This window comes from Stappia indica, from assembly GCF_009789575.1.
GTDB classification, from domain to species: Bacteria; Pseudomonadota; Alphaproteobacteria; order Rhizobiales; family Stappiaceae; genus Stappia; species Stappia indica_A.
In genome coordinates, this window is sequence record NZ_CP046908.1 from 2,728,358 (window position 1) to 2,784,018 (window position 55,661).

Genomic DNA, 55,661 nt, shown 5'->3' on the forward strand with positions numbered 1-55,661 from the left:
CCGCAGCCTACCATCCAGCGTCAATCCTGTGGCCTGTCGTGGGCAGGCTGTTTGCACGGTCCTGACGCCTGCCCTTTTCGTGCAAGCGTCTCCCAGGCCGAAGCATCCGCATCCTGGTTCGGAAGCCGTCGCCCCGAGGCCGCACATGTACGAATCGCCCACCTGTCGAAACTTGCATGACCTGCTGATTTCTCAAAGCGACAAGTAGCGGATCGACCGCCTTCCACCCCTCGCGAGCGGCAGAGAACGCGACGGAAGGCTCGCTGTGGCGGCAGCGTCATCTCGCCGTTACACGCGCCGCCTATCACTTGGCTCGGAAGTTTTGACGTGCCTGCGGCGTTGCGCCGCACGAAGCCCGGGGCTAACAATATGGAAACGCCGTTTCGTCGGCCGAAGAAAAACAGCGTGTATCTTGCGATGCACAGCTGTGCAAAGGGTGGAAAATGACGCAAGAGGGCTTCCTGAACATCGCGGGCCTGTCCGCGGGCTATGGCGCAACGCGGGTGCTCGACGGTCTCGACCTGGCCATCGGCCAGGGAGAGTTCGTCGCGCTGCTCGGCTCGTCCGGCTGTGGCAAGACCACCTTGCTGCGCGCCATTGCCGGCTTCGTGAAGCCCTCCCGCGGCAGCATTTCCGTCGACGGTGCCGACGTGACGCGCCAACCGCCGGACAAGCGCGGCATGGCGCTGGTCTTCCAGTCCTACGCCTTGTGGCCGCATATGACGGTTGCCCAGAACATCGGGTACGGGCTGAAACTGCGCGGCCGCTCCAAGGCCGAGATCGCCCGACGCGTCGGAGAGCTGGAAGACCTGCTCGGCCTGTCCGGCCTCGGCGGGCGCAAGCCCGGCGCCCTGTCGGGCGGCCAGCGCCAGCGCGTCGCGCTCGGCCGGGCACTGGCGATCGACCCGCAGATCCTGCTGCTCGACGAGCCGCTCTCCAATCTCGACGCCCGCATCCGTCTCAAGGTGCGCCACGACATCAGCGCGCTGCAGAAGCGCCTCGGCATCACCGCCGTGCATGTCACTCACGACCGCGAGGAGGCCATGGTGATGGCCGACCGCATCGTCATTCTCGACCGTGGCCGCATCGCCCAGCAGGGCACGCCGCAGGCGCTCTACAACCGCCCCGCCTCGCCCTTTGTCGCCGCCTTTATGGGGGCGGAGAATCGGATCGATCTCACCGGCCGGATCGCCGGTGACCGGGTGATCGTCGCGGCCGGCCCCGCCAATGCGGCAGCCGACCTGCCGCTGGACGGCCGCCCGCTCGCCGATGGGCCGCTGGAGGGTCGCTTTCGCGCCGAGGCCGCATCCATTCTTGCCGGCGAAGGCGACGGCACCGCGACCCGCGACGCGCTGGAACTGCCCGGCCGGGTCGAGGCGGCGAGCTATCCGGGCGGCGCCTGGCGCCATTCCGTGCGGGTCGGCGAGGACACGCTGCTGGTCGACAGCCCCGAACCCTTCGCGCTCGGCGCGGCGGTGCGTATCCGCATCCCCGCTGAGGCGCTCTTCCTCTTCGTCCGGCAGGGACGCCCTGCCGGCCCCGAAGGCTCCTTGAGCGACGGCACCGAGGGCCGCGTCCTGGAAGCATCCGAGACTTGAACGTCAATGATGTCTAGAAAGCGGAGTACCGACATGAGGAAACTTCTTTCGGCGACGCTGGTGCTGGGCCTTGCGTCCGCGCCGGTGACGGCGGCCGAACTGACCGTGATCACGGCCGGCGACCAGAACATGGTCGACTACATCAACGAGTATCTCGGCCCGATCTTCGAGGAGCAGAACCCGGGTCACACGGTGCGCGCCGTCGGTACCGGACCGGGCGATGCCGGCTCGCAGAAGATCCTGGAGCGCTTCGAGGCCCAGAAGCAGGCTGGCAGCGAGACCTGGGACACGGACGTTGCCGTCGTTCACGAGAAGTTCGCCGGCCCGATGGTGTCCGGCGGCTATCTCGAGGCCTATCGCGACACCATCTCCACCGGCAAGCTGGTGACGCGGTCGAATGCCGACATGGCGCTCGGCTCGAACGTCAAGGGCTACGTCATGCCGATGTTCAACAGCCAGACCGCGCTCGCCTACAACCCGGCCCTGCTGCCGAACCCGCCGAAGAGCTACGAGGAGCTCGCCGCCTGGGTGAAGGAGAACCCGAAGCAGTTCGGCTACAACGGCATCAAGGGCGGCGCCTCGGGCGTGAGCTTCGTCATGGGCTGGGTCTACGCCTTCGGCGAGGGCGACGCCGGCAAGCTGATGAACGGCCCCTTCGAGGAGGCCGAGACCACCAAGTGGGACGCCGCCTTCGATGGCCTGAAGGAGTTCACCCAGAACGCCACCCTGACCCCGGGCAATGCCGGCACGCTCGACCTGCTGTCGCGCGGCGAGATCGCCATCGGGCCGGTCTGGGTCGACATGTTCTACTCCTGGCAGGCCAACGGCCAGCTGCCGCCGGAATTCAAGCTGGTGCTGCCGGCGCCCGGCATGCCCGGCCAGCCGATGCACTACGTGATCCCGGCCAAGGCTCCGAACAAGGAGCTGGCGGAGAAGTTCGTCGAGCTCGCCACCAGCCCGAAGGTGCAGGCGGAAGGCATCGTCAAGCGCTTCAACTGGTATCCGGGCATCGATGCGCAGCACGTCCAGGCCGAGCTCGATGCCGAGACCTGGAACAAGCTGTTCACGGACGTGTCTCCGGAAGACCTCGCCAGCTACGGCAAGCCCTTCCCGATCGCGCCCTACAACAACGCGATCCTGGAAGCCTACGAGGCCAAGGCCGCGAACTGACCCTCACCGCAAAGGCCGCCCGGTTTCCCCGGGCGGCCGCCACCGGATCGACGCCACCATGCCAAGACGCCTGCTCGGACTGCTTCTCGTCCTGCCCGCCCTGACGGTGATCCTGTTCCTGTTCGTACTGCCGCTCGCCCTTTCGGTGGTCGGCGCCTTCGAGACCGAGGCAGGCTACGGGCTGGACAACTTCACGAAGTCCTTTGCCCTCTATAGCTCCGACATCCTCTTCACCGTGGTGATCGTCAGCCTGTCGACCTGCCTGATCGGGCTCTTCTCGATCGCCATCGGCGGCTATCTGACGCTGGGCGAAAACCCGCGCGCCGTGGCGATCCTGCGCTGGCTGTACCGGTGGCCGCTGTTCATTCCCTTCATCGTCGTCGGTCAGGTGCTGCGCACCTTCCTCGCCAAGAACGGCTTGATGAACAACATTCTCGTCGGTGCCGGCCTCATCACCCCGCTGCAGGCGGTGAGCTTTCTCGACTGGCGCGGCATCGTCATCGCCTTCGTGTGGAAGCAGACGCCCTTCGTGACGCTGCTGCTCGCCGGCGCCATGGCCTCGGTCGACCGCGGCACCATCGAGGCGGCCCGCAATCTCGGCGCATCGCGGCTCCGCATCCTGATCGAGATCCTTGTGCCGCAGGTCGCCACCACGCTGATGGTCGGGCTGGTCCTGTCCTTCGTCACGATGATGTCGGTGCTCTCGGTGCCGCTGATGATCAACGCCCAGTCGCCGACCATGCTGACCGCCGACATCGCCTTCCGCATCAATGCCTATGGCGACTATGGCGTCGCTAATGCGCTCGGCCTGATCTCGCTCGCCGCGACCGCCTGCGTCGCGTGGTTCTATCTGCGCCAGAGCATGAGGGAACGCGGATGAGCGCCTCGTCGCCCCCCTTCGCGCGCAAGGCCGAGCCTGCGCGCATCCGCCTGGACCTTTGGTGGGTGCCGCGCGCCATCGTGCTCGGCCTCATCGCCTTCATCATCTTCGGTCCGTTGACCAACCTCGTCCTGTGGACCGTCGCCGAGCGCTGGTATTTTCCCCATGCGCTGCCGCTCGAATACGGCTTCAGCTACTGGGAGCGGGTGTTCTCGCCGCGCGGCAACGCGATGGAATCGCTTGCCAACAGCGTCCTGGTGGCGAGCCTGACGGTGGTTCTGGCCATCGCGCTGGCAGTGCCTGCCGGCTATGCGCTGGCGCGCCTGCGCCTGCCGTTCCGGGCGCTGATCCTGCTGGCCTTCCTGATCCCGCAGGCCTTCCCGAACCTGCCGGTCTACGTCAACATCGCCCGGCTCTTCTACCAGATCGGCCTCAACGGCACGGTCATCGGCGTCGTCCTGGTACATGTCACCCACGGGCTGGTCTATGCGGTCTGGATCGCCACTGCGGCCTTCTCCGCCGTCGACAGCGAGCTGGAACAGGCGGCCCGCTCGCTCGGGGCCGGCGCCTTCCGCGCGTTCCGGGACGTGACGCTGCCGCTTGCCGCCCCGGGGCTGCTGGCGAGCGCGATCTTCGTGTTCCTGGAATCCCTCGACGAGTTCACCGGCAGCTATTTCGTCGGCGCCCCCGATGTGAATCTGCTGCCGCTTCTGCTTTATACCGCAGGGGCAGGCGGAAACTATCAGGTGGCATCGATCACGGCACTGTTGCTCCTGATCCCGTCCATTGCTTTCATGCTCGTCGTCGAGCGATTCCTCAGATCCGACGTGCTGTCGAAGGTTGGCCATTGAAACGGGACCAGGGCGACAAGACCCCCGCACGGCGCTTCATCAGCGCGCAGCAGGTGGCACAAAAGGCCGGCGTATCGCGCTCGGCGGTCTCGCGCGCGTTCACGCCCGGCGCCAGCATCGCACCGGAGACCCGCGAGAAGGTCATGCAGGCGGCGGCCGAGCTCGGCTATCAGGTCAATGACCTGGCGCGCGGGCTGCTCGCCAATCGCAGCCGCCTCGTCGGGCTGATCGTCACCCGGCCCGAAGTGGGATTTCGCGCCCATCTCGTCTCCGCCCTGACACGGGCGCTGATCCTGCGTGGCAGCGTGCCTCTGATCATCAACACCGGCAGCCTCGAGCAGGAGCTTCAGGCGGCGCAGAACGCCCTGTTCGGATATCGGGCCGCTGCAACGATCATCCTGTCCGGCTCGCCCCCGGCCTCCTTCGTGGAGCTGGCCCGGCGCAACGGCCAGCCGCTGATCATGATCGGGCGCTCCGAGCCCGACTGCGATCACGTGCGCATCGACAATACCGGCGCGGCCCGAGCGGCCGCACGGCTCTTCGTCGAACGCGGCTTCACACGCCTTGCGGTGGCCGGTGTCTCCTCGGCGACGCCCAGCCTTGTCGAACGCGAGAAAGCCTTTGCGGACGAGGCCCAACGCCTTGGAGCCCATGTTGCCCGCGCTCACGGCGAGGAAGCGAACTATGCGGGCGGCCAGCAAGCCGCCGACGCGCTGTTTTCTCCCGATGCGACGCCCCGAAGACCCGAGGCGGTCTTCTGCGTCAACGATCTGGTCGCCATCGGCCTCATGGACCGGGCACGCAGCCGCTTCAGCCTCGACATTCCGCGCGATCTCGCCGTCATCGGCTTCGACGACATTCCCGAGGCCTCCTGGGACTCCTACCGGCTCAGCACCTTCCGGCAGGACCCAGAAAAGATGGCAGAAGGTGCCGTCGCCCATCTGGAGCGACGGTTGACCGACCTGGATGCGCCGCCCTCGACCCTGAGGCTGGAAGCCACTTTCGTGGAACGCGCGACGACGCCCGGACGTTGACCGCTCAGCCTGCCTCAGCGGCTGGCCAGGTCTGCCGCCGAAGGCAGAAAGATGCTACCTGCGGGGGACACGCCTCGGCGGAGCATGTTTCACCACACGGAGGACGACATCATGAGCGCTGACAACCGGCGAGCGGTAATCCGCCAGTTCACCTGCCTCGACGACAATTTCGGCGTCCTTGTCCATGTGCCGGAAAGCGCCAGCGGACCGGGCGGCACCATCGCCATCGACGTGCCTCACCCCGATCCCTACAAGGAGGTGCTGAGGGAGACCGGCTGGACGCTGACGGACATTCTCGTCACTCACCACCACTGGGACCATGTCCAGGGGCTGGAGAAGCTCAAGGCCGACACAGGCGCCCGCGTCACCGGCCCCGCCCTGTCGCGCGACAAGATCGCCGGGCTCGACGCCTTTGTGGAAGACGGCGACGAGATCACGGTCGCGGGGATCGCCTTCAAGGCGATCGGCACGCCCGGCCATACGCTCGACCAGATCTCGTGGTGGGCGCCGGAACTCTCCTTCGCCCATACCGGCGACACGTTGTTCTCGCTTGGCTGCGGCCGCATCTTCGAGGGCGATCCGGCGATGATGTGGGCTTCGCTGGAAAAGCTCGCCCACCTGCTGCCGCCGCAAACCTCCATCCATTGCGGCCACGAATACACTCTGTCCAACGCCCGCTTCGCGCTGACTGTCGATCCCGACAACGCCGCCCTGAAGGCGCGGGTTGCCGAGGTGGAGAGCCTGCGGCAGAAGGGCCTGCCGACGCTGCCGACGACGATGGCGGCGGAACTGGCGACAAATCCGTTCCTGCGCCCCGGCGACCCTGCGATCCGCAAGCACCTGGGCCTCGAAGGGGCAAGCGATGCGGCGGTCTTTGCCGAGATCCGGCGTCGCAAGGACACGTTCTGACCGCTTGCTGGAGCCGACCGCCATGTTCGACCCTGACATGACCGCCGCCGAGATCATCTCGATGCTCGGCCTCACGCCGCACCCCGAAGGCGGGCACTACCGGGAGACGTTCCGCGACAGCGAGACGGATGCCGCGGGCCGTGCCCGCTCGACCGCCATCTACTATCTGCTGGAGGCGGGCGAGCTCTCGGCCTGGCACCGGGTGGATGCGGTCGAGATCTGGCACTGGCACGCCGGCGGGCCGCTCGCCCTGACCATCTCGGAGAACGGACACGACGCCCGCGCCCTGCATCTGGGAAACGACCTTGCCGCCGGCCAGCACCCGCAAGGCATCGTACCGGCAGGAGCGTGGCAGACGGCCGAAAGCCTCGGCCGCTGGACGCTGGTCGGTTGCACCGTGGCGCCCGGCTTCGAGTTTGCCGGCTTCGAGATGGCGCCTCCCGGCTGGCGGCCCGTTCCACGCGGCTGAATTTCGGCGCGGAACCGCAGCGCTTCGGGGTTTCCCGGCTTGCGCTCCGGCACCCAAAGGCTACAGTGCGCGCGAATTTCACCAGCGGCGACCTGCCGGCCCGTGCCGGCGCACGGATCGCCGCAACCCGCCTCAACCTGCCCAGGACTGGAACTACGGACCCCATGGCACACAAAGACATCAAGAAGGTGGTGCTCGCCTATTCCGGCGGCCTCGATACCTCGATCATCCTGAAGTGGCTGCAGACCGAATACGGCTGCGAGGTGGTGACCTTCACCGCCGATCTCGGTCAGGGCGAAGAGCTGGAGCCGGCGCGCAAGAAGGCCGAGCTGCTCGGCATCAAGGAAATCCACATCGACGATCTGCGCGAGGAATTCATCCGCGACTTCGTCTTCCCGATGTTCCGTGCCAATGCGGTCTACGAGGGCGTCTACCTGCTCGGCACCTCCATCGCCCGTCCGCTGATCTCCAAGCGGCTGATCGAGATCGCCCACGAGACCGGCGCCGACGCGATCGCCCACGGCGCCACCGGCAAGGGCAACGACCAGGTTCGCTTCGAGCTGTCGGCCTACGCGCTCGACCCGGACATCAAGGTCATCGCTCCCTGGCGCGACTGGACCTTCAAGTCCCGTACCGACCTCATCGAATTCGCCGAGCAGCACCAGATCCCGGTGCCGAAGGACAAGCGCGGCGAGGCGCCGTTCTCTGTCGACGCCAACATGCTGCACTCCTCGTCCGAGGGTAAGGTCCTCGAGGATCCGTGGGAGGAGCCGCCGGCATATGTCTACCAGCGCACCGTCGACCCGATGGAGGCGCCGGATGTCCCGACCGAGATCACCATCGGCTTCGAGAAGGGCGACGCCGTGTCGCTCAACGGCGAGAAGCTGTCGCCGGCAACCCTGTTCGCCAAGCTGAACGAGTATGGCCGGGAGAACGGCATCGGCCGCCTCGACCTCGTCGAGAACCGCTTCGTCGGCATGAAGTCGCGCGGCGTTTACGAGACGCCGGGCGGCACGATCCTGCTCACCGCCCACCGGGCGATCGAGTCGATCACTCTCGACCGCGGCGCCAGCCACCTGAAGGACGAGCTGATGCCGCGCTATGCGGAGCTCATCTACAACGGCTTCTGGTTCTCGCCGGAGCGCGAGATGCTGCAGGCCGCCATCGACAAGAGCCAGGAAAAGGTCGCCGGCGAGGTCCGCCTCAAGCTCTACAAGGGCAACGTCATCGTCGTCGGCCGCCAGTCGCCCTACTCGCTCTACTCCGAGGAGCTGGTGACGTTCGAGGACGATCGCGGCGCCTACGACCAGAAGGACGCGGCCGGCTTCATCCGCCTGAACGCCCTGCGCCTGCGCACCCTGGCCAAGCGCGACCGGCTGAAGTGACATCGCACCCGGCGCGGGATGCAGTCTGGCTCGCCGATCTCGGCGACCGGCTCGCTCGCGCCGGGTTTCGCCTGCTCGGCCGGTTCGAACCCGCCCCGGACGACGGGATGCCCGACGCAAGAGCAGGCCATGCTGCCCGTGCCGTGTTCGTTGTCGGCAGCCTTTCCAACGCCCTCTTCGAAATCTTCGCACGCAGTCCTGAAGCGGCCGACGGCCTGCCGGATCCGCTGGATCGCTTCACCCGCCGGGTCCTGACCCGGCTGGCCGAGAGCGAGGGCCTCGGCATCGTCTTTCCCTTCGAAGGCCCTCCCTACCACCCCTTCCAGCGCTGGACACTGAGGGCCGGCAGCTTCTCGCGCTCGCCGATGGGCGTGCTGGCGCATCGCACATTCGGCCCCTGGGCAGGCCTGCGTGCAGCCCTCCTGTCGCCGGAGCCGCTGGCTGTGCCCGCAGCGTCACCCGCGGACGGCCCCTGCCCGACCTGCTCCGACATGCCGTGCATGTCCGCCTGCCCGGCCGGCGCCCTGTCGCAGGCCGGCTATGACGTGCCGCGCTGTCTGGCCTATTTGCGGGCGAACCCTACCGCGCCCTGCCATGCCGGCTGCCTCGCACGGCATGCCTGCCCCTTCGGCCGCGCGCATGCGCAGTCGGCGCAAGCCGGCAGCTTCCACATGCGCAGCTTTCTCAGCTGAACTGGCGCGATCCGGGCGGCTGGGACCTCAGCGGTCGCGGACAGCAACGAACCGGGCAAGCCCCGCAAGCGGCGCCGCGCGAGCGCCATACGGGGCAAGCAGCGTCTCCGCCTCGCCGACCAGACGGGAAAGCTCCGCGCGCGTCCACTCGGCGCCCTTGAGCGCAACCAGCGTCGCCTTGCCGGCGGCCGCATCCTTGCCGGCCGCCTTGCCGAGCGCGGCCGCATCGCCCTCGACGTCGAGCAGGTCGTCGGCCAGCTGGAACGCAAGGCCGATCACCTCACCGAACCGGGTAAGCCGCTCGATATCCTCATCAGATGCCCCGGCAAGCCGGGCGCCGGTGCGCGCCGCATAGCGGATCAAGGCGCCGGTCTTCATCGACTGCAGCAGGCGGATCTCCGCCTCGCCGAGCGTGCTGTGTTCGGCTGCAAGATCGAGCATCTGCCCGCCCGCCATGCCGCCGACACCGGCGGCGCGCGCCAGGTCGCGCGACGCCGACAGCCGGACGTCGGCGTCCACATGCACCCGCGGATCGGCGACGAGATCGAAGGCCAGCGTCAGCAGCGCGTCGCCGGCAAGGATCGCCGTCGCCTCGTCGAAGGCGCGGTGAACCGTCGGCCGGCCGCGGCGCATGTCGTCGTCGTCCATCGCCGGAAGATCGTCATGGACGAGCGAATAACAGTGGATGCATTCGAGAGCGGCGGCCGCGACGAGCACGCCCTCGTCGTCGCGGCCGAACAGCCGCGCCGCCGCGATCATCAAGCCCGGGCGCAGCCGCTTGCCGCCCCCGAGCGCCGCATAGCGCATTGCTTCGACAAGCCGGTCGGGGCGCGCCGGCTCCTCTTCGCACGGCTGCAAGGCAAGCAGGGTCTCGAGCATTGCCTCGAACCGCCCTGCATCGGCGGCAAGCTGGTCGGCGGCATCGGCAGTCACGGGAACGGCTCCGGAAAACCTTGAGGAACGGGGGCCGGCCTCGATCCGCCGGCGCCTCGCCTCAGTGTCGAAAAACCCGGCGAAGGTCAACCACCTCCAGGAAGGTTCGGTGGCGGCAGGCGACCATCTGTTGTCTGAGACATTGCCAACCTGTATTCCCTCGCCACAGTGTGGCACCGTGCGCGAGGGGATCGGCACGGCGGACGGCGGGGGCGAATGAGCGAAGGCGAAGTCAGGAGCGAGACGCGACGGCCGCGCCGCAGGCGCTTGCGACGGATCGTGCTGCGTACGCTTCTCGCCATTGTGCTGCTGCCGCCCGTCCTGACCCTGCTCTGGGCCGTGGTGCCGCCCATAAGCACGCTGATGCTCGCCCGCTATGTCCAGGGGCTCTGGGTCGACCGCGACTATGTGTCCCTCGACGCAATCTCCCCGCATCTCGTGCGGTCCGTCGTCGCCTCGGAGGATGCCCGCTTCTGCCAGCATGGCGGCGTCGACTGGGAGGCGCTGGAGAGCCAGATCGCCGCGCTGAACGACGGCGACGACGTGCGCGGCGCCTCGACCATCACCATGCAGGTCGCCAAGAACCTGTTCCTGTGGAACGACCGCAGCTATGTCCGCAAGGCCGTGGAACTGCCGCTGGCGCTGATGATCGACGCCATGCTGACCAAGCGGCGGATCCTGGAAATCTACCTCAACATCGCGGAATGGGGCGAGGGCGTCTTCGGAGCGGAGGCAGCGGCGCAGGCCTGGTTCGGCAAGCCCGCGAAGGACCTCGATCGTACGGAAGCCGCGCGCCTGGCCACCGCGCTTCCCAACCCGATCGCCCGCAATCCGGCCCGGCCGCGCCCCGGCCACGACCGGCTGGCGCGGATCAATCGCGGCCGGGCCGCGGCGATCGAGCCGCATCTGGACTGCATCCCCGGTTTCGGCCCCTGATCGCGACGTAAAGAATCGCCCGGACACGACAAATTTTCTGACTTTCGGGCTGGCAAAGCGGCAAAAGGTCCGGTATAAGCCCGCCATTCCTGCACACCGTGTAGACCCACGCCCCGGGCTGACCCGGTCCGGGTTTTGCGGGATATTGCACGACGGAGAGTACGACAATGGCCGTTCCGAAGAGAAAAACCACGCGCATGAAGCGCGGCGCGCGTCGCTCCGCGGACGCCCTGAAGCAGCCGACCTATGTCGAGGACAAGGATTCGGGCGAACTTCGCCGCCCGCATCACGTCGACCTGAAGACGGGCATGTACCGGGGCCGCCAGATCCTGGCGGTGAAGGAAGACGTCTGATCGGAGCTTCCGGCAGGCGCGGCGTCCGTCGTCGCGTCGTATCGGTAAGACCTTCGCCCCGGCCAGCCGGCCGGGGTTTGCGCGTTTTAGAAAGGGATCGAAGCCCGTGCTTCGATCCCTTTTTTGCGTTGCGCCTGCCGTCGGGTCCCGCACCCGTAACGTGGAAACCCTGTTCAGGGTTGTTCCAGGACCCTTGCGAGGCAACCTTGCAGGAGAAACGCAACTCCGGCTACCAAGGCAGCTATACGCGCAGGGGCGGTGCGCGAGGGCACGATCAGCGCAGTTTGCCGGGGTCGCATGAACGACGACAACAGCGGGACGTCTAAGGTCCGGAAACGACGGGTCATCTACATACCAGGCTACGACCTGCGCCGGCCCGAGACAGTCTTCAGCCAACTCACGGAAGAATTGGCCCGATTCCTGAGACTCCGGTCGGTGTCGGGGTCGTTCTCCGGTTTGAGGCCAGGCGCCGGATCCGGCGGATCTTCTGTCGACTGGACCGGTGAAATCACCTGGCCGGAAGGCGTGGTGACGACGCGATTCTCCCTGCTGGGTTGGCGGGATCTGAGCAAGCGCGACTTTCGACGCCCCCTCTGGGCGGTCATTGCGGGGGCTGTGCGCACATTTGTCCTGTTCGCGATGGCCGGCGGCTACAGGGAGCGCCTGCGTGCCAACTGGATGAACGGCCTTTTCTTTCTCTACCCGATGCTTGCGCTTCTGATGTTTCTGGTCGCCTCGATCGTGCCGGCGCTGCTTTTTCCCTTCATTCTTCCCGGGACCGGTCCTGTCCATGCGGCCTTGAGCGTTGCGGCAGGCCTGGCCTGGATGATCTCGCTTTACCAGGTGACGCGTCTCGTGGAACGCTGGACCTATCTCTGGTACCTGATCCAGGACTGGTATTCCATCGGACGTCTGGCGCGCAATGAAGACCCGCAGATGACGGCGCGCATCGCCGAGTTCGCCGAACGGATCATCGGGATGGCCACCGAATGCGAGCCGGACGAGGAGTTTGTCCTTGTTGCCCACAGTTCCGGAACCTTTGTTCTGCTCTACACGCTGCGGGAGGTGCTGAAGCGCGTGCCGGATTTCGGCGCGGCGCAGGGCCAGGTCACCGTTCTGACGATGGGGTCGGCATTCGGCTATGTCGGCGGCTTCGGCGCGCAGAGAGGCTTCGGCGCCGCTGTCGCGAGCCTTGCCCAGGCACGGCATCTCGACTGGACCGATGTCTATGCCCCCCACGATATCCTTTGCTGCGGAAAGACCACGCCGGTGGCGACCTATGCGCCTTGGCTGGCGCGACACGTCCAGGAGCCGAGACGTTTCAGCGTGAGGGTGCCGGACCGGATGACCGCCGGGCTCTATCGCCATCTTCGGTTCCGCTTCTTCAAGCTGCATTTCTGCTATTTCCTCGCCTCCGAGCGAGCGGACCTCTTTGACTTCTACCGGCTTACTCTCGGGCCGTTGCCCGCGGCCCGGCAACTCGGCCGCTGGGAAAAATCGCTCCCCTGAGAACAGGGCCCCGCGCTGGCAGGCTTTCACGGCGGAACGCCGACTTCGTCTGTGGCCGCAGGCACATAAAAAAGGGCTTCCGGCATGCCGGAAGCCCCGAAGCTCGCACCGATGCGGCCTTGGTTGTCTCGCGCCAGCGTCAGCCGTTGGCGTAGTACTGGCCACCGTTGATGGTCAGCACGGCGCCGGTCATGAACGCGGCTTCCTTCGAGGCGAGATAGGCAACCGCAGCCGCGATCTCCTCCGCCTGGCCGAGCCGGCCGACCGGAATGCCCGCGATGATCCCCTCCAGAACCTTTTCCGGCACCGCCGCCACCATGTCGGTGTCGATATAGCCCGGGCAAATGGCGTTGACCGTGATGCCCTTGCGGGCGTTTTCGGACGCCAGCGCCTTGGTGAAACCGATCACGCCGGCCTTGGCGGCCGAGTAGTTGGTCTGGCCGAGCTGGCCCTTCTGTCCGTTTATGGACGAAATGTTGATGATGCGGCCGTGGCCGCGCTCGCGCATGCCGTCGATGACCGGGCGTGTCATGGTGAACATGGAATCGAGATTGGTGCGGATCACCGCCGACCACTGCTCGAAGTCCATCTTGTGGAACCAGCCGTCACGGGTGATGCCGGCATTGTTGACGAGCACCTCCACGGCACCGAGGTCGGAAACCACCTGCCCCACACCCTGGTTGCAGGCCTCGGGATCGGCCACATCCCACTGGTAGACGTGGATGCCCGTCTCCGCCTTGAACGCCTCGGCCTTCTCGGTGTTGCCGGCATAGGTCGCCGCCACCGTGTAGCCTGCGGCCTTCAGGCCCTTGGAGATGGCGGCGCCGATGCCACGCGTACCACCCGTCACGATTGCCACATTGCTCATGCATTTCCTCCCGTTCAACTCGCGCTGCCGTGCCAGCCGCCGCCGACTGGCCCGGTCGCAGGCGAAGAGCCGATCCGGCTCCAGCCCGCAGTCCAGCCGATGGCGGCCGCCTGTGCCTTGACCGGCATCAAGCGCCCGCCATCAAATGATGGTCAGCGCTCCACGCAGAGCGCCACACCCATGCCGCCGCCGATGCACAGCGTCGCCAGGCCCTTCTTGGCGTCGCGGCGCGCCATCTCGTGCAGCAGCGTGACGAGCACGCGCGCGCCCGAGGCGCCGATCGGGTGACCGATGGCGATCGCGCCACCGTTGACGTTCACGATGTCCGGGTTCCAGCCCATGTCCTTGTTCACCGCACAGGCCTGGGCGGCAAAGGCCTCGTTGGCCTCCACGAGATCGAGGTCCTCGACCTTCCAGCCGGCCTTGGCCAGCGCCTTGCGCGAGGCCGGGATCGGGCCGGAGCCCATGATCGTCGGATCGACACCGGCGGTTGCCCAGGAGGCCACACGGGCAAGCGGCGTCAGGCCGCGGCGTGCAGCCTCTGCCGCACTCATCACAACCAGAGCAGCAGCGCCGTCGTTGATGCCCGACGCATTGCCCGCCGTTACCGAACCTTCCTTGGCAAAGGCCGGGCGCAGCTTGGTCATGCTGTCGAGGCTCGCGCCGTGGCGGATATACTCGTCGTCCTCGACGATCCGGTCGCCCTTGCGCTCCTTGATCGTCACCGGCGTGATCTCGTCCTTGAAGCGGCCGGCCTTCTGCGCGGCTTCCGCCTTGTTCTGCGAGGCGACCGCAAACTCGTCCTGCTGCTCGCGGGAGATCTGCCACTTCTGTGCGACGTTCTCGGCCGTCTGGCCCATGTGGTAGCCGTTGAAGGCGTCCCACAGACCATCCTTGATCATCGTGTCGATCATCTTGTAGTCGCCCATCTTGTAGCCGGCGCGCATATGGGCGCAATGCGGCGACAGGGACATGTTCTCCTGGCCGCCGGCAACGATGATGGACGCATCGCCCGCCGCGATCTGCTGCATGGCGATGGCGACGGTACGCAGGCCCGAACCGCAGACCTGGTTCAGCACCCAGGCCGTCGCGCTGTCGGGGATACCGGCCAGGATGGCGGCCTGGCGTGCCGGGTTCTGGCCCTGGCCCGCCGTCAGCACCTGGCCGAACACGACCTCGTCGACATCGGCGGCGGCAACCGAGGCGCGCTCGAGCGCCGAGCGGATCGCTACAGCCCCGAGCTCATGGGCGGGCGTGTTTGCGAAAGCGCCGTTGAAGGATCCGACAGCGGTGCGCGTTGCGCTGACGATGACGACGTCGTTGGATGCGCTCATTTCATGATCTCCCGAAAAACCGGACCTCCCGTGGCGCGAGCAATCCCCCTGGTTGTTGTTCGGCTGCCTGCGCGTTTCTCGCAAACTAGAGACGCCCGCCCGCCAAGTGTCAACCGCAACACCCCGTAGCCATCGGCGATTTTCCCGCTCGCCGGGTCATCCTTTCGGTGCAGTCCGGGTGCTGCCTGACAAGTTTGACAAAACGGTGGTGCGCCCGCCTACGATTGGCTTATCGTGCGACAGGAAAAAGTCGCGGAGGGTGCAGGTTGATCTGCCGGCCGCGGCCCAGGGAGGAATGCCGCAACGGCTTGCGGGCCGGGGCGCGAAGCCGGGATCCGAAAATCGACATGGCTACAAAAAGCAACGAGCCGACCATCATCAAGAAATACGCAAACCGGCGTCTCTACAACACCGGGACCAGCACATACGTAACGCTGGAAGACCTCGCCCTGATGGTGAAGGACGAGGAAGATTTCGTGGTCTTCGACGCGAAGACGGGCGACGAGATCACTCGCTCCGTGCTCACCCAGATCATCTTCGAGCAGGAGAACAAGGGACAGAACCTGCTGCCGATCACATTCCTGCGTCAGCTGATCCGCTTCTATGGCGACAGCATGCAGAACGTGGTGCCGTCCTATCTCGACTTCTCGATATCCTCGCTCACCAGGGAGCAGGACAAGCTGCGCGAGCAGATGGCCAGCGCCTTCGGCTCTACAGCCTTCGACGCGATCGAGGACCAGGTGAAGCGCAACGCGGAGATCTTCGATCGCGCCATGCGCATGTTCCTGCCCTTCGGCACCGGCAAGGAGGGGGAAGCCCAGGCACGGGCGGCAGACCCTGCGAGAGGTACCGAACCTGCGAGCGCCGACGATCTCGACGCGCTGAAAAAGCAGCTCGCCGACATGCAGAAGAAGATCGACGCCATCGCCGGCGGCGGCCGCGAGTAGTTCGCAGCCGGCCGCCGGATTCCGGCGTCAGCCGCGGTCGGCGCCGAAGCCGGCCGCTTCGATGCCCGCCACGGCGCAGGCCTCGTCATTGTCCGAAGTGTCGCCGCTGATGCCGACGGCACCGAGGATCTCGCCGCCTTCGCCAGCGCGAATCAGCACGCCGCCCGGCACCGGAACGATGGCGCCGCCCGCGACACCATTCAGGGCCTGCACGAAATGCGGCCGCGTCTTCGCATTCTCGTCGAGCCAGCGCGAACCGGCCCCCACCGCAATCGCCCCATAGGCCTTGCCGCTCGCCACCTGCGGCCGCAGGATCGAGGATCCATCCTGGCGCTTCAGCGCGACAAGATGGCCTCCGGCGTCGAGCACGGCGACGGTGAGCGGCTTGAGGCCGAGTTCGGCGCCCTTGGCGAGCGCCGCATCGACAATCTTTTCCGCGCTGGAAAGGGTCAGTTTGCTCATTTTCTATGGTCTCCGTGCCGGCATCCGATAATCTTTGCCAGTCCATGGCTAGCAGCGTCACCGCTTGCCACCAACGGACAAGAACGACAAGCACTCGTTCCCCAGAGACGAAAATCCTCCCGCCGACCGGCGGACCTTCCCGCCTGACGGCCGGCCGATCCTCGAGGTTCGCGAACCGGCGCAAGACCAGAACAAGGATGGACCATGCGCGACTTCCATGCACCGGGACGCTCCTGCGTCCATGCCACCACCGCAATGGCGGCAACCTCGCATCCGCTGGCGAGCGCGGCCGCACTGGAAATGCTGCAGGCCGGAGGCAACGCCGTCGACGCCGCCGTGGCCGCCTCGGCGGTGCTTGCGGTCGTCGAGCCGCAGATGACCGGCATCGGCGGCGACTGTTTCGCCATCGTCGCCCGGCCCGACGGGTCGGTCCACGGGATCAACGGCTCGGGGCCCGCACCGAAGGCGGCAACGCCCGCGCGGCTTGCCGAACTCGGCGTAACGAGCATCGACGCACAGGGCCCCCATTCGGTCACCGTTCCGGGAGCCATTCGCGCCTGGCACGACCTTCTTGCCGCTCACGGCCGCCGCGGCTTCGCAGAAGTGCTCAAGCGCGCGATCTCCTATGCCAGGGACGGCTACCCGGTCGCACCGCGCGTTGCCCATGACTGGGCGCTGGCGGTCCCCAAGCTTGCCGCCGACCAGGGCGCGCGCGACAGCTATCTCTTCGGCGGCGCCGCGCCCAAGGCCGGCGACATCGTCCGTCAGCCGGCCCTGGCACGCACGCTGCAGAAGATTGCCTCGGAAGGCCCCTCCGGCTTCTACGAGGGCGAGGTCGCCCGCGATATCGTCGACACGCTGGCAGCCCGCGGCGGCCTGATGAGCCTCGATGATCTCGCCGGCATGACCACCCTGCCGATGCCGCCGGTGATCCGCTCCTATCGCGGCATCGACGTCGCCGAGCTTCCGCCCAACGGCCAGGGGTTCATCGCGCTTGTCATGCTGGGCCTGCTGGAGCGTTTCGACCTCGCCTCTCTCGATCCGCTGGGTACCACCCGCTTCCATCTCGAACTGGAGGCCGGCCGCCTTGCCTATTCGGTGCGCGACCTGTTCCTCGCCGATCCGGACCACATGCAACACGGGCCGGACGCCTTCCTCGCCTCCGACTATCTCGACGAGCTGGCGAGCAGGATCTCTGCGTCGGCCCGCATCCCGGAGATCCCGCCTGCCCTGCTCGGCCCCTCGTCGGACACGGTCTACCTGACGGTGGTCGACGGCGAAGGCATGGCCGTCTCCTTCATCAACTCCGTCTACAAGAGCTTCGGGTCCGGCATCTGCGCGCCGAAAAGCGGCGTCATGCTGCAGAACCGCGGCGCCTGTTTCCGCCTGGAGCCAGGGCATCCGAACTGCATCGACGGCGGCAAGCGGCCCTTGCACACCATCATCCCGGCCATGGCGCTGAAGGACGGCCGCCCCTATCTCTCCTTCGGCGTGATGGGAGGCGGCTACCAGCCCTGCGGCCATGCCCATGTGCTGAGCAACATCGTCGATTTCGGTATGGATCCGCAGGAGGCCATCGACGCTCCGCGCATGTTCTTCGACGAGACCACGCACGTGCTGCAGGCAGAGCGTCACGTGCCGCCGGCCACATTGGAGGGCCTGCGCAAGCTCGGTCATCAGGTGGACGTTGTCGCAGAGCCGATCGGCGGCGGCCAGGCGATCCTCATCGACCGTGCCCGCGGGGTGTTGGTCGGCGGCTCCGATCCGCGCAAGGACGGTTGCGCCATCGGCTATTGAGCCGGGGGGACGTCCCTGCCCTCGCGAAACCCGAGGTCAGCGGCTGACGGCGAGCACCCGCCCGGGAGCAGACAGGCGCGGCTGGCGCTCCGCCAGCCGATAGGCCTCGAGCGCCTGCTCGGGCGCCGCCCTTCGGCGCACGCGCAACTGCGGCACGTGCTCACGCATGGCAATGAGTTGGGCGAGAAAAGCCGCCTGCGGACGATAGAGGCGGGCGAAGCGATCGCTGCGCGGCTCGCTGACCGGCGCGACCGGGACGACGGCACGGGCGGCAGACGCAGGTGTGGCGTTGCCCGTCGAGGACACCGTGCTGGTGACCCGTCGATACTCTCCTGGTCCTGCCGCGGGACGTCTGCCCTGCTCGATCCGCATTTCCGCCTCCCAGGCGTGCCAATTTGATACATTGGCGTTGTTCCTAGGGAATTTAGCGCAAATGCCGTGCCAGTCGATAACCTTTTGTTAACTTTTGACGCAAGGGAAGATTGCAGCGCGTCCTTGTCCCCCGCTTTTCAGGAGCGTCCGGGCGGCGACGCCCCCCGCGCGACCATCAACGATACTGATCGCCGTTGGACACGCCGAAATCGCGGCGCGCTCCGGTGATGGTGATTGAAAAGCCCGCGATCACGTCGACCAACGACACGCACATCAGGATGAAGAACACCGACGTCGCGGCCTTGCCGACCGTGAGAAACTCCACGAGGTAGGCGATGAAGACCAGCGTGGAAAAGATATGATCCGCGAGCGCCGAGACCCCGGTGCGGGTCGCCTTCAGCAATTCGAGGAAAAGCAGCACCAGGGCGCAAAGGATCATCAGGTCGCCGCCCAGCAACGAAAAGCGCGCCCCAGACACCAGGTCGAGTGTGACGACAGGAACCAGCCAGGGATTGCCGCCGGCGCCGAACAGGCCGAAAGCGACGATGTTGTAGGCGATCAGCGGCAACACGGTGAGCGGAATCGAAGCGATCAGCGGCATGACAGGTCCTCGTTGTGCCGGACGAAGATCCGGGCGGGCTCCCGAACAACGGCCACGGCGCGGCAGACTGCCAGGCGAATCGCGGTCGCAGGCGAACGAGGATGGCCGCCCGGCACCTTGCAGGCAATCGGCAACCGCCCCTCGCAATCGGAAACGAAAAAAGCCCGGGGCACGGGGCCCCGGGCTTCAAGGTGCAACCGTCGGTCACGGCGGCTGCTTCGGGAGATGGGTCGGCAGGGCTCAGACGCGCTGGCTGCCCTGACCGAATTCCGGATAGGCCTCAATGCCGACCTCGGCCTTGTCGAGACCAAGGGCCTCTTCCTCGGCCGACGCGCGGATGCCGATCGTCGACTTCAGGATCATCCAGACGACCAGGCTGATCACGAAGGTGAAGACGCCATAGGCGACGATGCCGATGATCTGGACCGAGTAGGACGCATCGCTGTTGGACAGCGGCACGATCAGCGTGCCCCAGATGCCGGCCACAAGGTGGACCGGGATGGCACCAACGACGTCGTCGATCTTCAGCTTGTCGAGCAGCGGCACGGTGAAGACGACGATCACGCCGCCGACGGCGCCGATGAACACGGCCTGCCAGACGGACGGAGCAAGCGGCTCCGCGGTGATCGAGACCAGACCGGCAAGGGCGCCGTTCAGGGCCATCGTCACGTCGACCTTCTTGTACAGAACCTGCGTCAGGATCACGGCCACGACCACGCCGGCGGCAGCCGCCATGTTGGTGTTGGCGAAGATGCGCGAGATGTCCGTCACATCGCCGATCGTGCCCATGGCAAGCTGCGAGGCGCCGTTGAAGCCGAACCAGCCGAGCCACAGGATGAACGTGCCGAGGGTTGCCAGCGGCATGGACGAGCCGGGCATCGGGTGCACGCCATTGGCCGTGTACTTGCCGGTACGCGCACCGAGCACGAGGGCACCGGCGAGCGCCGCCCAGCCGCCGACCGAGTGGACGAGCGTGGAACCGGCGAAGTCCGAGAAGCCCATGCCGTCGAGCCAGCCCGCACCCCACTCCCACGAGCCGGCGACCGGATAGATGAAGCCGGTCAGGACGACGGTGAAGGCAAGGAAGGGCCACAGCTTGATGCGCTCGGCCAGCGTGCCGGAGACGATCGAGGCCGTGGTGGCGCAGAACACCATCTGGAAGAACCAGTCGGAAGCGGTCGAATAGCCCGTGTCGAGGGCGTTGCCGCCGACCGCATCGAAGGCATACGGACCGAAGGAGCCGATGTAGCCGCCGTCGACGCCGGTATACATGAGGTTATAGCCGGTGATCCAGAACATCAGACCGGCGATCGAGTACAGCGTGATGTTCTTCAGGCACTGCATGGAGACGTTCTTGGCCCGCACCATGCCGGCCTCGAGCATGGCGAAACCGGCCGCCATCCACATGACCAGGAAGCCGCCGAGAAGGAACAGCAGCGTGTTGAAGATGTAGGCCGTCTCCGAGGCCAGCGCATACTGGGGCGCCTCGGGAGCCGCCGCCGTATCCTGCGCGAGAGCCGCACCAGCCGCCGCGAGAAGCGCAAGCGAGGCCGTTCCGGCAAGTTTGAGAGTTGCTTTCATTGGAATTCCCCTGCTCGAATGGATCAAAGCGCGGTGGCGTCGGTTTCGCCGGTGCGGATGCGCTGAACCTGGTCGAGCGCGTAGACGAAGATCTTGCCGTCGCCGATCTGGCCGGTCTTGGCGGCGCTGGCGATCGCCTCCACCACCTTGTCGGCAAGCTCCGAGGTGACCGCGACCTCGATCTTCAACTTGGGCAGGAAGCTCACGGCATACTCGGTGCCGCGATAGATTTCGGTGTGCCCCTTCTGCCGCCCGTAGCCCTTGACCTCGGTTACCGTCAGTCCCTGAACGCCGATGCTCGTGAGGGCGTCGCGCACCTCGTCGAGCTTGAACGGCTTGATGATGGCCATCACGATTTTCATGCTCGCTTCCGTTCCTTTCCCTGCTTCGCTTCCCCGGCCCGTTGCGGCAGGCGCGTTTCGGCTGGATTTGGCGGACCGGAGGTTGCCGGCAGGGCCTGACAACCGGGCGATCCGATTAACGCGGTTCTCAAGTATCAAGGAGCGTGCCAACTCGTGTTGCGGCGCAAAAACACACCGAAACCCACTCTCGAAAGAGCTGGAAAAGTGAACAAATACAAATGGATGGATATCGCCTGAGATGCTGCCCCCGATGAGGCAGGCAGGGCCTTTCGGGGCTGGCCTGTCTGCACAAAAAATAGCCACACCCGACGAGCGAATGTGGCTAAATTATGTGCACAAGTTTTAGGCAGGCGGCTCAGGCGCTGAACCCGCCGTCCTCCAGAAAGGCCGCTTCCGCGGGCGTGCTCTCACGTCCCAGTGCCGCATTGCGATGGGGGAAGCGGCCGAACCGCCGGATCACGTCCAGATGGATCAGGGCGTAGAGATAGGACTGCTCGTCGCCGAGACGGCGGAACAGGTCGACGCTGCGTTCCTGGTCCGCCATATCCTCGGAGTGCTCGAAAGGCAGGTAGAAGAAGGGGCGCGCCGCCTTCGGGAATGCACGGTCGAAGCCCTGGGCAAGCACGGTTCCCGCAATGCGCCGTGCCCTGGCGTCCGAAGCAAAGGCCAACGCATCGCCGCGAAACAGGTTGCGCGGAAACTGGTCGAGCAGAAGAAGCAGGGCGAGCGCGCCATGCGGTGTCTCGGCCCAGCCGTCCAGTGCCCCGTCCCGGGCCTGCTCGACAAGCGGAGCAAAATTCTCCCGGATCTTCGCGTCGAAGCCATCGTCGCGGGCGAACCACCTTGCGGGCCCCGCCGTCCACCAGAAATCCAGAATGTCGATCGCCTCGGGCTTGCCGCTGCTGGTCACGGGCATATTCTCCTGTCTGTTTGAAAATCCGCCCACCCGGCCACAGGCCTGGGACGGGCGAAAAGCTGGGGTCGCGCCGGCGCCGAGCCGGCCTGTCCCTCATATCGGCGGGGAGCGCACATTGGACAAGGTTGATCTGGAACTGGATCTCAAGGGGCTGAAATGCCCGCTGCCGGTCCTCAAGACCCGCAAGGCCATCGCCGGGCTGACGGCAGGTGCACGAGTGCGCGTGCTGTCCACCGATCCGATGTCCGTCATCGACATCCCGCATTTCTGCCAGGAGGCCGGACACAAGCTGATCTCGCGCGAGACAGACGGCGACGAGGTCCACGTCTTCCTGCTGGAACGCGCCTGAAGCGTGCGCCGGTCACCCCTGCGCAAACGCATCCATCTTCCGTGCAAGCCGGATGTCGAGATCGGTGAGGCCGCCGGCATCATGGGTCGACAGGACGACTTCCACCGTCCGGTACACATTGGACCATTCGGGATGGTGGTTCAGCTTCTCGGCGACCAAGGCGACCCGCGTCATGAAGCCGAAGGCCTCGTTGAAATCCTTGAACGCAAAGGTCCGGGTGATCGCATCGCGCCCATCCACCTCGCGCCAGTCCGGCAACCCGGCAAGAGCATCGGCCCGGGCCTCCGGCGACAGCTTTTCGGTCATGGCAATCTCCTGCAAGTGTGGCGAGGCACGCATTCACGCGCTTCTGCAAAGGGACCACGCCTGGCGATGCATGACAACCGCCCGATCAAAACGACCGCCGGAGAGACCTCCGACCGGCAAGGAGGATGAGTGACCGCGATCCTGTTCGTCTGCCTTGGCAACATCTGCCGCTCACCGCTGGCCGAGGGTATTCTCCGCCACCGCATCCGGGCCGCCGGTCTCGAGCACGCCGTCTCGGTCGACAGTGCCGGCACGGCTGCCTGGCACACAGGCAAGACGCCGGATCCGCGCTCCATCGCGGTCGCCGCCCGCAACGGCATCGACCTGACGGGCCAGCGCGCGCGCCAGGTGACGACAGCCGACTTCAAGACCTTCGACATCATCCTGGCCATGGATGCGGCCAATCTCGCCGAGCTTCGCGCCCGCGCGCCTGCCGGATCGCGGGCCGAAGTCCGGCGCTTTCTCGGCCGCGACGTGCCCGATCCCTATTACGGCGGGCCGGAAGGGTTCGACCACGTGTTTCGCATGCTGGACGAGGGGTGCGTCGCCCTTGTCGCCGAACTTTCTGAACGCCCCTGACGTCGCACCCATTCAAACCGCGGGTCCGCGTACCTACGTGTCTCCTGGGGCGGGGATCCCGTTCAGGGTCGGCAAACGGCCGGCCACCGAATGAACGGACCGACACGTCACGAAAGGAGGCCTGCGATGAGCGGTCTGCGCATCGAGCACGACAGTTGGGTTCTGGTCGGAGATGGCGAGAAGGCACTGTTCTTCCGCAACCAGGGCGACGCGGATTACCCCAATCTCGAGGTCCTCAGGGTCCTGGAGCAGGACAATCCGTCAACCGCGGATCAGGGAACGGACGCGCCCGGACGGCGCAGTGACGGCCCCGGCCCGCATCGCAGCGCCATGGAGCCCACCGACTGGCACATGATCGAGAAGCACCGCTTCGCCAGCCGCATCGCCGACACGCTCTACAAGGAGGCGCACAAGGGCCACTTCTCCAAGCTCATCGTGGTTGCTCCTCCGGGAACTCTCGGCGACCTGCGCAAGGCCTTCCACAAGGAAGTGGCAAGCCGCGTCGTTGCCGAGGTCGACAAGACGCTGACGGGCCATCCGCCGGACGAGATCGAGCGGATCCTCTCCACCAAGAACTGATCGGGCAAGAACTAATCGGGTAAGAACCGATAGCGACAGCAGCGGCGCGTCAGCCTGCGGGCTCGCGCCGCCAGCCGTCGGCGAAAACCACCCGCTCCATGCCGGTGAAGCGCGCCATGCGGGCGAACTCCGCCTCGAGACGGGCGAGCCGCCCTTCGCCGAGCCGCACCCCCGGCTCCGGCCAGAACGCCGTCACGAGCAGTTCCCCTTCCGCGCGCCGGCAGATCAGGTCGGCCCGGCCGATCATCCGGTCCTTCTCCATCAACGGATAGACGTAGTAGCCGTAGGTGCGCTTGGGCGCCGGCACGAAAACCTCGATCCGGTAGAAGAAGCCGAACAGGCGCTCGGCACGCTTGCGGTCCCGCAACACGGGATCGAACGGGCTCAAGGCGCGGATTCGCGCCGGCGGCTCCGGAGCCTCCTCAAGCAGGGAGACAATATCCGGCCGCGCAACGCTCGCGCGCTTCGGCTGGCCGGGCCCGAAATCAATCTCCACCGGCAGGATCGTCCTGCCGGCTTCACGCGCGCACCAGGCCTTCGCCTCGCTCGGCGAAACGAGATCGTAGAAGGCGGCGATCTCGCCGGACGTCCCGACGCCCAGCCGCAGCAGGGCCTCGCGGCATGCCCAGTCGACAAAGGCGTCGTAGCTGACGTCCTGCTCGAAATGCTCGCGCGGGATCACCCGCTCCGACAGATCGTAGACCTTGGCGAAATTGTCCCGCGCGGTCACCGCGATCTCGCCGGTTCGCCACAGGTACTCGAGCGCCGTCTTGCCCGGCTGCCAGTTCCACCAGCCCGGCTCCTTGCGCGCACGATCTCCGTCGAAATCGCGACCGCGCGAAGGACCGTTCACCCGCACGTGGTCTCGCACCCGGTCGATCTCCTCATGGAAATCGTGCCCGTGCCAGTTGGTCCAGCGCGCCTTCAGCCGCTCCTTCTGGCGCGCGAAACGATGGCGCCAGTAGGGATAGGCGCTGGACGGGATCACCGCCGCATCGTGGGTCCAGTTCTCGAACAGCGCCCGGTCCCGTTCCAACAGCCGGGTCAGCTGCGCTTCGCGGTAGGTCTGGTTGCGGGAGAACAGGATCTGGTGATGAGCGCGCGTCACCGTGTTGATGCTGTCGACCTGCACGAAGCCGAGCCGGTCGATCAGGTCGCACAGCTCCACCTGTCCGAGGCGCCGCGAGGGAGCATCGGACAGGCCCTGCAGGTGCAGGAAGACCCGGCGCAAGTCGGCAGCGTCGATCCTCAGCACCATCGGCGCGTCAGCCTTCCGCCTCGAAGACGACCAACAGGTCCTTCGCATCGACCTGCTGGCCCGGCGTCGCCAGCACCTCGGCCACCTTGCCGGCCCGGTCGGCGTGGAGCGCCGTCTCCATCTTCATTGCCTCAATGGACACCAGCACATCGCCCGGCGACACGCTTTGCCCCGCCTTCACCGCGACGGTGGAGATGACGCCCGGCATCGGCGCCCCGACATGGGCGGCATTGCCGTCCTCGACCTTGCGACGCGCAGCAGCGCCTGCCGCTCCGTGCGCCCGGTCCGGCACCTTGATGATGCGCGGCTGGCCGTTAAGCTCGAAGAACACCTTGCGTTCGCCGTTCTCGTCCGTCTCGCCGATGGCCTGGGTCCGCACCACCAGCGTCTTGCCGGGCTCCAGGTCGATCATCATCTCCTCGCCAGCCGGCAGGCCGTAGAAATAGACCGGCGTCGGCAGCACGTCGACCGGGCCGTAGCGGTCGCGGGCGGCGGCAAAGTCGGTGAAGACCTTCGGATACATCAGATATGAGGCAAGGTCGGTATCGGAGATCTCGCCGCCCACCTTCTCCGCCGCTTCCTTGCGGCGGGCGGCGAGGTCGTCGGCCGCCAGCAGCGAACCGGGGCGCACCGTGATCGGCGTCTCGCCCTTCAGCACCTTGGACTGGATGTCCTTCGGCCATCCGCCGGGGGACTGGCCGAGATCGCCGCGCATCATCTGGACGACGCTCTCGGGGAAGGCGACGTCCTTTTCCGGTGCCATCACATCGGCCACCGACAGCCCCTGCGCCACCATCATCAGCGCCATATCGCCGACCACCTTCGACGACGGCGTCACCTTGACGATGTCGCCGAACATCATGTTGACGTCGTGATAGGCCTGCGCCACCTCGTGCCAGCGGGTCTCGAGACCGAGCGAGCGTGCCTGTTCCTTCAGGTTGGTGAACTGGCCGCCCGGCATCTCGTGCAGATAGACCTCGGAGGCCGGCGCCTTGAGGTCGCTCTCGAACGCCCGGTACTGCGCACGCGCCGCCTCCCAGTAGAAGGAGATCTCGCGAATGGCACGCGCATCCAGCCCGGTATCGCGCGGCCCGTCGCGCAGGGCCGCGGCAAGCGAGCCCAGCGCCGGCTGCGAGGTCAGTCCCGAGAAGGCATCCATGGCCGCATCGACCGCATCGACGCCCGCCTCCACCGCGGCCAGCACGGTCGCGGCGGAAATGCCGGACGTGTCGTGGGTGTGGAAGTGGATCGGCAGGCCGACCTCCTGCCTCAAGGCGGAGAACAGGCGGCGCGCCGCCTCCGGCTTCATCAGGCCGGCCATGTCCTTGACGCCGAGGATGTGGCAGCCGGCCCGCTCCAGCTCCTTCGCCAGCTTCACATAATAGGCAAGGTCGTATTTCGGCCGCGCCGCATCCAGCAGGTCGCCGGTGTAGCAGATCGTCCCCTCGCACAGCTTGTCCGCCTCGATCACCGCATCGAGCGAGACGCGCATGTTTTCCACCCAGTTGAGGCAGTCGAAGACGCGGAACAAGTCGACGCCGTTCTCCGCCGCGCGGGCGACGAAGTCGCGCACCACATTGTCGGGATAATTAGCGTAGCCGACGCCGTTCGCCCCGCGCAGCAGCATCTGCAGCAGGATGTTTGGCACGCGCTCGCGCACGGCCCTCAGCCGCTCCCACGGGTCCTCGGTGAGGAAGCGCATGGCGACATCGAAGGTCGCCCCGCCCCAGCACTCCAGCGAGAACAGCTGCGGCAGGCCGCGGGCATAGGCGTCCGCCACCGCGACGATGTCGAAGCTGCGCATGCGGGTCGCGAGCAGCGACTGATGCGCATCGCGCATCGTCGTGTCGGTGACCAGCGCCCGTCGCTCCGCCTTCATCCAGTCGGCAAAGCCCTGCGGGCCGAGCTCATCGAGAAGCTGCTTGGTGCCCTTGCGGACATCGCCCTCATAGACCGGTGCAACCGGCGCAGGTGCATCTGCAACAGGACGCGGCCGGTTGCGGGTCTCCGGATGGCCGTTGACGGTGACGTCGGCGATATAGGTGAGCAGCTTGGTGGCTCGGTCCCGGCGGGTGACCTGGTGGAACAGGGCCGGCGTCTCGTCGATGAAGCGCGTCGTGTAGCTGTTGGCCCGGAAGTCCGGATGACCGATGACGTTCTCCAGGAACACCAGATTGGTCGCGACACCGCGGATGCGGAATTCGCGCAAGGCGCGATCCATGCGCTGCGCGGCCTCTTCCGCCGTCGGCGCCCACGCGGTCACCTTTTCCAGCAAGGGATCGTAGAAGCGGGTAATCACCGCTCCCGAATAGGCCGTGCCGCCGTCGAGCCGGATGCCGAAACCGGTCGCCCCGCGATAGGCGGTGATCCGGCCGTAATCGGGGATGAAATTCTGCTCCGGGTCCTCGGTGGTGATGCGGCACTGGAGGGCGTGGCCGTTCAGCCGGATCTCCTCCTGCACCGGCACGCCGGAGGCCGGCTCGCCGATCCTGGCGCCTGCCGCAATGCGGATCTGCGCCTTGACGATGTCGATGCCGGTGACCTCCTCGGTCACCGTGTGCTCGACCTGTACGCGCGGGTTGACCTCGATGAAGTAGAACCGGCCGCTGTCGCAATCCATCAGGAACTCGACCGTTCCCGCGCCGCGATAATTTGCCGCCCGGCCGATCCTGAGGCCGTATTCGCTCAGCTCCGCACGCTGATCCGCGTCGAGATAGGGAGCCGGTGCCCGCTCGACGACCTTCTGGTGACGGCGCTGGATCGAGCAGTCGCGCTCGAACAGATGCACCAGGTTGCCATGCGCATCGCCGAGGATCTGCACCTCGACATGCCGCGCCCGCTCCACCAGCTTCTCGAGATAGATCTCGTCCTTGCCGAAAGCCGCCTTGGCCTCGCGCTTGGCCGCAGCCACGTCGCGCAGCAGGGCCTCCTCGTCGCGGATGACGCGCATGCCGCGTCCCCCGCCCCCCCAGGACGCCTTGAGCATCACCGGATAGCCGATCTCGGCGGCGAGCCGGCACACCTCGTCCATGTCGTCGGGCAGCGGGTCCGTCGCCGGCATCACCGGCACCCCGGCCTCGATGGCCAGGTTCCGGGCCGCGACCTTGTTGCCGAGCCGACGCATGGTCTCCGGCGAAGGGCCGATGAAGACGATCCCCGCCTCGGCGCAAGCTTCGGCGAATTCGGGGCTTTCCGACAGGAAGCCGTAACCGGGATGGATGGCATCGACCCCGGCCGCCTTCGCGACACGCAGGATCTCCGGGATGGACAGATAGGCCTCGATCGGGCCGAGCGGTTCCGCAAGATGCGGACCGCGACCGATCTGGTAAGCCTCGTCGGCCTTGAACCGGTGCAATGCGAGCTTGTCCTGCTCCGCATAGACCGCAACGGTGCGCATGCCCAGTTCGTTCGCCGCACGGAAAATGCGGATCGCGATCTCCGAGCGGTTGGCGACGAGAATCTTCCGAATAGCCAAGTCAGCCCCTCCTCCTGATGGACGACCCGCAGGGCCGTCCGTGCCTTAGCGTCACCGCGTTCTAGCTGTTGCACCGCAACAAGGGAAGACGGCGGGAGCAAGAGGCCCGATAGGCCCGGCAAATAGCAATCGGAAAACCGTCCCGTAATGAAACGAAGTCGTTAACTTCTTTCCAGCAGGCTGCGAAGCACCACAGGATGGTGCATCACCATCCAGCTCCACAGCCGCACCGAACCACAACATACGCGAAGAACATATCAGGAACAAGACCAAGTCAGCGATTCGGACAGGCTTCGTTCGCGGTTTCGCCGGAGCGTAAATTTCATGCTGCGAAATTTAATGATTCGATTAACGATATCGAAAGCTATCGAGCCTCCGGCGCGAATTCGTCCGGATCCGAATCGAATAGCACAAATCCTTGAGCAGATTCACGATTTCGCCCTGCTATCGACGCCATCCACAACATCTCGTAGGGAACGAAACCTGAATCTGGCAGAGTCGTCGATTCGATCCGGCTTTGTTCAGGACTCGTTCTGTTCACCCTTTCGGAGGTCGGTTCGCAGCCTTCCTTCCGGCCTCCTTCGGCGACAGCCGCACCGCGAAACGCCGGGCGATTTGCAACCGCTCGCCCCTTGCCGAAAACAGCAGGCGACAGCCCCGCGCGGACTGTGCTACCTCTCGGGTTAACGGGTTTGCGGTCGCCCGAAGCTTCCGCCGCAAGACCTCTCCGGACCCGGACGCCTTCCCGTCGCGCGGTTCTACTTAGCAACGGATCTCGGCGGGTTCCGCCGTGGCACGGATCGCACAGCACAGCTGCAGCCAATGCTTCATTCCGGAAAATCGAGGCCGTTTTCGGCCGGGGGCCACTCGGCCCCGACCTGGACCACGCTGCCGCCACAGGCGCGGGCGCGTACGGTCACGGCGGTGCTCGGCCCGACCAATACCGGCAAGACCCATCTCGCCATCGAGCGGATGATCGCCCGCGAAACGGGCATCATCGGGCTGCCGCTGCGCCTTCTTGCGCGCGAAGTCTATGGCCGCATCACCGAGCGCGTCGGTACCGACAAGGTGGCGCTGGTCACCGGCGAGGAAAAGATCATTCCCTCCGATACCCGCTACTGGGTGTCGACGGTGGAGGCGATGCCGCTCGATCTCGTCGTCGACTTCGTCGCCATCGACGAGGTTCAGCTCGCGGGCGATCTGGAACGCGGCCATGTCTTCACCGACCGCATCCTCAACATGCGCGGGACGCTGGAGACCCTTCTTCTCGGTTCCGCGACGGCGCGCCCGCTGCTGGAGCGCCTGCTGCCGGGCCTCAACGTGGTCACCCGGCCGCGCATGTCGATCCTGGCCTATTCGGGCCAGAAGAAGATCACCCGCCTGCCCGCTCGCTCGGCCGTGGTCGCCTTCTCCTCCTCCGAGGTCTATGCGATCGCCGAGCTGATTCGCCGCCAGCACGGGGGCGCCGCCGTCGTCCTCGGCTCGCTCAGCCCGCGCACCCGCAACGCCCAGGTGGAGCTGTTCCAGAACGGCGATGTGGAGCACCTGATCGCGACCGACGCGATCGGCATGGGTCTCAATCTCGACGTCGACCACATCGCCTTTGCCGGCATCCGCAAGTTCGACGGCTACCAGTACCGCATGCTGACGCCGGCCGAGATGGGCCAGATCGGCGGACGCGCCGGCCGCCATACCCGAGACGGCACATTCGGCGTCACCGGCCGGGTCGATCCGTTCGACGAGGAACTGGTCGAGGCGCTGGAAAGCCACCGTTTCGACGCGCTCAAGGTCTTCCAGTGGCGCAATCGCGCGCTCGACTTCGACAGCGTCGAGAGCCTGCGCCGCACGCTGGACGAGCCGCCGCGCGAACAGGGCCTGACCCGCGCACCGCCCTCGGCCGACGAGACCGCCTTCGACCATGCCCTGCGCGACGAGGCCATCCGCCGGGTCGCGGCAACGCCGGAGCGGGTGCGCCTGCTCTGGGACGTGTGCCAGGTTCCCGACTACCGAAAGATCGCGCCGGCGAACCATGCCGACCTGATCGCCGGACTGTATGCGCATCTGACCCGCAGCGGGGTCGTTCCCGACGACTGGTTCGCCCGCCAGGTTGCCTTCGCCGACCGGGTCGACGGCGACATCGATACGCTGGCGAACCGCATTGCCCACATCCGCACCTGGACCTTCGTCGCTAACCGTGGCGACTGGCTTGCGGATCCCGCCCATTGGCAAGGCGTGACGCGCGGCGTAGAAGACCGTCTGTCCGACGCATTGCACGACAGGCTCACCCAGCGCTTCGTCGACCGGCGGACAAGCGTATTGATGCGACGGCTGAGAGAGAACGCCATGCTTGAAGCGGAAATAACATCGGCAGGGGACGTGCTGGTCGAAGGACAGCATGTCGGACAACTGCAGGGCTTCCGCTTTGCACCGGACCCCTCGGCAGACGGCCCTGACGTCAAGGCTCTGCGTGCTGCGGCCCAGAAGGCCCTGGCCAGCGAGCTGACCCAGCGCGCCGACCGTCTGTCGCGCGCAGCCAACGACGACTTCGCGCTTGCCTCGGACGGCGCCCTGCGCTGGCAGGGCGAGATTGTCGGCCGCGTGATCGCCGGCGACACGGTGCTGACCCCGGGTCTCATCGTCCTGTGCGAGGACACCCTCGACGTTGCCGACCGCGAAAAGGTCGAGGCGCGCCTCGTCCTGTGGCTGCGCACACATATCGACACGGTGCTGAAGCCGCTGCGCGATCTGGAGATCGGCGAAGGCCTCGAGGGACTTGCCCGCGGGATCGCCTTCCGCCTGATCGAGGCCCTCGGCATTCTCGAGCGGTCCGAGATCGCGGAGGATGTCCGCCAGTTGGACCAGACGATGCGGGCCGGACTGCGCCGCCTCGGCGTGCGTTTCGGCGCCTACCACATCTTCGTGCCGGCGCTGCTGAAGCCGGCGCCGAGCCGCCTGATCGCCCAGCTCTGGGCGCTGAAGCACGGCGAGCCGGACATGCCCGGCCTGTCCGAGCTGCCGCAACTCTCGGCTTCGGGCCGCACTTCGATCACGGTCGACCCGGAGATCTCCAAGGCGCTCTACAAGGTCGTCGGCTTCCGTGTCTGCGGACCGCGCGCCGTGCGTATCGACATTCTCGAGCGCCTGGCCGACCTGATCCGCCCGCTGCTGGCATGGAAGCCGCTCGATGCGAACGTTTCTCCTCCCGAGGGCGCCGTTGCCGAAGGCGGTGCGTTCACCGTCACGGTGGCGATGACCTCGCTGCTCGGCTGTGCTGGCGAGGACTTCTCCGCAGTGCTGAAGTCGCTGGGCTATCGCTCCGAAACCCGCGAAGTCACCCGTCCGGTTGCCGCAACTTCGGAAGCTGCAGCGCCCGAGGTACCCGCAGTCGAGGCTCCGGCAGTCGAGGCTCCGGCGGAAGCGGAAGCGCCTGCCGACGCGCAAGCAGTTGCGGTTGAGGCCGAACCGGTCGCAGAAGAGGCTGTCAAGGCCCCCGCAGAGCCGGCGGCCGAGGCAGACGAGGCCGACGCTTCCACCGCCCCGGCGGACGCTTCCGCCACAGAGGCAGCCCCGGCAGAGGGTGCGACAGAAACGGCCACCATCGAGATCTGGCGGCCCGGCCGGCGCGATCGCCGGCCGCAGGGCGGCCAGCGCGATGGCCAGCGTGGCGGTCGGCGCGGCGATGCGGCCGGCGGCGACGCCTCGGAAGGTCAGGGCCAGAAGCAGCGGACCAAGGGCCGCGGCTTCGGCAAGGGCGGCAATCGCCAGCAGGGCCGGCCTGACCAGCAGCGCAGCGGCGGCGGTGGCGGCAAGGGCCGAAACGAAGGCTCGCGTCCCGACACCCAGCGCCCGCGCGGCACCAGGCCGGAACGTCCGGCGCGCGAGATCGACCCGGATTCGCCGTTTGCGAAACTGGCGGCGCTCAAGGCCGACCTGGAGAAGAAGCCACGCTCCTGACCGCAAACCGGCAGGGCTGACGGAGGACTGCGGCAAGGGTGAGCGACACGACGACCAGCGGATCGGCCACACCGCCTGCGGACATGACACCGCAGCGGCTCGACAAGTGGCTTTGGTTCGCCCGGATCGTGAAGTCGCGCAGCCTTGCCCAGAAGCTGGTGAACGGCGGCCATGTGCGGGTGAACCGCGACAAGGCGCAGGCACCGGCCAAGGCGATCCGCCACGGCGACGTGCTCACGATCGCCGTGGCGAACCGGGTTCTCGTTCTGAAGGTCCTGGCGCCCGGCACACGGCGCGGGCCGGCACCCGAAGCCCGCCTTCTCTATGAAGATCTGGCTCCTTCGCCGAGCGCTTCGCCCGTTTCCGATGACGGAGAGGATGCGGACGAGGACGCCGGAAGCCAGGGCGCGGCCAGCGCGGCTCCTGTCGGCCGCGAGGGTCCGGCACCCGGCCGGCGCGAACGCGGCAGCGGCCGCCCGACCAAACGACAGCGACGTCAGATCGACCGGCTCACCGACAAGGGCTGAAACATCTCCGCTGCTTGCGCGCACGGCCCTGCGACACATGGTCCGCGCGCGCGGTGGTTCCGGCGTGGAGAAAAATCTTCTCCGCGAGCTATCATCGGCAACATATTCCGAACTTGAAGCCCATCGCCAAACCCGGTACGCAGGCATCAAGAACCGCCCGCACACCGGCCGGTACCCGACCGGCCTTGCGTCCGGGCCGGAAGCCGGAACCCCGCATCGGACTGCCCCCGCGGAACGGAGACCGGGCCTTGACCCAAAGGGCCGCGACACGAGTGCGGCAGTGCCCGCCGGTCGGCGGCAGGAATGGCGCCGCGAGAGGATTGCGATGACCTATATCGTCACGGACAACTGCATCAAGTGCAAGTACACCGACTGTGTCGAAGTCTGTCCGGTCGACTGCTTCTACGAAGGCGAGAACATGCTCGTCATCCACCCGGACGAGTGCATCGATTGCGGCGTCTGCGAGCCGGAGTGCCCGGCCGATGCCATCAAGCCGGACACGGAGCCGGGCCTCGAGAAGTGGCTGGAGCTGAACACGGAATATGCTTCCAAATGGCCGAACCTGACGGTCAAGAAGGACGCTTTGCCCGAAGCCGAGGAGTTCGACGGCAAGCCGAACAAGCTCGAGGCCTATTTCTCGCCGGAACCGGGCTCGGGCGACTGAAGCCGGAGCGGATTCGCCGCGTCCCTTGACACGGCCAATCCCCGGTACGGCACGCCCACGGTAAGCAACCGCCAACGACGACGGCGCCGGAATCTTCCGGCTGCCGGCTCATGTTTTGAAATCCACAAGTTTTGTGATATAGTCTTTTCCTCAGTAATCGAACCAGTGGTCTCCCCCTCCACGCGGAGGTTTTTTTATGGTTGCGAACCCTTCGCCACATGCGAAGGGGGGCGGCATCCCTCCTAGAACTGATCCGGGACCAGAGTTCGGTCGGCTGATCATCGAATAACGAACTCCGGCGGGTTGTGGCGAGGCCACAAGCCCGATGGACGTGCGTTTTCTCCATGGACGGGCGACGTTCAGGCGCCGCCCCGGCTTCTGGCCGCAACTGCGCAGGAGTAGCATAGGCGTATGGCAACAACGATGAAGAAGACCGCGCAGAGACAGGGTTTCAAGACTGGTGAGTTCATTGTCTATCCGTCCCATGGCGTCGGACAGATCACCGCGATCGAGGAACAGAATGTCGCGGGATATGCGCTTGAACTTCTGGTGATCAATTTCGAGCAGGACAAGATGACGTTGCGCGTCCCGGTCGCGAAGATCGCATCCGTGGGCATGCGCAAGCTGGCCGATGCTCCCGCCGTGAAGAAGGCGCTGGAGACCGTACGCGGCCGGCCGCGCGTCAAGCGCACCATGTGGAGCCGCCGCGCCCAGGAATACGAGGCAAAGATCAATTCCGGCGACCTGATCGCCATTGCCGAGGTGGTTCGCGACCTCTACCGGTCCGAGAGCCAGCCCGAGCAGTCCTACTCCGAGCGTCAGCTCTACGAGGCCGCCCTCGACCGCATGTCGCGCGAGATCGCTGCCGTGAACAAGTGCTCGGACACCGAGGCGATCCGCCAGATCGAACAGAACCTCGCCAAGTCGGCCAGCCGCAAGGCCGCCGCCGCAGCGACCGAGGACGAGGACGGGGAACAGACCGAAGCCGCCTGACCGCGACAACGGCACCGTCCGATCTTCGACGCCCGGCGCTCCCAAGCGCCGGGCGTTTTCTTTTGGCCCGCAGCCTCGGCCGCGTGCCATGTTGCGGCCCGATCAATCAGGTAAACTTATCGCGATCTTGAGGAACTTCTATTGGTCCTGATCGTATGCAGGGGTCATGCTTGCACCAAGAACCGCTGTTACCGATTTCGCGGAAGCCGGCGGGCTGAACCGATATCGCGGTAGCTGCGTATCATATGACGATAGCAGACCAGGGCACCGACGTGGCGGCCGCATCGCCACCGGGGCCATGCCTCCGGACAGGAGGCGGGACGCGGAGGGACACACCGTGAGTTATCTTTCGGGCAACCGGCGTCAGATTGTCAGGGCCGCGATGAATGCGCCCTATCTCAGCCGTGAGGAAGAACAGCAGCTTGCCATCGCTTGGCGCGACGAGGGCAACCAAGCCGCGCTCGACCGTCTCAGCCTGGCGCATATGCGCCTCGTTATCGCGGTCGCAGCGAAATACCGCAATTTCGGATTGTCGATGAGCGACCTCATCCAGGAGGGCCATATCGGCCTTCTGGAGGCAGCCTCGCGGTTCGAGCCGGAGCGCGAAGTGCGCTTCTCCACCTATGCCACATGGTGGATCCGCGCTTCGATCCAGGACTACATCCTGCGGAACTGGTCCATCGTCCGCGGCGGAACCTCGTCGACGCAGAAGGCCCTGTTCTTCAACCTGCGCCGCCTGCGGGCGAAACTCTCCAGCGGCACGACCCGTATCAGCGAGAGCGAACTGGTGGAGAAGATCGCCGAGACGATGGGCGTCAAGGTCAAGGATGTCGCGACGATGAGCGCCCGGCTGTCGGGCCCCGACACGTCGCTCAACGCACCCGTGCTGGAATCCGACGGATCGGGCGCAGACCGACAGGATTTCCTGGTCAGCGATGATCCCCTGCCGGAGGAAACCGTCGGCGTCGTCATCGACACCGAGCGGCGCACGCGCTGGCTGGAGACCGCGCTTGGCGTCTTGAGCGAGCGAGAGCTGCGCATCGTCCGCGAGCGCCGGCTGAGCGAGGAAGGCGAGACCCTGGAGGCCCTCGGGCAGAAGCTCGGCATCTCCAAGGAGCGTGTCCGCCAGATCGAGAGCCGCGCCCTCGACAAGCTGCGCGACGCCCTGCTCAAGGTCCAGCCGGACAAGCTCGCCTATTGCGGCTGACGCGCGCGCGTACGCCGCAAGTCTTCCAGGCGAAGTCCGTGGGGCCGCCGCCGCACGCCCGCCGGGGCAGCGGCGGCGGTTGCCCTTGTCCCTCGCGTGCAGTAGGAGGAACGACTGACAAGCCGTTCTTCAGGCATCCGCACAGGGACTTCACATGACCGCACCCCGCGCGCTCATCACCGGCGTGACCGGCCAGGACGGCGCCTATCTCGCCCGCATCCTGCTCGACAAGGGCTACGAGGTGCATGGGCTGAAGCGTCGTTCCTCTTCCTTCAACACCGGACGGATCGACCCCCTGATCCACGACCGGCACGAGGGAGACGGACGCTTCTTTCTCCACTACGGCGACCTCACCGACAGCTCTTCGCTGATCCGTCTCGTGGCGGAGATCCAGCCGGCCGAGATCTACAATCTCGCCGCCCAGAGCCATGTGATGGTCAGCTTCGAAACGCCGGAATACACGGCGAATGCCGATGCGACCGGCGTGTTGCGTCTGCTGGAGGCCCTGCGCATCCTCGGCATGGAAAAGTCCTGCCGCTTCTACCAGGCTTCCACCTCGGAGCTCTACGGCAAGGTCCGCGAGACGCCGCAGAGCGAGACCACGCCCTTCTACCCGCGCTCGCCCTATGCCGTCGCCAAGCTCTATGGCTACTGGATCGCGGTGAACTACCGCGAGGCCTACGGCATCCATGCCAGCAACGGCATCCTGTTCAATCACGAGAGCCCGCTGCGCGGCGAGACCTTCGTCACCCGCAAGATCACCCGCGCGGTCGCGGCCATCGAGCTCGGCCTGCAGAAGCAGCTCTATCTCGGCAATCTCGACGCCCGCCGCGACTGGGGCCATGCCCGCGACTATGCCGAGGGCATGTGGCGTATCCTGCAGCAGCCCGAGCCCGACGACTATGTGCTGGCGACCGGCGAGACCCACACGGTGCGCGAGTTCGTCGAGCGCGCCTTCGCCCGCGTCGGCCGCGAGATCGTCTGGTCCGGCGCAGACGTGGAAGAGACCGGCCGCGACCGGGCGAGCGGCGAGACGCTGGTTGCCGTCGATCCCGCCTATTTCCGTCCGACCGAGGTCGATCTTCTGCTCGGCGATCCGTCCAAGGCGCGCGAGCGGCTCGGCTGGAGCCACACGACCGGCTTTGCCGAGCTGGTCGACGAAATGGTCGATGCGGATCTCGAGCTGCTGCGCGTCGAGCGCCATGCCCGCCGCGCCTATGGTCGCGAGGACTAGGCGATGACGGCCGAGAGCCCCGCCGGCGCAGCGCGCCGGATCTTCGTCGCCGGCCATCGCGGCATGGTCGGCTCGGCAATCTGCCGGCGCCTGGCGCGCGAGAACGCGCAGATCATCACCCGCACCCGTGCGCAGCTGGACCTGACCGACCAGCGCGCGGTCGCCGAGTTCTTCGCCAGCGAACGGCCCGACGCGGTGATCCTGGCAGCGGCGCGCGTCGGCGGCATTCTGGCCAACGACCGGCAACCCGTCGACTTCCTGCAGGACAACCTGCAGATCCAGACCAATGTGATCGCCGCCGCCGCCGATCACGGCGTCCGCCGCCTCGTCTTTCTCGGCTCCTCCTGCATCTACCCGAAGTTCGCAGAGCAGCCGATCCGCGAGGACGCGCTGATGACGGGGCCCTTGGAGCCGACCAACCAGTGGTATGCGATCGCCAAGATCGCCGGCGTCTATCTCTGCCAGGCCTATCGCCGGCAGCACGGCCTCTCCTATGTCTCGGCGATGCCGACCAACCTCTACGGTCCCAACGACAATTTCGACCTCGCCACCAGCCACGTGCTGCCGGCCCTGATCCGAAAGTTCGTCGAAGCGCGCGAGACCGGCGCCGAGACGGTCGAGATCTGGGGCAGCGGCACGCCGCTGCGCGAGTTCATGCATGTCGACGATCTCGCCGACGCGATCGTCTTCCTGCTGGACACCTATGACGGCGACGAGCCGATCAATGTCGGTTCGGGGCAGGAAGTCTCGATCCGGGACCTTGCGACTCTCATCGCCAGCGAGGCCGGCTTCGGCGGCGAGCTGCGTTTCGACGCCAGCAAGCCGGACGGCACACCGCGCAAGCTGATGGAATCCGGCCGCCTGCACGCGCTCGGCTGGCGTCCGCGCGTGGCGCTGGAGGACGGCATCCGGCAGACGATCCGCTGGTACTTGGACAACCGCGCCGCTCTCGGCGCCGACGGCAGGACGGGCAGCACCCAATGAAAATCGAGAAACTTCACCTCGGCTGCGGCGTGAAGCACATTCCCGGCTTCTACCATGTCGATGCGCTCGACTATCCGCATGTCGACCGCATCGGGCCGGTCGAGGACCTGTCCTTCATCCCCGACGGCAGCGTCGAGCTGATCTATGCCTGCCACGTGCTGGAGCATTTCGGCCGTAAGGAATACCGCGACGTTCTCGCCGAGTGGTGCCGGGTGCTGGCCCCCGGCGGCGTGCTGCGCATCGCCGTGCCGGACTTCCGGGCCGCCGCAGAGCTTTATCTCGACACGTCGAACGACTTTGCCCTGCCGCAGGTTCTCGGCCTGCTGGTCGGCGGCCAGCGCGACCAGTACGACTATCACAAGATGGTCTTCGACGAGGAAACCCTGTCGGCAGCGCTGATCGAGGTCGGCTTCTCGTCCACCCGTCTCTGGGACTGGCGCACCACCGAGCACGTCGGCCTCGACGATTATTCGCAGGCCTACCTGCCGCACATGGCCAAGGACACCGGCCGCCTCGTCAGCCTCAATCTGGAAGGCGTGAAGTAAGCCTCTCAGCCTCCGGGCGCAAAGCCGGAGGCGAAGATGGACGGCGCGGCGACGAAGCGCTCGCTTGCCGGATCGAGCACGCGCAGCTCGCCCGAGCCGATGTCGAACCAGGCGCCGTGCAGGACAAGGCGGCCCCTCTCTTCCAGGATCTGGACGCAAGGAAAGCTGCGCAGGTTCACCAGCGACTGGCGGATGCCGGCATATTCCATCGCCAGCTGCGGATCCTCGTCGCGCTCGAGCTTCAGGCACTGGAACTCGGCCGCCGGCTCGAGCAGGGTCATCCACTTGCCGATGAAGTCGCCCGGCGACAGCGGCACGGCATCCTGGTTCAGGAACGCCTTGACGCCGCCGCACTGGCCATGGCCGAGCACCACGATATGCCGGACCTTCAGTGCCTGGACCGCGAACTCAAGCGCTGCGCTGGTCGAATGGTAGTCGTTGTCGGGGGCATAGGGCGGAACGAGATTGGCGACGTTGCGCACCACGAAGAGCTCGCCCGGTCCGGCGGCGAAAACGCCCTCCGGCGTCACCCGGCTGTCGCAGCACGAAATCACCATCACCTCGGGCTGCTGCCCATAGAGCGCCAGACGCTCGTAGTCGGTGCGATGCGGCCTGTGGGAATGTTCCCGGTAGCTGCGGTAACCCGCCAGCAACTCCCTGGGGAAGGCGGGAAACGACCTGGGCCCGCCGCCTTCCGGTTCGTGCTGCTCGTGTGCCATGATCTGGTCCCTCTGCTTTGCGGCGCCGGAAACATGGCTTCCGGGAGCGTCAGCCTTGTTAAGCTCTTGTCGCCGCGCCGGCAACCTGCTCGTAAGCCTGGCGCGCGCCCAACGTCGTGCTTGCGCAGCCTCCCTCCAGCCTGTCTTATTGCACCGCGAAAAGCGACGAGGGAGGATGCGGCATGACCAAGAGCAAGACCAGCCCGGGCAATTATTTCGAGGATTTCCGCGTCGGCCAGGTCCTGCGCCACGCCACGCCCCGTACCGTAACCCGTGGCGACATCGCCCTGTACAACGCCCTCTACGGCTCCCGCTTCGCAGTGCAGTCTTCCGACGATTTCGCCCAGCGCATCCGCTATCCCGAGGCGCCGGTCGACGACCTGCTGGTGTTTCATATCGTCTTCGGCAAGACCGTTCCGGACATCTCGCTCAACGCCGTCGCCAATCTCGGCTATGCCGGCGGCCGCTTCCTCGCCCCCGTCTATCCCGGCGACACGCTCTCCGCCGTCTCCGAGGTGATCGGCCTCAAGGAAAACTCCAACGGGCGCACCGGCGTCGTCTATGTCCGCTCCACCGGCTACAATCAGGACGGCACCGAGGTGCTGGACTATGTCCGCTGGGTGATGGTCAACAAGCGCGATCCCGCCAGCCCGGCGCCGGACGCGGTGGTGCCGGAACTGCCCGACGCGATTGCGCCGGACGCCCTGGGCGATGCCTGCCCGCTGATCGATGGAGAGGCCTGGGACGACGATCTTGCCGGCTCCCCTCACCGCTTCGGCGACTACACGGTGGGCGAGCGCATCGACCATGTCGACGGCATGACCGTCGAGGAGGCCGAGCACCAGATCGCCACCCGCCTCTACCAGAACACCGCGCGCGTCCATTTCAACCAGGTCACGGAAGGCCAGGGCCGCTTCGGCCGGCGGCTGGTCTATGGCGGCCACGTCATCTCGCTCGCTCGCGCCCTGTCCTTCAACGGGCTCGGCAATGCCTTCCACGTCGCCGGCATCAATGCCGGACGCCATGTCGCGCCGCTGTTTGCCGGAAACACGGTCTTCGCCTGGTCGCAAGTCCTCGAGAAGGCCGAGATCTCCGGCCGCCACGACGTCGGGGCCCTGCGCCTGCGGATGATCGCGACGAAGGACCGCCCGTGCCACGACTTCCCGTTGACCGGGCCGGACGGTGCCTACGACCCGAGCGTCATTCTCGACTTCGACATCTGGGTGCTGATGCCGCGCTGAGCCTTGGCCGGCACCACACTCAGCGTTTCTTCGCCAGCGGGTGATGACCTTCGACAAGGGCCGCCAACCGCTCGTCCAGCACATGGGTGTAGATCTGCGTCGTCGAGATGTCGGCGTGCCCCAGCAGCTGCTGCACGACGCGCAGGTCCGCACCGTTCTGCAAGAGATGCGAGGCGAAGGCGTGCCGCAGCACATGCGGCGAGAGTGCTGAAGGGTCGAGCCCTGCCGACACCGCAAGGTCCTTGAGGTCGCGCGCAAAGGCCTGGCGGGTGAAATGTCCGCTCTCCCCATGCGAGGGAAACAGCCAGCGGCTAGCCGGGTAGACGCCCTCCGCCCGCCGGCACGCCACATAGGCGCGCATCGCCTCGCGCGCTGCCGGGCCGAGCGGCACCAGCCGCTCCTTGTTGCCCTTGCCGGTCACCGCGACCAGCCGCTCGTCGCGTAGCGCCGCCGAGAGCGGCAGCGACACCAGCTCCGACACGCGCAGGCCCGTGGCATAGAGCACCTCCAGCAGGGCATGCATGCGCAGCGCCCTCAGCCGGGCGGCCGGCGACAGGCCCTCGACCTCGCTCGCCTCGCGTGCAGCGCCGAGCAGCCGGTCGACCTCCTCCTCGCCGAGCACCTTGGGCAGGGCGGCGCGGCGTTTCGGCGTGGCCACGGTCCGCGTCGGATCGTCTCCCCGCAGACCGTCCGCAAAAAGATGCCGGTAGAACTGGCGAAGGGCAGACAGCCGCCGGGCCTGCGAGCTTGCCGCATAGCCGCGTCGGGTGAGATCGGAGAGATAGGCGGTGACCTCCTCGCGCGACGCGGTTGCCGCGGACGCCTTTCGCGCGTTCAGGAAGCCGGCAAAGTCGTCGAGATCGCGGCGATAGCTTTCGAGCGTGTTGTCGGCCGCCCCGCGTTCGGCCGACAGCATCTCCAGGAAGCTCTCGATCAGCAGGGCATCGCTTGCCATCCCGTCCTCCCGCTGCGGCCTATCGGCCGAAGCCGTCCATCGGCAAGCGCACCGTGATCTCGTGCGGCTCCGGCTCGATGAAGGTGCCCAATGCGAAGATCGCTCCGGCAACCGCGCCGGTCAGCACCAGAAGGACGAACAGCAGTCGGAAGATCGTGGGCATCGGCGTCGTATCGGACTGAGGAACGGCCAGCGGTTGGGTTCCTTATCGGCCAGTCTCCGCCTGCGATGCAAGTGTCCGATGGCACGAGGCACCGCAAGCAGGCTTGACTAGGCGGGCAGGACAAGGGCAAAGCGATGGGTCACAAGGGGAGAGTGCCATCACATGTCCGTCCTGCCGAATCTCGTCGAGGAAGAGCGTGCCGCCCGCCTCGTGACCGGACTTGGCACACGCTCCATCGTGCTGGTCGGGATCATGGGCTGCGGCAAGTCGAGCGTCGGCCGCCGCCTTGCCCAGACCCTCTCGCTGCCTTTCGTCGATGCGGACACGGAGATCGAGGCGGCGGCGAACCTGACCATCCCGGAAATCTTCGCCCAGCACGGCGAGGCCTATTTCCGCGCCGGCGAGCAGCGGGTCATCGCCCGCCTGCTGAAGAACGGGCCGCAGATTTTGGCTACCGGCGGCGGCGCCTACATGAGCGCCGAGACCCGCGCGGCAGTGCGCGAGATGGGGCTTTCGATCTGGCTGAAGGCGGACTTCGCGCTGGTGATGAACCGGGTGCGCCGCAAGCCGAACCGGCCGCTGCTCAACGATCCGGATCCCGAAGCGGTGATGCGCCGGCTGCTCGCCGAGCGCGAACCGGTCTATGCGCAAGCCGAACTCACCATCCAGTCGCGCGACGTCCCGCACGAAGCTGTCGTCGCCGACATCGTTGCCGCGCTCGAAGCGCATTTCGGTTTCGCCCCCGCCGTGAGCGAACAGGCTGAAGGAGCATCGCGCCCATGACATCCGAGACCGCAACGGCCGAGACCTGGACCGGGGACCCCTTGCGCGTTCCGGTCGCTCTCGGCGAACGCTCCTACGACATCCTGATCGGCCGCGGGCTGGTGGAGGAAGCCGGCGCGCGCATTGCCGAGCGGCTGCCGCGCTCCCGGGTCGCCATCGTCAGCGACGAAACCGTCGCCGTCCATCATCTGGAGCGCCTGCAGGCCTCGCTCGAAGCCGCCGGGATCGGCTTTGCCACCATCCTGCTGCCGCCCGGCGAGGCCAGCAAGCGCTTTGCCGTCTACGAGACGGTCTGCGACCGCGTGCTGGAAGCCCGCCTGGAGCGCAACGACGCCATCGTCGCGCTCGGCGGCGGCGTGGTCGGCGACCTTGCCGGCTTCGTCGCGGCCAGCGTCCGCCGCGGCATGCCCTTCGTGCAGATGCCGACGACGCTCCTCGCCCAGGTGGATTCCTCCGTCGGCGGCAAGACCGGCATCAACGTGCGCCACGGCAAGAACCTCATCGGCGCCTTCCACCAGCCCGCGCTGGTGCTGGCCGACACGGCAACACTCGACACGCTCTCGCTGCGCGAATTCCGCGCCGGCTACGCCGAAACCGTCAAATACGGCCTGCTCGGCGATGCCGGCTTCTTCGACTGGCTGGAGAAAAACCACGCCGCGGTCTTTGCCGGGGGGGCGGAGCGCGAGGAGGCGATCGCGATCTCCTGCCGCGCCAAGGCCGCCATCGTCGCCGAGGACGAGTTCGAGACCGGCGCACGGGCGCTGCTCAATCTCGGCCACACCTTCGGTCATGCGCTGGAGGCCATCGTCGCCTATGACGGCACGCGCCTTGTCCATGGCGAGGGCGTCGCCATCGGCATGCGCCTTGCCTTCGACTTCTCGGTCCGCCTCGGCCTGTGCCCGCCGCAGGACCGGGATCGCGTCGCCGCGCACCTTGCCAGCGTCGGCCTGCCCACCCATATCAGCGATATCCCGGGACAGATGCCGCCGGCCGAGAGCTTCCTCGACATCATGGCGCAGGACAAGAAGGTGAGCCGCGGCGCGCTGACCTTCATCCTGGTTCGCCGCATCGGCGAAGCCTTCATCGAGCGCGGCGTCGACCCTGCCGCGCTGCACGACTTCCTGACGGACGAACTGGCCGCCCGGTCCTGATCGACGGCGGCCGCCACGGCCGTAAGTTCGGCGCCAACACGAGCGAGACGACAACAGATGAGTGACGCAAGCCTCTGGCTTTCCATCCTCGCGATCATTGTCCTGCTGGTCATGTCGGGTTTCTTCTCCGGCTCGGAGACCGCGCTGACCGCCGCCTCGCGGGCGCGCATGCTGCAGCTGGAAAAGACCGGAGACCGACGCGCGGCCGTCGTCAGCCGCCTGATCATGGTCCGCGAGCGGCTGATCGGTGCGCTTCTGCTCGGCAACAATCTGGTCAACATTCTCGCCTCGGCGCTCGCCACCAGCGTGCTGCTGAGCCTGTTCGGCGATGCCGGCGTCGTCTATGCGACTCTGGTGATGACCGCCCTCGTGCTGATCTTTTCCGAGGTGCTGCCGAAGACCTGGGCGATCTCCAATCCGGACAGCTTCGCCATCGCCGTCTCCCCGGTGGTGCGCATCGTCGTGATCGTCTTCGGCCCTGTGGTCAGCGCTGTCGAGATGATCGTGCGCGCCCTGCTGCGCCTGTTCGGCGTCGACGTGTCGGAAAACCGCAACGTCCTGTCCGCCCATGAGGAGCTGCGCGGCACCGTCGACTTGCAGCATCTGGAGGGCGGTCTGGTGAAGGCCGAGCGCGATCGCATCGGCGGCCTGCTCGACCTCGCCGACCTGGAAGTGTCGGACGTCATGGTCCACCGCACCAAGATGAACACGCTGAACGCGGACGAGCCGGTCGACAGGCTGATCCAGGACGCGCTGGCGAGCCCGCACACCCGCCTGCCGCTGTGGCGCGGGCAGACCGACAACTATATCGGCGTGCTGCATGCCAAGGACCTGCTGCGCGCGCTGGCAGCCGCCGGCGGCGACGCCTCGAGCATCGATATCGAGCAGATCGTCTCCCCGCCCTGGTTCGTGCCGGACACGACCAGCCTGCAGGACCAGCTCAATGCCTTCCTCAAGCGCAAGGCGCACTTCGCCCTCGTCATCGACGAGTATGGCGAGGTGATGGGCCTGGTGACGCTGGAAGACATCCTGGAAGAGATCGTCGGCGAGATCTCGGACGAGCACGACGTGGAACTTGCCGGCGTCCGCCCGCAGCCCGACGGGTCGATCATCGTCGACGGCGGGGTTCCGATCCGCGATCTCAACCGCGCGGTCGACTGGCGCCTGCCGGACGACGAGGCCACGACCATCGCCGGCCTGGTGATCCACGAGGCACGCATGATCCCGGACGAGCGGCAGGCCTTCACCTTCCACGGCTACCGGTTCACGGTGCTGAAGCGCGAGAAGAACCGCGTCACGCGCCTGAAGATCACGCCGCTTTCGAAGGAAGTCGCCGGCTCGGTCAAGGCGGTGTTCGCCGGCCAGGCGGCCCTGACTGCGCAGGCCCCGGCTCCCACGGTCCAGCCGGGCTGACCGGGCGAACTGGCCGGAACTCGGGCGATCTTAGGTATTGTTAGGCGATGGACGCAGGCCCGCCGCCGCGCGGGTCGCGCTCGTCGGGCGTGCGCACCTCGATCGCCAACGCATGAAGCCCGGCGTCGAAGGCAGGCTTCAGACAGTCGTTGACCGCCCGGTGGCGCGCGACGCGGCTCTGGCCGGCAAGCGCTTCCGCCACCATGCGAATTCGGAAATGGGTCTCGCCGCCCTCGCGCCAGCCGCCATGTCCGCGGTGCCGCTCGGATTCGTCGATCACCTCGAGGCTCTGCGGGGCAAAAGCCTCGCGCAGGCGCTGTTCGATCAGGTCCCGGATGCTCATGCCTTCCATGTGACAGACTTTTCGCCGCCGTCAAGACCTTGCCGAAGGTGGCCCCCTCCCCCTATTTATGCGGATCGCCGCGGCAAGAGCCGCGCATTCCCGCCCCGCAGATCACGGAAACTGGACCAGGACCGTTGGCTTCGGACATCTTCGACCGCATTCGCATCAGCACGAAGCGCAGCCGCGCTGCGGAGGAGGAGTTCGTGTGCGAGCGGACCTGCGACTGGGAAGGCTGCGACGAGCCCGGCACCCACAGGGCGCCGAAGGGGCGCCATGCCGACGGCGAGTATCATCATTTCTGCCTCGCCCATGTGCGGGACTACAACAAGTCCTACAACTATTTCGCCGGCATGGACGACGACGAGACGCGCGCCTACCAGCGTGATGCCCTGACCGGTCATCGCCCCACGTGGAAGATGGGCGTCAACGCCAAGGCGGCCGGCGAAAGCGCCCAGGCCTGGTCGGATGTCGACCCGCGCCAGGCGGCCAAGGCCCGTGCGGAGGCGCGCAAGCGCGCCGGCCGCGGCGGCCGGACGGAAGGAAGCGGCGCCCGCGCGCCCAAGCTGAAACAGCTGGAGGCGCGCGCCTTCGACACGCTCGGCCTGCCGCATCATGCCCGCGACGCCGAGATCAAGGGCCGCTACAAGGAGCTGGTGAAGCGGCTGCATCCCGATGCCAATGGCGGCGACCGGTCGCTGGAAGACAGGCTGCGCGAGATCATCAACGCCTACTCGCTGCTGAAAAAGGCCGGCTTCTGCTGAAACTGGAGGCGGCCTTGTCCTTAAGCAGGCTTGCCAGTTGGTCCGGATCGGCTATGAAATCGTAGGTCTCCCGTGTTTGAGGATCGTGTCCGGCAGTGGCCGGCCTGCGGTCTCCCGTCGCAGGGAGCTCCTTTCCCGGCGCAATTCGCGCCAGCGCCGCCAGCGACGAGGCGTTTTCACTTGGCCGAACGAGGCTCTGGCAATAGGGTCTGGTTCGAATTTCGCGCCGTGGCGACACGCGCGGCGCTTTGCACGACATCGCGGATCCCGCCGGCGGCGGGCCAGCGGAGGAAAGATGACTGACAAGACCCTGCCCGTCGAAAACCTGCCGGACACCACCGTGTCCGTGCGCGAGACCTTCGGCATCGACAGCGACCTGACGGTTCCCGCCTACAAGGAACCGACCGCCCACACGCCCGATCTCGATCCCGATTACCTCTTCGACCGGCAGACCACCCTGGCGATCCTCGCCGGCTTCGCCCACAATCGCCGCGTCATGGTCACCGGCTATCACGGCACCGGCAAGTCGACCCATATCGAGCAGGTCGCCGCGCGGCTGAACTGGCCCTGCGTGCGCGTCAACCTGGACAGCCACATCTCGCGGATCGACCTGGTCGGCAAGGACGCCATCGTCCTCAAGGAGGGCCGCCAGGTCACCGAGTTCCGGGACGGCATCCTGCCCTGGGCCCTGCAGAACAACATCGCGCTGGTGTTCGACGAGTACGACGCCGGTCGTCCGGACGTGATGTTCGTCATCCAGCGCGTGCTGGAAGTGTCCGGCCGCCTGACCCTGCTCGACCAGAACCGGGTGATTCGCCCGCATCCGGCCTTCCGCCTGTTCGCCACCACCAACACGGTCGGCCTCGGCGACACCTCGGGCCTCTACCACGGCACGCAGCAGATCAACCAGGGCCAGATGGACCGCTGGTCGATCGTCACCACGCTGAACTACCTGCCGCACGACAACGAGGTCGAGATCGTCCTGGCGAAGTCGAAGCACTACCAGAACGACGAGGGTCGCAAGATCGTCTCGCGCATGGTCCGCCTCGCCGACATGACCCGCAACGCCTTCATCAACGGCGACCTGTCGACGGTCATGAGCCCGCGTACCGTGATCACCTGGGCCGAGAACGCCGATATCTTCAAGGATCTCGGCTTCGCCTTCCGCCTCACCTTCCTCAACAAGTGCGACGAGATGGAGCGCACGCTGGTGGCCGAGTTCTACCAGCGCTGCTTCGGCGAGGAGCTGCCCGAGTCCGCCGCCAACGTGGTGATGAGCTGACCGGCAGTCCCATGCGCAATCCGCCTTCCGAGAAGAGCAAGCCTTCGAGCGAGCCGCTGAAGCGGGCGATCGGTGACACCATGCGCGCCATCGCCGCCGATGCCGAACTCGAGGTGCTGTTCTCCTCCGACAAGCCGTCGCTGTCGGGCCATACGGCCCGCCTGCCGGAGCCCTCGCGGCGCCTCACCGTCGACGAGATCGCCGTCACGCGCGGCCTCGGCGACGCCATGGCGCTCAAGCTCGCCTGTCATGACCCCGGCCTGCACCGCAAGCTGGTGCCGCAGGGCGAGACGGCCCGCGCCATCTTCGACGCGGTCGAGCAGGCGCGCTGCGAGGCGGTCGGCGCCAACCGCATGCCGGGCGTGTCCGACAATCTCTCCGCCATGCTGGAGGAGCGCAGCCGCAAGGCCGCCTATGCGGACGTGGCCAGCCGCGAGGATGCTCCGCTGGAGGAGGCGATCGCCTACATGGTGCGCGAGCGCCTGACCGGCCGGCCCGCGCCCAGGAGCGCGGAGCCGATGATCGCCCAGTGGCGCGGCTGGATCGAGGAAAAGGCGGGCGGCGCGCTCGACCTGCTCGCCGACCGGATCGAAGACCAGCAGGATTTCGCCAAGCGCCTGCGCAAGGTGCTGACATCGCTCGAGATGGACGAGGATATCGGCCAGGAGAGCGAGGACGAGAACGCCGAGAACGACGATGCCGAGGGGCGCAACGAGCGCGGCGAGACCTCAGCCGACGGCGAGGAGGAAAGCGGCGAGGACGAGGGCGCGCCGCAGGAGATGGAACTCTCCGGCGAAGAGACCGAGGCGGGCGAGACCGAAGGCCTCGACGGCGACCTGCAGGAGCTCACCCAGGACGACCAGGCGGACCAGGCCGAGGAGCCCGGCGAAAGCCGGCGCCGCGAGCTGCCGTTCTCCAACCTGCCGCCGACCTCGGACTACAAGTTCTTCACCAACCGCTTCGACGAGACGGTACCGGCCGAGGAGCTGTGCGACACCGCCGAGCTCGACCGCCTGCGCAGCCATCTCGACAAGCAGCTGGTCAACCTGCAGGGCGCCGTTGCCCGGCTGGCCAACCGGCTGCAGCGCAAGCTGCTGGCCCAGCAGAACCGCTCCTGGTCCTTCGACCTGGAGGAAGGCATGCTGGATACGGCCCGCCTGACCCGCGTCGTCACCGACCCGATGCAGCCGCTTGCCTTCAAGCAGGAGAGCGACACCAATTTCCGCGACACCGTGGTGACGCTGCTGCTGGACAATTCCGGCTCCATGCGCGGCCGGCCGATCACCGTTGCCGCGACCTGCGCGGACATCCTGGCCCGCACGCTGGAGCGGTGCGGCGTGAAGGTCGAGATCCTCGGCTTCACCACCCGCGCCTGGAAGGGCGGGCAGTCGCGCGAGGCGTGGCTCGCCGCCGGCAAGCCGGCCCAGCCCGGCCGCCTCAACGACCTGCGCCACATCATCTACAAGTCCGCAGACGCGCCCTGGCGCCGCGCCCGCCGCAATCTCGGCCTGATGATGCGCGAGGGCCTGCTGAAGGAAAATATCGACGGCGAGGCGCTGGACTGGGCGCACAAGCGCCTGCTCGGCCGCCCCGAGGCCCGCAAGATCCTGATGATGATCTCGGACGGCGCCCCGGTCGACGACTGCACCCTGTCGGTCAATCCGGGCAATTATCTCGAGCGTCACCTGCGCTACATCATCGAGGAAATCGAGACCCGCTCGCCGGTGGAGCTCATCGCCATCGGCATCGGCCACGACGTCACCCGCTACTATCGCCGCGCCGTCACCATCGTCGATGCGGAGGAACTGGCCGGCGCCATGACCGACCAGCTCGCCGACCTCTTCGACGAGCAGACGCAAGCACCGTCGCGCGGCGGTCGCGGACGGCGCCGCTCGGCGCGCTGACGCCATGACCCGGCTCCTGCCGGCCCTTCGGCTCCCGACGCGGCGCGCTGCCGCGCTGGCTTCCGTCATGCTGGCGGCAGCGCTGCTGCTGATGCCGGCCCCGGCCCGCGCGGTCATCGACGTTCCCCTTCAGGACGTGACGATCCGCAGCAAGCAGATCGACGCGTTCCGCATCGGCCGTGCCGACGAGCCGCGCTTCGGCGAGCTGACCTTTCTCGGCGGTCTGGAGCTCTTGTCCGGCAACCGCCATATGGGCGGCCTGTCCGGCCTGGTCCTGAGCGCCGACGGCCGCGAGATGGTGGCGATCGCCGACAACGGCCTCTGGCTCACCGCAACCATCGACGCGGACCCGAACGGGCGGCCGCTCGCCGTGCGCGACGCCCGCCTCGGTGCCATCATCGGCCCGAACGGCAGGCCGCTGATGGACCGCGGCCGCGGCGATGCGGAGGCCCTGGCCCTGCGCCGCAATCCGGACGGCACCGGCGAGCTCTACATGGCGACCGAGCGCTACCACGCGATCTACGCCTTCCCCTATCCGCTGACCGACCCGCGCACGCCCGGCCGCTCGATCGACCTGCCGGCCACGCTGACCGGCAACCTGCGTCACAACAAGGGGATGGAGGCGGTCGCCTTCGCCAATTCCGGTCCTCTGGCCGGCACGCTGGTCGTGGTCTCCGAACGCGGACAGACCTTCAACTCGAACCTGCCGGGCTACCTGCTCGGCGGGTCGACACCCGGCACCTTCACCGTCCTGCGGCAGGACTCCTACGACGCCACCGACGCGGCCTTCCTCGACAATGGCGACATGGTGCTGCTGGAGCGCCGCTTCACCCTGCGCCACGGCATCGGCATGCGGGTGCGCCTGCTGCCGGCAGCGGAGCTGAAGCCCGGCGCCATGGTGGTCGGCCGCGTGCTGCTGGAGGCCGGCTTTTCCGAGCAGATCGACAACATGGAAGGCGTTGCCGTGCACCGGAATGCCGCCGGCGAGACCATCCTGACCATCGTCTCCGACGACAACCGCTCGATCCTCCAGCGCACGCTGCTGCTGCGCTTCCGCATCGACGGCTGACCCCGCAGCAAGGCCGCATCCGCAAGGCCGTGTTGACAATGGCCGCGCATGGCGTCATCTAGTCGCCGTCGAGGTCCGGACAGTTCCCGTCCGGATCCGCGAGGGATCCCATGCCGAAGCCGAGCGCCCTTTTCAACGCCCCGTTCGCCGCGACGAAAGCCGCGAACGGTGTCGCGTGCGCCGGCACGACCACGACGACGACCCGCAAAACGACCGCCTGACGGCCCTCTCGACCCGCGCTCCCCCGGGTCCGAAGGGGGACCGAACGGACCTGAGGCTCCCGCAGGGATGGCGGCTTCGGGTTGGCGGGGAGCGGCAAGAGAGGACTGAATACCAATGGCTTACAAGATCGCAGTGGTCGGCGCGACCGGCAATGTCGGCCGCGAGATGCTCGACATCCTGGACGAACGCGGCTTTCCGGCCAGCGAGGTCGTGCCTGTTGCCTCCCGCCGTTCGCAGGGCGTCGACGTCTCCTTCGGCGACCGCACGCTGACCTGCCAGGCCATCGACCATTTCGACTTCTCGGATGTCGACATCTGCCTGATGTCCGCCGGCGGCACCGTGTCCAAGGAGTGGTCGCCGAAGATCGCCGCCAAGGGCTGCGTCGTCATCGACAACTCCTCGGCCTGGCGCTACGACGCCGACGTGCCGCTGATCGTTCCGGAAGTGAACGCCGACGCCATCACCGGCTTCACCCGGAAGAACATCATCGCCAATCCGAACTGCTCGACCGCCCAGCTGGTCGTCGCGCTCAAGCCGCTGCACGATGCGGCCACCATCCGGCGCGTCGTCGTGTCCACCTACCAGTCGGTCTCCGGCGCCGGCAAGGACGGCATGGACGAGCTGTTCAACCAGACCCGCTCGATCTTCGTGAACGACCCGATCACCCCGGAGAAGTTCACCAAGCGCATCGCCTTCAACGTCATTCCCCATATCGATGTCTTCATGGAGGACGGCTACACCAAGGAAGAGTGGAAGGTGCTGGCCGAGACCAAGAAGATGCTCGACCCGAAGATCAAGGTCACCTGCACCGCCGTGCGCGTGCCGGTGTTCATCGGTCATTCGGAGAGCGTCAACATCGAGTTCGAGCGCCCGATCACCGCCGATGAGGCCCGCGACATCCTGCGCGAGGCGCCGGGCGTGCTCGTCGTCGACAAGCACGAGGACGGCGGCTACGTCACGCCTTACGAGAGCGCCGGCGAGGATGCGACCTATGTCAGCCGCATCCGCGAGGACGCGACCATCGAGAACGGCCTCAACATCTGGGTCGTCGCCGACAACCTGCGCAAGGGCGCGGCTCTGAACGCCGTGCAGATCGCGGAAGTTCTGGTCAATCGCGGCCTGATCACCCCGAAGAAGGCCGCTGCCTGAAGCTCCCGCTTTCTAAATCCGTATGCTGCGCGGCGCGGTCCCTTGCGGGCCGCGCCGTTTTTTTTGCCCGCTCCCGGCAATCCTGACAGGGCTGGCCGCGCCGGCCAAAACCCGACAGACTGCCCGCCCAGAACAGCATCCCGGGAGTGAGTGAGACGATGAACAGGACACCAAAGCGGGCACCGGTGCGCAGGATCGCCAGCGCCGCCCTTGCCGCCTGCCTCTTGTGGGCAGGACCCGGCCTTGCCCAGACAGCCGCTCCAGCCGCGCCCCAGCCGGCGCCGATCCTCTCCGGCTCGGACCGCTTCCACCCGGTGCTTGCCCGCAGCGGCATGGTCGCCAGCCAGGAAGCGACCGCGACCCGCGTCGGCCGCGACATCCTCGCTGCCGGCGGCAATGCGGTCGATGCGGCGGTGGCAGTCGGCTTCGCCCTTGCCGTGACCCTGCCGCGCGCCGGCAATATCGGCGGCGGCGGCTTCATGCTGGTCCACATGGCCGGGAGCGGCGAGACTCAGGCTCTCGACTATCGCGAGCTTGCCCCTGCCGCCGCCACCCGGGACATGTTCCTCGATGCCGAGGGAAATGCCGACAGCGAGAAATCCCGCTATTCCGGCCTTGCCGTCGGCGTTCCCGGCACCGTTGCCGGCTTCCACGCCGCCCATGCCCGCCATGGCAGCGGCCGCTTCAGCTTCGCCGAGCTGCTCGCCCCCGCCATCGCGCTTGCCCGCGATGGCTTTCCCGTCTCCGACGATCTCTCCGGCTCCCTGAAACAGGCCCTGCCCCGCCTGTCCAAGGATCCTGCCGCGCTCGCGACGTTCTACAAGCCCGGCGGCGGCTTCTACGAGCCCGGCGAGACCTTGCGCCAGCCGCAACTCGCCGCAACGCTGCAGAAGATCGCCGACGAAGGCCCGGACGGCTTCTACAAGGGCCCGGTCGCGGAGGCGATCGCCGCACGCGTCCGCGAAGGCGGCGGCGACATGACCGCCTCCGATCTTGCCGCCTACGAGGCGAAATGGCGCGATCCCGTCTCGGGCACCTATCGCGGCTACGAGGTCGTCTCCATGCCGCCGCCCTCCTCCGGCGGCGTCCATCTCGTCGAGATCCTCAACATGCTGGAGCCCTTCGACCTGGCCGCATCCGGCTCCGGTTCGGCGGCGACGCTCCATGTCATGGCCGAGGCGATGAAGCGGGCCTATGCGGATCGCTCGGAGTTCCTCGGCGACCCCGACTTCGTCGATATTCCGGTGAAGGGCCTGACCTCCAAGGCCTATGCCGCCTCGCGAATGGCCGATTTCGACACAGAAAAGGCAACGCCCGCGGAAGGCCTTTCCCCCGGCAAGCCGGCCCCTTACGAGAGCGAGGAGACCACGCACTATTCGGTGGTGGACGGTCAGGGCAATGCGGTCTCCAACACCTACACGCTCAACTTCTCCTACGGTGTCGGCATGATGGCCGGCGACACCGGCATCCTGCTCAACAACGAGCTCGACGACTTCTCCGCCAAGCCCGGCGTGCCGAACGCCTACGGCCTCATCGGCGGCGATGCCAATGCCGTTGCGCCGCGCAAGCGGCCGCTCTCCTCGATGAGCCCGACGCTGGTGTTTCGCGACGGCCGGCTGGTGCTGGCCACCGGCTCTCCCGGCGGCAGCCGCATCATCACCACCGTGCTGCAGATCATCCTCAACGTGGTCGACCACGGCATGAACATCGCCGAGGCGACCGCCGCCCCGCGCATGCACCATCAATGGCTGCCCGACGAGATCCGCATCGAGGACGGCTTCTCGCCGGACACGCTGGCGATCCTGCGCGGGCTCGGTCACACGGTGGAGGAGCGCGCCACCATGGGCTCCACCCAGTCGGTGATGGCGGTCGAGAACGGCCTTGCCGGCGCCTCGGACCCGCGGGTGCAGGGCGCATTGGCCGCCGGCAACTGATCCTGCAAAGGGCCGGCGGGCTCAGCCCCGCCGGCGAAGCAGGGTCGCCGCCAGCAGCAGCACGTAGACGCCGCCGAGCAGCATCGGCAGGCCGGAAAGGCCGGCGAGATCGATGGCGAGACCGGAGATCGCCGGCCCCGCAAAGCCGCCCACACCCCACATCACGGCAAAACCGGCATTGCCGGCGATCAGCATGGCGCCCGTGAAGCGGCGGCCGAGCTCCATCAGCGCGATGGTGTAGACGCCATAGGCCGAGGATCCCCAGACGAAGAGCATGGCCCAGAGCGGCCATTTCGTCTCGATCAGCACCGGCAGCAACGCGGCGCCGGCAATGGTCAGCAGGCACAGCACCACCATGACGAGGCGCGGCCCCCAGCGATCGGCCACCGTGCCGATCGGCACCTGGAAGACGATGTTGCCGACGATCAGCACGGCAAGCGCCGTTGCCACCGCCGCCTCGTCGAGGCCGTGACCGAGACCGTAGACCGGGAACAGCGTCAGGATCGCCTGGTCGAAGGCGGCGGCAATGCCGGTCACCACCAGCAGGAACGGGATCAGCGGCGCAACGGCGCGGATCGACCCGTTTTCGCCGGCGGCAAACCGCGGCAGCCGATGGCGGATCGAGGCGATCAGCAGCGCACAGACCAGACAGACCGCGATGCAAAGAAGGAACGGCGTGAGCGTCCGCGTGCCTGTCACCGTCAACGTCGCCGGGCCGAGCGCGAAGCCGGCGGCAAGCGCCGTCGCATAGAGGCCCAGCATGCGGCCGCGGATCCGGTCGGGCGCCAGCTGGTTCACCCAGGTCTCGCTGGAAATGTAGAGCCCGTTGATGCCGACGCCGAGCAGGAAGCGCGCCGGAAACCACAGCCACAGCGACTGCACCGTGCCGATCAGCGCGAACAGCACCGCCAGCAGCAGCGCACTGGCAATGGCCAGCCGTGCCGCACCGAAGCGGATCGCCAGTTGCGGCACCAGGGGCGCGGACAGGATCAGGCCCAGCGCCATCATGGCGGCATTGCTGCCGATCAGCCAGGCCGGCGTTCCCTGCCGCTCCAGGATGAAGGAGAGCAGCGGATAGGTGAGCCCCTGCGCCAGGCCGAACACGCCGACCAGCATCAGCACCACCGCAATCGCCGCACGGTCGAGCGTCTGCGGCGCGCCGGGCACGTGCTCCGCCACCTCGGCCACCTGCGGCCGGTCGGGCACAGGCGCGGTCGGCGACGGCAGCTGTCCGGTCTCGACCCTCTCCCCGGTCTCGCTCATGCGCTCCCTGCCGCATCCGTGAGGTGGTGTCGCATGGTCGTGACCGAGGCAAAGCCGAAGACCGGCCGCAGCAGGTCGAGCCGGCGTCGTCCCTCCTCCACGAAGCCGCAGCGCAGATAGAGCGCCTTGGCCCGCGGATTGGTATCGACGACGTCGAGCCTTACCGCGCGCTTGCCGGCGCGCCGGGCCATCGCGACGATCTCGGCCAGCAGGGCGCTGCCGACACCTGCACCGCGCGCCCCTTGCCCGACCGCAATTCCATCCATCGACAGCACGTCCTCGTCCTCCTCCTTGTCGAGCAGGGCAAGGCCCGCAACCCGGATCGCTGTCCCCATCAGGCTGAAGCGCTCGCGGAAATGCCGCCACTTCGGCTCGAACAGCCCCTGCCCGTCGAGACGATATCCGGCAATGCCGACGAGCCGGCCATCGATGACGGCGCTGACACCGCGGTCATGGCGCAGATGCGGCGCGAGGAACTCTGCCGCCGCATCCGCCGTGCCGAAGAACGGCCGCAGCTTCTGGATCAGCGCCTCGCAATAGATCCGCGTCGCCGCCATCTCGTCGCCAGGACGCACATGAGAAAGCACGTTCATCGCCAGCTCCTGTCGTTGCCCCGCAATTTCGCGCTGAGGTTGATCGGACAGTTCGAGACGTAATCGCCTTGCCGGGCCTTGCAAGAAAAATCGCCCCTCCAGG

The 55,661-nt window shown here is 66.9% G+C and carries 53 protein-coding genes; 35 read left to right on the forward strand and 18 right to left on the reverse strand.

Annotated elements, in window-relative coordinates; all coding sequences use genetic code 11:
- Nucleotides 1-443: 443 nt before the first annotated feature.
- The 9 genes from GH266_RS12845 (at nucleotide 444) to GH266_RS12885 (ending at nucleotide 8,988) form a co-directional block, all read left to right on the forward strand.
- Nucleotides 444-1,598: an ABC transporter ATP-binding protein gene (locus GH266_RS12845; RefSeq protein WP_158194177.1), complete on the forward strand. Its 1,155-nt coding sequence runs from the start codon at nucleotides 444-446 to the stop codon at nucleotides 1,596-1,598.
- Between the two features lie 33 nt (nucleotides 1,599-1,631).
- A complete protein-coding gene (locus tag GH266_RS12850) occupies nucleotides 1,632-2,768 on the forward strand; it encodes an ABC transporter substrate-binding protein (RefSeq protein ID WP_158194178.1) in 1,137 nt (378 codons plus the stop codon).
- Between the two features lie 58 nt (nucleotides 2,769-2,826).
- Nucleotides 2,827-3,648: an ABC transporter permease gene (locus tag GH266_RS12855; protein ID WP_158194179.1), complete on the forward strand. Its 822-nt coding sequence runs from the start codon at nucleotides 2,827-2,829 to the stop codon at nucleotides 3,646-3,648.
- On the forward strand, nucleotides 3,645-4,499 hold the full coding sequence (locus GH266_RS12860) for an ABC transporter permease (RefSeq protein ID WP_158194180.1): 855 nt from the start codon (nucleotides 3,645-3,647) through the stop codon (nucleotides 4,497-4,499). Before GH266_RS12855 ends, GH266_RS12860 begins: the two co-directional genes overlap by 4 nt.
- On the forward strand, nucleotides 4,496-5,533 hold the full coding sequence (locus tag GH266_RS12865; RefSeq protein WP_158194181.1) for a LacI family DNA-binding transcriptional regulator: 1,038 nt from the start codon (nucleotides 4,496-4,498) through the stop codon (nucleotides 5,531-5,533). Before GH266_RS12860 ends, GH266_RS12865 begins: the two co-directional genes overlap by 4 nt.
- Nucleotides 5,534-5,644: 111 nt before the next feature.
- Nucleotides 5,645-6,442, forward strand: a complete 798-nt coding sequence (gloB, locus tag GH266_RS12870) for a hydroxyacylglutathione hydrolase (protein ID WP_158194182.1) — start codon at nucleotides 5,645-5,647, stop codon at nucleotides 6,440-6,442.
- A 37-nt stretch (nucleotides 6,443-6,479) separates the two neighbouring features.
- A complete protein-coding gene (locus tag GH266_RS12875) occupies nucleotides 6,480-6,911 on the forward strand; it encodes a cupin domain-containing protein (protein ID WP_158196192.1) in 432 nt (143 codons plus the stop codon).
- Nucleotides 6,912-7,075: 164 nt separating this feature from the next.
- Nucleotides 7,076-8,296, forward strand: coding sequence for an argininosuccinate synthase (locus GH266_RS12880; RefSeq protein ID WP_120269978.1), 1,221 nt, complete (start codon nucleotides 7,076-7,078; stop codon nucleotides 8,294-8,296).
- Complete coding sequence (locus GH266_RS12885) at nucleotides 8,293-8,988, forward strand: hypothetical protein (RefSeq protein WP_199270315.1); 696 nt, start codon at nucleotides 8,293-8,295, stop codon at nucleotides 8,986-8,988. The genes GH266_RS12880 and GH266_RS12885 overlap by 4 nt, the downstream gene beginning before the upstream one ends.
- Nucleotides 8,989-9,015: 27 nt before the next feature.
- Here the strand turns inward: GH266_RS12885 and GH266_RS12890 are convergent, their stop codons facing one another.
- Nucleotides 9,016-9,867 carry a polyprenyl synthetase family protein gene (locus GH266_RS12890; protein WP_158196194.1) on the reverse strand — a complete coding sequence of 284 codons (852 nt, stop codon included), beginning with the start codon at nucleotides 9,865-9,867 and terminating at the stop codon, nucleotides 9,016-9,018.
- A 270-nt stretch (nucleotides 9,868-10,137) separates the two neighbouring features.
- On the opposite strand from GH266_RS12890, the gene mtgA reads away from it, so the two are divergent.
- The 3 genes from mtgA (at nucleotide 10,138) to GH266_RS12905 (ending at nucleotide 12,719) form a co-directional block, all read left to right on the forward strand.
- Nucleotides 10,138-10,857, forward strand: a complete 720-nt coding sequence (gene mtgA, locus GH266_RS12895; RefSeq protein WP_158194183.1) for a monofunctional biosynthetic peptidoglycan transglycosylase — start codon at nucleotides 10,138-10,140, stop codon at nucleotides 10,855-10,857.
- 167 nt (nucleotides 10,858-11,024) lie between these two features.
- Nucleotides 11,025-11,210, forward strand: coding sequence for a 50S ribosomal protein L32 (gene rpmF / locus GH266_RS12900; protein ID WP_097174322.1), 186 nt, complete (start codon nucleotides 11,025-11,027; stop codon nucleotides 11,208-11,210).
- 297 nt (nucleotides 11,211-11,507) lie between these two features.
- Nucleotides 11,508-12,719, forward strand: a complete 1,212-nt coding sequence (locus tag GH266_RS12905) for a hypothetical protein (protein ID WP_158194184.1) — start codon at nucleotides 11,508-11,510, stop codon at nucleotides 12,717-12,719.
- 139 nt (nucleotides 12,720-12,858) lie between these two features.
- On the opposite strand, the gene phbB is transcribed toward GH266_RS12905, so the two are convergent.
- Entirely contained in the window at nucleotides 12,859-13,587 is a 729-nt protein-coding gene (phbB, locus tag GH266_RS12910; protein ID WP_158194185.1) for an acetoacetyl-CoA reductase, read from the reverse strand.
- A gap of 152 nt (nucleotides 13,588-13,739) precedes the next feature.
- Nucleotides 13,740-14,921, reverse strand: a complete 1,182-nt coding sequence (locus tag GH266_RS12915; RefSeq protein WP_158194186.1) for an acetyl-CoA C-acetyltransferase — start codon at nucleotides 14,919-14,921, stop codon at nucleotides 13,740-13,742.
- A gap of 347 nt (nucleotides 14,922-15,268) precedes the next feature.
- Between GH266_RS12915 and phaR the strand changes: the two genes are divergently transcribed.
- Nucleotides 15,269-15,868, forward strand: a complete 600-nt coding sequence (gene phaR / locus GH266_RS12920; protein ID WP_158194187.1) for a polyhydroxyalkanoate synthesis repressor PhaR — start codon at nucleotides 15,269-15,271, stop codon at nucleotides 15,866-15,868.
- Nucleotides 15,869-15,895: 27 nt separating this feature from the next.
- On the opposite strand, the gene GH266_RS12925 is transcribed toward phaR, so the two are convergent.
- Nucleotides 15,896-16,330, reverse strand: a complete 435-nt coding sequence (locus GH266_RS12925; protein ID WP_158194188.1) for a GlcG/HbpS family heme-binding protein — start codon at nucleotides 16,328-16,330, stop codon at nucleotides 15,896-15,898.
- A 204-nt stretch (nucleotides 16,331-16,534) separates the two neighbouring features.
- On the opposite strand from GH266_RS12925, the gene ggt (GH266_RS12930) reads away from it, so the two are divergent.
- Nucleotides 16,535-18,127: a gamma-glutamyltransferase gene (gene ggt, locus GH266_RS12930; protein WP_158194189.1), complete on the forward strand. Its 1,593-nt coding sequence runs from the start codon at nucleotides 16,535-16,537 to the stop codon at nucleotides 18,125-18,127.
- 36 nt (nucleotides 18,128-18,163) lie between these two features.
- Here ggt (GH266_RS12930) and GH266_RS12935 read toward each other — a convergent pair whose 3' ends face one another.
- From GH266_RS12935 to GH266_RS12955, 5 genes are all read right to left on the reverse strand, one after another.
- A complete protein-coding gene (locus GH266_RS12935) occupies nucleotides 18,164-18,499 on the reverse strand; it encodes a hypothetical protein (protein ID WP_158194190.1) in 336 nt (111 codons plus the stop codon).
- A 175-nt stretch (nucleotides 18,500-18,674) separates the two neighbouring features.
- Complete coding sequence (locus tag GH266_RS12940) at nucleotides 18,675-19,100, reverse strand: hypothetical protein (RefSeq protein WP_199270316.1); 426 nt, start codon at nucleotides 19,098-19,100, stop codon at nucleotides 18,675-18,677.
- Between the two features lie 240 nt (nucleotides 19,101-19,340).
- The gene (locus tag GH266_RS12945; protein ID WP_158194191.1) at nucleotides 19,341-20,681 is read right to left on the reverse strand and encodes an ammonium transporter; all 1,341 of its coding nucleotides are present in this window, start codon (nucleotides 20,679-20,681) and stop codon (nucleotides 19,341-19,343) included.
- Between the two features lie 23 nt (nucleotides 20,682-20,704).
- Entirely contained in the window at nucleotides 20,705-21,043 is a 339-nt protein-coding gene (locus GH266_RS12950; protein ID WP_067224442.1) for a P-II family nitrogen regulator, read from the reverse strand.
- Between the two features lie 355 nt (nucleotides 21,044-21,398).
- On the reverse strand, nucleotides 21,399-21,959 hold the full coding sequence (locus GH266_RS12955; RefSeq protein ID WP_158194192.1) for a DUF924 family protein: 561 nt from the start codon (nucleotides 21,957-21,959) through the stop codon (nucleotides 21,399-21,401).
- Between the two features lie 115 nt (nucleotides 21,960-22,074).
- Between GH266_RS12955 and GH266_RS23505 the strand changes: the two genes are divergently transcribed.
- Nucleotides 22,075-22,308 (forward strand): sulfurtransferase TusA family protein, encoded by a 234-nt coding sequence (locus GH266_RS23505; protein ID WP_244953683.1) that lies wholly within the window; start codon nucleotides 22,075-22,077, stop codon nucleotides 22,306-22,308.
- 12 nt (nucleotides 22,309-22,320) lie between these two features.
- Here GH266_RS23505 and GH266_RS12965 read toward each other — a convergent pair whose 3' ends face one another.
- Nucleotides 22,321-22,614: a 4a-hydroxytetrahydrobiopterin dehydratase gene (locus GH266_RS12965; protein ID WP_158194194.1), complete on the reverse strand. Its 294-nt coding sequence runs from the start codon at nucleotides 22,612-22,614 to the stop codon at nucleotides 22,321-22,323.
- Between the two features lie 129 nt (nucleotides 22,615-22,743).
- Between GH266_RS12965 and GH266_RS12970 the strand changes: the two genes are divergently transcribed.
- On the forward strand, nucleotides 22,744-23,193 hold the full coding sequence (locus GH266_RS12970) for a low molecular weight protein-tyrosine-phosphatase (RefSeq protein WP_158194195.1): 450 nt from the start codon (nucleotides 22,744-22,746) through the stop codon (nucleotides 23,191-23,193).
- A 126-nt stretch (nucleotides 23,194-23,319) separates the two neighbouring features.
- Nucleotides 23,320-23,772, forward strand: coding sequence for a baeRF12 domain-containing protein (locus GH266_RS12975; RefSeq protein ID WP_158194196.1), 453 nt, complete (start codon nucleotides 23,320-23,322; stop codon nucleotides 23,770-23,772).
- Nucleotides 23,773-23,821: 49 nt separating this feature from the next.
- Here the strand turns inward: GH266_RS12975 and GH266_RS12980 are convergent, their stop codons facing one another.
- Nucleotides 23,822-25,030, reverse strand: coding sequence for a winged helix-turn-helix domain-containing protein (locus GH266_RS12980; protein WP_158194197.1), 1,209 nt, complete (start codon nucleotides 25,028-25,030; stop codon nucleotides 23,822-23,824).
- Nucleotides 25,031-25,037: 7 nt separating this feature from the next.
- Entirely contained in the window at nucleotides 25,038-28,505 is a 3,468-nt protein-coding gene (gene pyc / locus GH266_RS12985) for a pyruvate carboxylase (RefSeq protein ID WP_158194198.1), read from the reverse strand.
- A gap of 822 nt (nucleotides 28,506-29,327) precedes the next feature.
- Here pyc and GH266_RS12990 point away from each other — a divergent pair.
- The 8 genes from GH266_RS12990 (at nucleotide 29,328) to GH266_RS13025 (ending at nucleotide 38,613) form a co-directional block, all read left to right on the forward strand.
- Entirely contained in the window at nucleotides 29,328-32,459 is a 3,132-nt protein-coding gene (locus tag GH266_RS12990; protein WP_425329541.1) for a helicase-related protein, read from the forward strand.
- A gap of 83 nt (nucleotides 32,460-32,542) precedes the next feature.
- Nucleotides 32,543-32,986, forward strand: coding sequence for an RNA-binding S4 domain-containing protein (locus GH266_RS12995; protein ID WP_158196197.1), 444 nt, complete (start codon nucleotides 32,543-32,545; stop codon nucleotides 32,984-32,986).
- A gap of 325 nt (nucleotides 32,987-33,311) precedes the next feature.
- Nucleotides 33,312-33,650, forward strand: a complete 339-nt coding sequence (fdxA, locus tag GH266_RS13000; protein WP_067224455.1) for a ferredoxin FdxA — start codon at nucleotides 33,312-33,314, stop codon at nucleotides 33,648-33,650.
- Nucleotides 33,651-34,061: 411 nt separating this feature from the next.
- On the forward strand, nucleotides 34,062-34,643 hold the full coding sequence (locus tag GH266_RS13005) for a CarD family transcriptional regulator (RefSeq protein WP_158194199.1): 582 nt from the start codon (nucleotides 34,062-34,064) through the stop codon (nucleotides 34,641-34,643).
- Nucleotides 34,644-34,941: 298 nt separating this feature from the next.
- Entirely contained in the window at nucleotides 34,942-35,850 is a 909-nt protein-coding gene (locus tag GH266_RS13010; RefSeq protein WP_158194200.1) for an RNA polymerase factor sigma-32, read from the forward strand.
- 154 nt (nucleotides 35,851-36,004) lie between these two features.
- Nucleotides 36,005-37,084 (forward strand): GDP-mannose 4,6-dehydratase, encoded by a 1,080-nt coding sequence (gene gmd / locus GH266_RS13015; RefSeq protein WP_158194201.1) that lies wholly within the window; start codon nucleotides 36,005-36,007, stop codon nucleotides 37,082-37,084.
- Between the two features lie 3 nt (nucleotides 37,085-37,087).
- Nucleotides 37,088-38,068, forward strand: a complete 981-nt coding sequence (locus tag GH266_RS13020) for a GDP-L-fucose synthase family protein (protein WP_158194202.1) — start codon at nucleotides 37,088-37,090, stop codon at nucleotides 38,066-38,068.
- Nucleotides 38,065-38,613 carry a class I SAM-dependent methyltransferase gene (locus tag GH266_RS13025; protein WP_158194203.1) on the forward strand — a complete coding sequence of 183 codons (549 nt, stop codon included), beginning with the start codon at nucleotides 38,065-38,067 and terminating at the stop codon, nucleotides 38,611-38,613. Before GH266_RS13020 ends, GH266_RS13025 begins: the two co-directional genes overlap by 4 nt.
- A gap of 5 nt (nucleotides 38,614-38,618) precedes the next feature.
- Here the strand turns inward: GH266_RS13025 and GH266_RS13030 are convergent, their stop codons facing one another.
- Nucleotides 38,619-39,332, reverse strand: coding sequence for a carbonic anhydrase (locus GH266_RS13030; RefSeq protein ID WP_158194204.1), 714 nt, complete (start codon nucleotides 39,330-39,332; stop codon nucleotides 38,619-38,621).
- 182 nt (nucleotides 39,333-39,514) lie between these two features.
- On the opposite strand from GH266_RS13030, the gene GH266_RS13035 reads away from it, so the two are divergent.
- Entirely contained in the window at nucleotides 39,515-40,573 is a 1,059-nt protein-coding gene (locus GH266_RS13035; protein ID WP_158194205.1) for a MaoC family dehydratase, read from the forward strand.
- A gap of 19 nt (nucleotides 40,574-40,592) precedes the next feature.
- Here GH266_RS13035 and xerD read toward each other — a convergent pair whose 3' ends face one another.
- Together xerD and GH266_RS23265 are read right to left on the reverse strand one after the other, a co-directional pair.
- Nucleotides 40,593-41,528 (reverse strand): site-specific tyrosine recombinase XerD, encoded by a 936-nt coding sequence (gene xerD / locus GH266_RS13040; RefSeq protein ID WP_158194206.1) that lies wholly within the window; start codon nucleotides 41,526-41,528, stop codon nucleotides 40,593-40,595.
- Nucleotides 41,529-41,547: 19 nt separating this feature from the next.
- Nucleotides 41,548-41,691 (reverse strand): hypothetical protein, encoded by a 144-nt coding sequence (locus tag GH266_RS23265; RefSeq protein ID WP_199270317.1) that lies wholly within the window; start codon nucleotides 41,689-41,691, stop codon nucleotides 41,548-41,550.
- A gap of 162 nt (nucleotides 41,692-41,853) precedes the next feature.
- On the opposite strand from GH266_RS23265, the gene GH266_RS13045 reads away from it, so the two are divergent.
- Genes GH266_RS13045 through GH266_RS13055 form a run of 3 tightly spaced genes read left to right on the forward strand, consistent with a single transcriptional unit; the run spans nucleotide 41,854 to nucleotide 45,038 of the window.
- Nucleotides 41,854-42,474: a shikimate kinase gene (locus GH266_RS13045; protein ID WP_158194207.1), complete on the forward strand. Its 621-nt coding sequence runs from the start codon at nucleotides 41,854-41,856 to the stop codon at nucleotides 42,472-42,474.
- Complete coding sequence (gene aroB, locus GH266_RS13050; protein WP_158194208.1) at nucleotides 42,471-43,625, forward strand: 3-dehydroquinate synthase; 1,155 nt, start codon at nucleotides 42,471-42,473, stop codon at nucleotides 43,623-43,625. The genes GH266_RS13045 and aroB overlap by 4 nt, the downstream gene beginning before the upstream one ends.
- 57 nt (nucleotides 43,626-43,682) lie before the next feature.
- A complete protein-coding gene (locus GH266_RS13055) occupies nucleotides 43,683-45,038 on the forward strand; it encodes an HlyC/CorC family transporter (RefSeq protein WP_158194209.1) in 1,356 nt (451 codons plus the stop codon).
- A 40-nt stretch (nucleotides 45,039-45,078) separates the two neighbouring features.
- On the opposite strand, the gene GH266_RS13060 is transcribed toward GH266_RS13055, so the two are convergent.
- Nucleotides 45,079-45,381 carry a BolA family protein gene (locus GH266_RS13060; RefSeq protein ID WP_158194210.1) on the reverse strand — a complete coding sequence of 101 codons (303 nt, stop codon included), beginning with the start codon at nucleotides 45,379-45,381 and terminating at the stop codon, nucleotides 45,079-45,081.
- A 134-nt stretch (nucleotides 45,382-45,515) separates the two neighbouring features.
- Here GH266_RS13060 and GH266_RS13065 point away from each other — a divergent pair, with 134 nt between their 5' ends.
- From GH266_RS13065 to ggt (GH266_RS13090), 6 genes are all read left to right on the forward strand, one after another.
- Nucleotides 45,516-46,142, forward strand: a complete 627-nt coding sequence (locus GH266_RS13065; RefSeq protein ID WP_158194211.1) for a DnaJ domain-containing protein — start codon at nucleotides 45,516-45,518, stop codon at nucleotides 46,140-46,142.
- A 295-nt stretch (nucleotides 46,143-46,437) separates the two neighbouring features.
- On the forward strand, nucleotides 46,438-47,424 hold the full coding sequence (gene cobS / locus GH266_RS13070) for a cobaltochelatase subunit CobS (RefSeq protein ID WP_158194212.1): 987 nt from the start codon (nucleotides 46,438-46,440) through the stop codon (nucleotides 47,422-47,424).
- A gap of 11 nt (nucleotides 47,425-47,435) precedes the next feature.
- Nucleotides 47,436-49,328 (forward strand): cobaltochelatase subunit CobT, encoded by a 1,893-nt coding sequence (cobT, locus tag GH266_RS13075; RefSeq protein ID WP_158194213.1) that lies wholly within the window; start codon nucleotides 47,436-47,438, stop codon nucleotides 49,326-49,328.
- A 4-nt stretch (nucleotides 49,329-49,332) separates the two neighbouring features.
- A complete protein-coding gene (locus GH266_RS13080; RefSeq protein WP_158194214.1) occupies nucleotides 49,333-50,397 on the forward strand; it encodes an esterase-like activity of phytase family protein in 1,065 nt (354 codons plus the stop codon).
- 336 nt (nucleotides 50,398-50,733) lie between these two features.
- On the forward strand, nucleotides 50,734-51,768 hold the full coding sequence (locus GH266_RS13085) for an aspartate-semialdehyde dehydrogenase (RefSeq protein WP_158194215.1): 1,035 nt from the start codon (nucleotides 50,734-50,736) through the stop codon (nucleotides 51,766-51,768).
- A gap of 158 nt (nucleotides 51,769-51,926) precedes the next feature.
- Nucleotides 51,927-53,702, forward strand: coding sequence for a gamma-glutamyltransferase (gene ggt, locus GH266_RS13090; protein WP_158194216.1), 1,776 nt, complete (start codon nucleotides 51,927-51,929; stop codon nucleotides 53,700-53,702).
- A gap of 21 nt (nucleotides 53,703-53,723) precedes the next feature.
- On the opposite strand, the gene GH266_RS13095 is transcribed toward ggt (GH266_RS13090), so the two are convergent.
- Both GH266_RS13095 and GH266_RS13100 read right to left on the reverse strand, forming a co-directional pair.
- Nucleotides 53,724-54,965 (reverse strand): MFS transporter, encoded by a 1,242-nt coding sequence (locus GH266_RS13095; protein WP_158194217.1) that lies wholly within the window; start codon nucleotides 54,963-54,965, stop codon nucleotides 53,724-53,726.
- Entirely contained in the window at nucleotides 54,962-55,558 is a 597-nt protein-coding gene (locus GH266_RS13100; RefSeq protein ID WP_158194218.1) for a GNAT family N-acetyltransferase, read from the reverse strand. Before GH266_RS13100 ends, GH266_RS13095 begins: the two co-directional genes overlap by 4 nt.
- Nucleotides 55,559-55,661: the final 103 nt, after the last annotated feature.

Excerpts from the sequence above, each read along its gene's own strand:
- GH266_RS12845 (WP_158194177.1), top strand. The coding sequence starts at position 444 with ATGACGCAAGAGGGCTTCCTGAACATCGCGGGCCTGTCCGCGGGCTAT.
- GH266_RS12850 (WP_158194178.1), top strand. The coding sequence starts at position 1,632 with ATGAGGAAACTTCTTTCGGCGACGCTGGTGCTGGGCCTTGCGTCCGCG.
- GH266_RS12855 (WP_158194179.1), top strand. The coding sequence starts at position 2,827 with ATGCCAAGACGCCTGCTCGGACTGCTTCTCGTCCTGCCCGCCCTGACG.
- GH266_RS12860 (WP_158194180.1), top strand. The coding sequence starts at position 3,645 with ATGAGCGCCTCGTCGCCCCCCTTCGCGCGCAAGGCCGAGCCTGCGCGC.
- gloB (WP_158194182.1), top strand. The coding sequence starts at position 5,645 with ATGAGCGCTGACAACCGGCGAGCGGTAATCCGCCAGTTCACCTGCCTC.
- GH266_RS12875 (WP_158196192.1), top strand. The coding sequence starts at position 6,480 with ATGACCGCCGCCGAGATCATCTCGATGCTCGGCCTCACGCCGCACCCC.
- GH266_RS12880 (WP_120269978.1), top strand. The coding sequence starts at position 7,076 with ATGGCACACAAAGACATCAAGAAGGTGGTGCTCGCCTATTCCGGCGGC.
- GH266_RS12890 (WP_158196194.1), bottom strand. The coding sequence starts at position 9,867 with ATGCTCGAGACCCTGCTTGCCTTGCAGCCGTGCGAAGAGGAGCCGGCG.
- mtgA (WP_158194183.1), top strand. The coding sequence starts at position 10,138 with ATGAGCGAAGGCGAAGTCAGGAGCGAGACGCGACGGCCGCGCCGCAGG.
- rpmF (WP_097174322.1), top strand. The coding sequence starts at position 11,025 with ATGGCCGTTCCGAAGAGAAAAACCACGCGCATGAAGCGCGGCGCGCGT.
- GH266_RS12905 (WP_158194184.1), top strand. The coding sequence starts at position 11,508 with ATGAACGACGACAACAGCGGGACGTCTAAGGTCCGGAAACGACGGGTC.
- phbB (WP_158194185.1), bottom strand. The coding sequence starts at position 13,587 with ATGAGCAATGTGGCAATCGTGACGGGTGGTACGCGTGGCATCGGCGCC.
- GH266_RS12915 (WP_158194186.1), bottom strand. The coding sequence starts at position 14,921 with ATGAGCGCATCCAACGACGTCGTCATCGTCAGCGCAACGCGCACCGCT.
- phaR (WP_158194187.1), top strand. The coding sequence starts at position 15,269 with ATGGCTACAAAAAGCAACGAGCCGACCATCATCAAGAAATACGCAAAC.
- GH266_RS12925 (WP_158194188.1), bottom strand. The coding sequence starts at position 16,330 with ATGAGCAAACTGACCCTTTCCAGCGCGGAAAAGATTGTCGATGCGGCG.
- ggt (WP_158194189.1), top strand. The coding sequence starts at position 16,535 with ATGCGCGACTTCCATGCACCGGGACGCTCCTGCGTCCATGCCACCACC.
- GH266_RS12935 (WP_158194190.1), bottom strand. The coding sequence starts at position 18,499 with ATGCGGATCGAGCAGGGCAGACGTCCCGCGGCAGGACCAGGAGAGTAT.
- GH266_RS12940 (WP_199270316.1), bottom strand. The coding sequence starts at position 19,100 with ATGCCGCTGATCGCTTCGATTCCGCTCACCGTGTTGCCGCTGATCGCC.
- GH266_RS12945 (WP_158194191.1), bottom strand. The coding sequence starts at position 20,681 with ATGAAAGCAACTCTCAAACTTGCCGGAACGGCCTCGCTTGCGCTTCTC.
- GH266_RS12950 (WP_067224442.1), bottom strand. The coding sequence starts at position 21,043 with ATGAAAATCGTGATGGCCATCATCAAGCCGTTCAAGCTCGACGAGGTG.
- GH266_RS12955 (WP_158194192.1), bottom strand. The coding sequence starts at position 21,959 with ATGCCCGTGACCAGCAGCGGCAAGCCCGAGGCGATCGACATTCTGGAT.
- GH266_RS12965 (WP_158194194.1), bottom strand. The coding sequence starts at position 22,614 with ATGACCGAAAAGCTGTCGCCGGAGGCCCGGGCCGATGCTCTTGCCGGG.
- GH266_RS12975 (WP_158194196.1), top strand. The coding sequence starts at position 23,320 with ATGAGCGGTCTGCGCATCGAGCACGACAGTTGGGTTCTGGTCGGAGAT.
- GH266_RS12980 (WP_158194197.1), bottom strand. The coding sequence starts at position 25,030 with ATGGTGCTGAGGATCGACGCTGCCGACTTGCGCCGGGTCTTCCTGCAC.
- GH266_RS12990 (WP_425329541.1), top strand. The coding sequence starts at position 29,328 with ATGCTTCATTCCGGAAAATCGAGGCCGTTTTCGGCCGGGGGCCACTCG.
- GH266_RS12995 (WP_158196197.1), top strand. The coding sequence starts at position 32,543 with ATGACACCGCAGCGGCTCGACAAGTGGCTTTGGTTCGCCCGGATCGTG.
- fdxA (WP_067224455.1), top strand. The coding sequence starts at position 33,312 with ATGACCTATATCGTCACGGACAACTGCATCAAGTGCAAGTACACCGAC.
- GH266_RS13005 (WP_158194199.1), top strand. The coding sequence starts at position 34,062 with ATGGCAACAACGATGAAGAAGACCGCGCAGAGACAGGGTTTCAAGACT.
- GH266_RS13010 (WP_158194200.1), top strand. The coding sequence starts at position 34,942 with ATGCCTCCGGACAGGAGGCGGGACGCGGAGGGACACACCGTGAGTTAT.
- gmd (WP_158194201.1), top strand. The coding sequence starts at position 36,005 with ATGACCGCACCCCGCGCGCTCATCACCGGCGTGACCGGCCAGGACGGC.
- GH266_RS13020 (WP_158194202.1), top strand. The coding sequence starts at position 37,088 with ATGACGGCCGAGAGCCCCGCCGGCGCAGCGCGCCGGATCTTCGTCGCC.
- GH266_RS13025 (WP_158194203.1), top strand. The coding sequence starts at position 38,065 with ATGAAAATCGAGAAACTTCACCTCGGCTGCGGCGTGAAGCACATTCCC.
- GH266_RS13030 (WP_158194204.1), bottom strand. The coding sequence starts at position 39,332 with ATGGCACACGAGCAGCACGAACCGGAAGGCGGCGGGCCCAGGTCGTTT.
- GH266_RS13035 (WP_158194205.1), top strand. The coding sequence starts at position 39,515 with ATGACCAAGAGCAAGACCAGCCCGGGCAATTATTTCGAGGATTTCCGC.
- xerD (WP_158194206.1), bottom strand. The coding sequence starts at position 41,528 with ATGGCAAGCGATGCCCTGCTGATCGAGAGCTTCCTGGAGATGCTGTCG.
- GH266_RS23265 (WP_199270317.1), bottom strand. The coding sequence starts at position 41,691 with ATGCCCACGATCTTCCGACTGCTGTTCGTCCTTCTGGTGCTGACCGGC.
- GH266_RS13045 (WP_158194207.1), top strand. The coding sequence starts at position 41,854 with ATGTCCGTCCTGCCGAATCTCGTCGAGGAAGAGCGTGCCGCCCGCCTC.
- aroB (WP_158194208.1), top strand. The coding sequence starts at position 42,471 with ATGACATCCGAGACCGCAACGGCCGAGACCTGGACCGGGGACCCCTTG.
- GH266_RS13055 (WP_158194209.1), top strand. The coding sequence starts at position 43,683 with ATGAGTGACGCAAGCCTCTGGCTTTCCATCCTCGCGATCATTGTCCTG.
- GH266_RS13060 (WP_158194210.1), bottom strand. The coding sequence starts at position 45,381 with ATGAGCATCCGGGACCTGATCGAACAGCGCCTGCGCGAGGCTTTTGCC.
- cobS (WP_158194212.1), top strand. The coding sequence starts at position 46,438 with ATGACTGACAAGACCCTGCCCGTCGAAAACCTGCCGGACACCACCGTG.
- cobT (WP_158194213.1), top strand. The coding sequence starts at position 47,436 with ATGCGCAATCCGCCTTCCGAGAAGAGCAAGCCTTCGAGCGAGCCGCTG.
- GH266_RS13080 (WP_158194214.1), top strand. The coding sequence starts at position 49,333 with ATGACCCGGCTCCTGCCGGCCCTTCGGCTCCCGACGCGGCGCGCTGCC.
- GH266_RS13085 (WP_158194215.1), top strand. The coding sequence starts at position 50,734 with ATGGCTTACAAGATCGCAGTGGTCGGCGCGACCGGCAATGTCGGCCGC.
- ggt (WP_158194216.1), top strand. The coding sequence starts at position 51,927 with ATGAACAGGACACCAAAGCGGGCACCGGTGCGCAGGATCGCCAGCGCC.
- GH266_RS13095 (WP_158194217.1), bottom strand. The coding sequence starts at position 54,965 with ATGAGCGAGACCGGGGAGAGGGTCGAGACCGGACAGCTGCCGTCGCCG.
- GH266_RS13100 (WP_158194218.1), bottom strand. The coding sequence starts at position 55,558 with ATGAACGTGCTTTCTCATGTGCGTCCTGGCGACGAGATGGCGGCGACG.